Annotated in this window: 54 protein-coding genes (1 of these 54 cut by a window edge); 26 read left to right on the top strand and 28 right to left on the bottom strand. The window is 71.0% G+C overall.

Annotated elements, in window-relative coordinates:
* Nucleotides 1-210 precede the first annotated feature (210 nt).
* On the top strand, nt 211-1,218 hold the full coding sequence (locus AB0I79_RS19715; protein ID WP_357874749.1) for an aldo/keto reductase: 1,008 nt from the start codon (nt 211-213) through the stop codon (nt 1,216-1,218).
* Between the two features lie 50 nt (nt 1,219-1,268).
* Complete coding sequence (locus tag AB0I79_RS19720) at nt 1,269-1,928, top strand: YoaK family protein (RefSeq protein WP_357874751.1); 660 nt, start codon at nt 1,269-1,271, stop codon at nt 1,926-1,928.
* A gap of 102 nt (nt 1,929-2,030) precedes the next feature.
* Here AB0I79_RS19720 and AB0I79_RS19725 read toward each other — a convergent pair whose 3' ends face one another.
* The 3 genes from AB0I79_RS19725 to AB0I79_RS19735 all read right to left on the bottom strand — a co-directional run bounded on the left by AB0I79_RS19725 (nt 2,031) and on the right by AB0I79_RS19735 (nt 4,054).
* On the bottom strand, nt 2,031-2,396 hold the full coding sequence (locus AB0I79_RS19725) for a VOC family protein (protein WP_357874754.1): 366 nt from the start codon (nt 2,394-2,396) through the stop codon (nt 2,031-2,033).
* Between the two features lie 2 nt (nt 2,397-2,398).
* On the bottom strand, nt 2,399-2,776 hold the full coding sequence (locus tag AB0I79_RS19730) for a VOC family protein (RefSeq protein ID WP_357874757.1): 378 nt from the start codon (nt 2,774-2,776) through the stop codon (nt 2,399-2,401).
* Nucleotides 2,777-2,923: 147 nt separating this feature from the next.
* A complete protein-coding gene (locus AB0I79_RS19735; protein WP_357874760.1) occupies nt 2,924-4,054 on the bottom strand; it encodes a S1 family peptidase in 1,131 nt (376 codons plus the stop codon).
* Nucleotides 4,055-4,236: 182 nt separating this feature from the next.
* On the opposite strand from AB0I79_RS19735, the gene AB0I79_RS19740 reads away from it, so the two are divergent.
* Nucleotides 4,237-4,695: a hypothetical protein gene (locus AB0I79_RS19740; protein WP_357874763.1), complete on the top strand. Its 459-nt coding sequence runs from the start codon at nt 4,237-4,239 to the stop codon at nt 4,693-4,695.
* Here AB0I79_RS19740 and AB0I79_RS19745 read toward each other — a convergent pair.
* The 3 genes from AB0I79_RS19745 to AB0I79_RS19755 form a co-directional block, all read right to left on the bottom strand.
* Nucleotides 4,684-5,832, bottom strand: coding sequence for an MFS transporter (locus AB0I79_RS19745; RefSeq protein WP_357874766.1), 1,149 nt, complete (start codon nt 5,830-5,832; stop codon nt 4,684-4,686). The genes AB0I79_RS19740 and AB0I79_RS19745 overlap by 12 nt on opposite strands.
* A gap of 116 nt (nt 5,833-5,948) precedes the next feature.
* Entirely contained in the window at nt 5,949-6,401 is a 453-nt protein-coding gene (locus tag AB0I79_RS19750) for a MarR family transcriptional regulator (RefSeq protein WP_357874769.1), read from the bottom strand.
* Nucleotides 6,398-6,751 carry a helix-turn-helix domain-containing protein gene (locus tag AB0I79_RS19755; protein WP_357874772.1) on the bottom strand — a complete coding sequence of 118 codons (354 nt, stop codon included), beginning with the start codon at nt 6,749-6,751 and terminating at the stop codon, nt 6,398-6,400. Before AB0I79_RS19755 ends, AB0I79_RS19750 begins: the two co-directional genes overlap by 4 nt.
* Nucleotides 6,752-6,838: 87 nt before the next feature.
* Here AB0I79_RS19755 and AB0I79_RS19760 point away from each other — a divergent pair, with 87 nt between their 5' ends.
* On the top strand, nt 6,839-7,417 hold the full coding sequence (locus AB0I79_RS19760; RefSeq protein WP_357874775.1) for an NAD(P)H-dependent oxidoreductase: 579 nt from the start codon (nt 6,839-6,841) through the stop codon (nt 7,415-7,417).
* 15 nt (nt 7,418-7,432) lie between these two features.
* Nucleotides 7,433-8,716, top strand: coding sequence for a TIGR04013 family B12-binding domain/radical SAM domain-containing protein (locus AB0I79_RS19765; protein WP_357874778.1), 1,284 nt, complete (start codon nt 7,433-7,435; stop codon nt 8,714-8,716).
* A 62-nt stretch (nt 8,717-8,778) separates the two neighbouring features.
* On the opposite strand, the gene AB0I79_RS19770 is transcribed toward AB0I79_RS19765, so the two are convergent.
* Nucleotides 8,779-9,030, bottom strand: a complete 252-nt coding sequence (locus tag AB0I79_RS19770) for a hypothetical protein (RefSeq protein WP_357874781.1) — start codon at nt 9,028-9,030, stop codon at nt 8,779-8,781.
* A gap of 39 nt (nt 9,031-9,069) precedes the next feature.
* Nucleotides 9,070-9,579, bottom strand: coding sequence for a VOC family protein (locus AB0I79_RS19775; protein ID WP_357874783.1), 510 nt, complete (start codon nt 9,577-9,579; stop codon nt 9,070-9,072).
* Nucleotides 9,580-9,739: 160 nt separating this feature from the next.
* On the opposite strand from AB0I79_RS19775, the gene AB0I79_RS19780 reads away from it, so the two are divergent.
* The 6 genes from AB0I79_RS19780 (at nt 9,740) to AB0I79_RS19805 (ending at nt 16,136) form a co-directional block, all read left to right on the top strand.
* Nucleotides 9,740-9,931, top strand: a complete 192-nt coding sequence (locus AB0I79_RS19780) for a hypothetical protein (protein WP_357874786.1) — start codon at nt 9,740-9,742, stop codon at nt 9,929-9,931.
* A 43-nt stretch (nt 9,932-9,974) separates the two neighbouring features.
* Entirely contained in the window at nt 9,975-11,120 is a 1,146-nt protein-coding gene (xylA, locus tag AB0I79_RS19785; protein ID WP_357874789.1) for a xylose isomerase, read from the top strand.
* On the top strand, nt 11,117-12,550 hold the full coding sequence (locus AB0I79_RS19790; RefSeq protein WP_357874792.1) for an FGGY family carbohydrate kinase: 1,434 nt from the start codon (nt 11,117-11,119) through the stop codon (nt 12,548-12,550). Before xylA ends, AB0I79_RS19790 begins: the two co-directional genes overlap by 4 nt.
* Before the next feature lie 132 nt (nt 12,551-12,682).
* Nucleotides 12,683-13,366, top strand: a complete 684-nt coding sequence (locus AB0I79_RS19795; protein ID WP_357874794.1) for a DUF998 domain-containing protein — start codon at nt 12,683-12,685, stop codon at nt 13,364-13,366.
* A gap of 56 nt (nt 13,367-13,422) precedes the next feature.
* A complete protein-coding gene (locus AB0I79_RS19800; protein WP_357874797.1) occupies nt 13,423-15,765 on the top strand; it encodes a nitrate- and nitrite sensing domain-containing protein in 2,343 nt (780 codons plus the stop codon).
* Nucleotides 15,762-16,136, top strand: coding sequence for a DUF742 domain-containing protein (locus AB0I79_RS19805; protein ID WP_357874800.1), 375 nt, complete (start codon nt 15,762-15,764; stop codon nt 16,134-16,136). The genes AB0I79_RS19800 and AB0I79_RS19805 overlap by 4 nt, the downstream gene beginning before the upstream one ends.
* A gap of 6 nt (nt 16,137-16,142) precedes the next feature.
* On the opposite strand, the gene AB0I79_RS19810 is transcribed toward AB0I79_RS19805, so the two are convergent.
* The 6 genes from AB0I79_RS19810 to AB0I79_RS19835 all read right to left on the bottom strand — a co-directional run bounded on the left by AB0I79_RS19810 (nt 16,143) and on the right by AB0I79_RS19835 (nt 22,205).
* Nucleotides 16,143-16,715, bottom strand: a complete 573-nt coding sequence (locus tag AB0I79_RS19810) for an ATP/GTP-binding protein (RefSeq protein ID WP_080043843.1) — start codon at nt 16,713-16,715, stop codon at nt 16,143-16,145.
* Nucleotides 16,696-17,058: a DUF742 domain-containing protein gene (locus AB0I79_RS19815; RefSeq protein ID WP_185111104.1), complete on the bottom strand. Its 363-nt coding sequence runs from the start codon at nt 17,056-17,058 to the stop codon at nt 16,696-16,698. Before AB0I79_RS19815 ends, AB0I79_RS19810 begins: the two co-directional genes overlap by 20 nt.
* On the bottom strand, nt 17,055-17,462 hold the full coding sequence (locus AB0I79_RS19820) for a roadblock/LC7 domain-containing protein (RefSeq protein ID WP_185111102.1): 408 nt from the start codon (nt 17,460-17,462) through the stop codon (nt 17,055-17,057). The genes AB0I79_RS19815 and AB0I79_RS19820 overlap by 4 nt, the downstream gene beginning before the upstream one ends.
* Nucleotides 17,459-19,585, bottom strand: coding sequence for a nitrate- and nitrite sensing domain-containing protein (locus AB0I79_RS19825; RefSeq protein ID WP_357874803.1), 2,127 nt, complete (start codon nt 19,583-19,585; stop codon nt 17,459-17,461). Before AB0I79_RS19825 ends, AB0I79_RS19820 begins: the two co-directional genes overlap by 4 nt.
* 164 nt (nt 19,586-19,749) lie before the next feature.
* Nucleotides 19,750-20,610: a PrsW family glutamic-type intramembrane protease gene (locus tag AB0I79_RS19830; protein WP_357874806.1), complete on the bottom strand. Its 861-nt coding sequence runs from the start codon at nt 20,608-20,610 to the stop codon at nt 19,750-19,752.
* Nucleotides 20,607-22,205 (bottom strand): FAD-dependent oxidoreductase, encoded by a 1,599-nt coding sequence (locus tag AB0I79_RS19835; protein ID WP_357874809.1) that lies wholly within the window; start codon nt 22,203-22,205, stop codon nt 20,607-20,609. The genes AB0I79_RS19830 and AB0I79_RS19835 overlap by 4 nt, the downstream gene beginning before the upstream one ends.
* 249 nt (nt 22,206-22,454) lie before the next feature.
* Here AB0I79_RS19835 and AB0I79_RS19840 point away from each other — a divergent pair, with 249 nt between their 5' ends.
* Nucleotides 22,455-23,129 (top strand): hypothetical protein, encoded by a 675-nt coding sequence (locus AB0I79_RS19840; protein WP_357874812.1) that lies wholly within the window; start codon nt 22,455-22,457, stop codon nt 23,127-23,129.
* Between the two features lie 175 nt (nt 23,130-23,304).
* Here AB0I79_RS19840 and AB0I79_RS19845 read toward each other — a convergent pair whose 3' ends face one another.
* Together AB0I79_RS19845 and wecB are read right to left on the bottom strand one after the other, a co-directional pair.
* Nucleotides 23,305-25,341, bottom strand: coding sequence for a glycosyltransferase (locus tag AB0I79_RS19845; protein ID WP_357874815.1), 2,037 nt, complete (start codon nt 25,339-25,341; stop codon nt 23,305-23,307).
* A gap of 54 nt (nt 25,342-25,395) precedes the next feature.
* On the bottom strand, nt 25,396-26,526 hold the full coding sequence (wecB, locus tag AB0I79_RS19850) for a UDP-N-acetylglucosamine 2-epimerase (non-hydrolyzing) (protein WP_357874818.1): 1,131 nt from the start codon (nt 26,524-26,526) through the stop codon (nt 25,396-25,398).
* A 56-nt stretch (nt 26,527-26,582) separates the two neighbouring features.
* Between wecB and AB0I79_RS19855 the strand changes: the two genes are divergently transcribed.
* The 8 genes from AB0I79_RS19855 (at nt 26,583) to hisC (ending at nt 37,441) form a co-directional block, all read left to right on the top strand.
* Entirely contained in the window at nt 26,583-28,253 is a 1,671-nt protein-coding gene (locus AB0I79_RS19855) for a glycosyltransferase family 4 protein (RefSeq protein ID WP_357874821.1), read from the top strand.
* Between the two features lie 133 nt (nt 28,254-28,386).
* On the top strand, nt 28,387-29,634 hold the full coding sequence (locus AB0I79_RS19860) for a nucleotide sugar dehydrogenase (protein WP_357874824.1): 1,248 nt from the start codon (nt 28,387-28,389) through the stop codon (nt 29,632-29,634).
* Nucleotides 29,635-29,653: 19 nt separating this feature from the next.
* Nucleotides 29,654-30,742 (top strand): glycosyltransferase, encoded by a 1,089-nt coding sequence (locus AB0I79_RS19865; RefSeq protein WP_357874827.1) that lies wholly within the window; start codon nt 29,654-29,656, stop codon nt 30,740-30,742.
* 28 nt (nt 30,743-30,770) lie between these two features.
* On the top strand, nt 30,771-32,591 hold the full coding sequence (locus AB0I79_RS19870; protein WP_357874830.1) for a DUF4434 domain-containing protein: 1,821 nt from the start codon (nt 30,771-30,773) through the stop codon (nt 32,589-32,591).
* 88 nt (nt 32,592-32,679) lie between these two features.
* Nucleotides 32,680-33,345, top strand: a complete 666-nt coding sequence (locus tag AB0I79_RS19875) for an NUDIX domain-containing protein (protein WP_357874833.1) — start codon at nt 32,680-32,682, stop codon at nt 33,343-33,345.
* 204 nt (nt 33,346-33,549) lie between these two features.
* A complete protein-coding gene (locus AB0I79_RS19880; protein ID WP_357874836.1) occupies nt 33,550-34,521 on the top strand; it encodes a DUF418 domain-containing protein in 972 nt (323 codons plus the stop codon).
* A 130-nt stretch (nt 34,522-34,651) separates the two neighbouring features.
* Nucleotides 34,652-36,361, top strand: coding sequence for a serine/threonine-protein kinase (locus tag AB0I79_RS19885; protein ID WP_357874838.1), 1,710 nt, complete (start codon nt 34,652-34,654; stop codon nt 36,359-36,361).
* A gap of 21 nt (nt 36,362-36,382) precedes the next feature.
* A complete protein-coding gene (gene hisC, locus AB0I79_RS19890; protein ID WP_357874841.1) occupies nt 36,383-37,441 on the top strand; it encodes a histidinol-phosphate transaminase in 1,059 nt (352 codons plus the stop codon).
* Nucleotides 37,442-37,447: 6 nt separating this feature from the next.
* On the opposite strand, the gene AB0I79_RS19895 is transcribed toward hisC, so the two are convergent.
* Nucleotides 37,448-38,359 carry an SDR family oxidoreductase gene (locus AB0I79_RS19895; protein ID WP_357874844.1) on the bottom strand — a complete coding sequence of 304 codons (912 nt, stop codon included), beginning with the start codon at nt 38,357-38,359 and terminating at the stop codon, nt 37,448-37,450.
* 90 nt (nt 38,360-38,449) lie between these two features.
* Between AB0I79_RS19895 and AB0I79_RS19900 the strand changes: the two genes are divergently transcribed.
* Complete coding sequence (locus AB0I79_RS19900; RefSeq protein WP_357874847.1) at nt 38,450-39,022, top strand: helix-turn-helix domain-containing protein; 573 nt, start codon at nt 38,450-38,452, stop codon at nt 39,020-39,022.
* Between the two features lie 108 nt (nt 39,023-39,130).
* On the opposite strand, the gene AB0I79_RS19905 is transcribed toward AB0I79_RS19900, so the two are convergent.
* Both AB0I79_RS19905 and AB0I79_RS19910 read right to left on the bottom strand, forming a co-directional pair.
* Nucleotides 39,131-39,937: a lytic polysaccharide monooxygenase gene (locus AB0I79_RS19905; protein ID WP_357874850.1), complete on the bottom strand. Its 807-nt coding sequence runs from the start codon at nt 39,935-39,937 to the stop codon at nt 39,131-39,133.
* 56 nt (nt 39,938-39,993) lie between these two features.
* Nucleotides 39,994-40,941 (bottom strand): EamA family transporter, encoded by a 948-nt coding sequence (locus tag AB0I79_RS19910; RefSeq protein WP_357874853.1) that lies wholly within the window; start codon nt 40,939-40,941, stop codon nt 39,994-39,996.
* Nucleotides 40,942-41,073: 132 nt separating this feature from the next.
* On the opposite strand from AB0I79_RS19910, the gene AB0I79_RS19915 reads away from it, so the two are divergent.
* Nucleotides 41,074-41,505 carry a rhodanese-like domain-containing protein gene (locus tag AB0I79_RS19915; RefSeq protein WP_357874856.1) on the top strand — a complete coding sequence of 144 codons (432 nt, stop codon included), beginning with the start codon at nt 41,074-41,076 and terminating at the stop codon, nt 41,503-41,505.
* 377 nt (nt 41,506-41,882) lie between these two features.
* Here the strand turns inward: AB0I79_RS19915 and AB0I79_RS19920 are convergent, their stop codons facing one another.
* The 4 genes from AB0I79_RS19920 to purD form a co-directional block, all read right to left on the bottom strand.
* Nucleotides 41,883-43,172 carry a GTP cyclohydrolase IIa gene (locus AB0I79_RS19920; RefSeq protein ID WP_148438240.1) on the bottom strand — a complete coding sequence of 430 codons (1,290 nt, stop codon included), beginning with the start codon at nt 43,170-43,172 and terminating at the stop codon, nt 41,883-41,885.
* A 201-nt stretch (nt 43,173-43,373) separates the two neighbouring features.
* Nucleotides 43,374-44,639 carry a UDP-N-acetylglucosamine 1-carboxyvinyltransferase gene (murA, locus tag AB0I79_RS19925; RefSeq protein WP_357874859.1) on the bottom strand — a complete coding sequence of 422 codons (1,266 nt, stop codon included), beginning with the start codon at nt 44,637-44,639 and terminating at the stop codon, nt 43,374-43,376.
* Between the two features lie 78 nt (nt 44,640-44,717).
* The gene (locus AB0I79_RS19930; RefSeq protein ID WP_357874862.1) at nt 44,718-45,554 is read right to left on the bottom strand and encodes a phosphoribosylaminoimidazolesuccinocarboxamide synthase; all 837 of its coding nucleotides are present in this window, start codon (nt 45,552-45,554) and stop codon (nt 44,718-44,720) included.
* A complete protein-coding gene (gene purD, locus AB0I79_RS19935) occupies nt 45,551-46,765 on the bottom strand; it encodes a phosphoribosylamine--glycine ligase (RefSeq protein WP_357874865.1) in 1,215 nt (404 codons plus the stop codon). Before purD ends, AB0I79_RS19930 begins: the two co-directional genes overlap by 4 nt.
* Before the next feature lie 359 nt (nt 46,766-47,124).
* On the opposite strand from purD, the gene corA reads away from it, so the two are divergent.
* The gene (corA, locus tag AB0I79_RS19940; RefSeq protein WP_357874868.1) at nt 47,125-48,234 is read left to right on the top strand and encodes a magnesium/cobalt transporter CorA; all 1,110 of its coding nucleotides are present in this window, start codon (nt 47,125-47,127) and stop codon (nt 48,232-48,234) included.
* Here corA and AB0I79_RS19945 read toward each other — a convergent pair.
* A complete protein-coding gene (locus tag AB0I79_RS19945) occupies nt 48,231-49,142 on the bottom strand; it encodes a glycerophosphodiester phosphodiesterase family protein (RefSeq protein ID WP_357874871.1) in 912 nt (303 codons plus the stop codon). The genes corA and AB0I79_RS19945 overlap by 4 nt on opposite strands.
* 157 nt (nt 49,143-49,299) lie before the next feature.
* Between AB0I79_RS19945 and AB0I79_RS19950 the strand changes: the two genes are divergently transcribed.
* Nucleotides 49,300-49,911 (top strand): GNAT family N-acetyltransferase, encoded by a 612-nt coding sequence (locus AB0I79_RS19950; RefSeq protein WP_357874874.1) that lies wholly within the window; start codon nt 49,300-49,302, stop codon nt 49,909-49,911.
* Here AB0I79_RS19950 and AB0I79_RS19955 read toward each other — a convergent pair.
* Entirely contained in the window at nt 49,892-51,232 is a 1,341-nt protein-coding gene (locus AB0I79_RS19955; protein WP_357874877.1) for an FAD-binding oxidoreductase, read from the bottom strand. The genes AB0I79_RS19950 and AB0I79_RS19955 overlap by 20 nt on opposite strands.
* A 51-nt stretch (nt 51,233-51,283) precedes the next feature.
* Between AB0I79_RS19955 and AB0I79_RS19960 the strand changes: the two genes are divergently transcribed.
* On the top strand, nt 51,284-52,237 hold the full coding sequence (locus AB0I79_RS19960) for a YafY family protein (protein ID WP_357874880.1): 954 nt from the start codon (nt 51,284-51,286) through the stop codon (nt 52,235-52,237).
* Nucleotides 52,238-52,275: 38 nt separating this feature from the next.
* Here AB0I79_RS19960 and AB0I79_RS19965 read toward each other — a convergent pair whose 3' ends face one another.
* The 3 genes from AB0I79_RS19965 to fbaA form a co-directional block, all read right to left on the bottom strand.
* The gene (locus AB0I79_RS19965; RefSeq protein WP_357874882.1) at nt 52,276-53,559 is read right to left on the bottom strand and encodes an adenylosuccinate synthase; all 1,284 of its coding nucleotides are present in this window, start codon (nt 53,557-53,559) and stop codon (nt 52,276-52,278) included.
* Between the two features lie 98 nt (nt 53,560-53,657).
* A complete protein-coding gene (locus AB0I79_RS19970) occupies nt 53,658-54,068 on the bottom strand; it encodes a DUF3151 domain-containing protein (protein WP_221525432.1) in 411 nt (136 codons plus the stop codon).
* Between the two features lie 34 nt (nt 54,069-54,102).
* The gene (gene fbaA / locus AB0I79_RS19975) at nt 54,103-55,125 is read right to left on the bottom strand and encodes a class II fructose-bisphosphate aldolase (RefSeq protein WP_357874884.1); all 1,023 of its coding nucleotides are present in this window, start codon (nt 55,123-55,125) and stop codon (nt 54,103-54,105) included.
* A 129-nt stretch (nt 55,126-55,254) separates the two neighbouring features.
* Here fbaA and AB0I79_RS19980 point away from each other — a divergent pair, with 129 nt between their 5' ends.
* Nucleotides 55,255-55,788: the 5' portion of a VTT domain-containing protein gene (locus AB0I79_RS19980; RefSeq protein WP_357874886.1), read on the top strand. The gene runs 180 nt beyond the window's last position; 534 of the gene's 714 nt are visible here — the first part of the coding sequence; it begins with the start codon at nt 55,255-55,257; its stop codon lies beyond the right edge, outside the window.

Below are 55,788 nucleotides of genomic sequence, written 5' to 3' on the forward strand. Positions count from 1 at the left end.
TTCAGCGGGACGGCCCTTGGACCGTCCGCCGGCGGACACCCTTGACCTGGAGCGCACTCGAGCTTCTAGCGTCGGTGGCACGGTGGAACGCCGCCCTCGTCGGGGCCGGCGGCCACACGGCTCCGCAGCGGGCCGACGTCCAGGAGGTGCCTCGCAGCGCCTCCCGCTGCTCATCCAGCTTCTGACGCCATCGACGACAGGAGAATTCGCATGAAGACCGTACAGCTCGGCCGCACCGGCGAACAGGTCAGCCAGCTCGCCCTCGGGTGCATGATCATGGGTACCGTCACACCAGAAGACGAGGCCGTCACGATGCTGGACCGGTACGTGGAGGCCGGCGGCAACTTCCTGGACACCGCCGACTGCTACTGCTGGTGGGAGAACCAGGGCAGTTACGGAGGGGAGAGCGAGGAGCTGATCGGCCGCTGGCTGGCCAGGTCCGGACGGCGGGAGGACGTGTTCCTGGCCACGAAGGGCAGCGCCGTCGTGCGGGACCTGGACCTGGTCTGGACCGACGGCCGGCCCGACTGGGGCGCCGCGTACCGGAACTTCGTCGGGGCCGGGGCGAAGACGTTGCGGGATGCGATCGACGGCAGCCTGCGGCGGCTCGGCACCGACCACGTCGATCTGTACTACGTGCACGTCGACGATCGCGCCACGCCCCTGGAGGAGACGCTGGAGGCGCTCGCCGGCATCGTCCAGGCAGGGAAGGCGCGCTACATCGGCTGGTCCAACGTGCGGACCTGGCGGCTGGAGCGGATCCGGCAGTTGTGCGCCCAGCACGGCTGGCCGGCGCCGGTCGCGCTCCAGCAGCAGCACTCCTACCTGCGGCGCCGCGCCGGGCTCCGCCACCTGTCCATCGTGGACGACGAGCAGCTCGACTACCTGGAGACGCACGACGACCTGACTCTCGTGGCGTACTCCCCGATCCTCAAGGGCATCTACGACGACCCGGCCAAGCGCAAGGGTCACGGGGCGATGGGGGCGTACGAGGGGCCGGATGCCGAGGCCCGGCTGGCCACGCTCGCAGAGGTGGCCGCCGAGGTCGGTGTGACGCCGAACGCGCTGGTCCTCGCGTGGCTGATGCACCAGGCCTCACCGGCGATCGTGCCGCTGATCGGGCCGCGCACGCTCCAGCAGTACGAGGCGGCGCTGCCGGCGCTGGACGTCAAGCTCACGGGCGAACAGCTCGGCCGCCTCGACGCCGCCGGTGCCTGACGCCGGAGCATGGGGCGATCACAGGGAGTGATCGATATAGTGCCTGAAGCATGCGGATGGCGCGGTTCTCGGTGCTCGGCCTGGCGCTCGCGGCGGGGGCCGTCGATGCGCTGAGCTTTCTGGCGCTCGGCGAGGTGTTCACCGCGAACATGACGGGGAACGTCGTTCTGCTCGGTCTGGCGGTGGGTTACGGGCGTACGGCGCACGTGATGGGGTCCGGGCTGGCATTCGCCGGGTTCTGCGCCGGGCTGGCGGCGGGCTTCCTCCTGGTCGGACGGAGGGCTGCCGGCGGCGCGGTGCGGGGCCCGGCCGCCGCGCTGGGCCTGGAGCTGGTGCTGCTCGCCGGGATCGCCGTGGGGTGGGCGGAGCAGGTGCCGCGTCCCGCGCTCGTGGCGGGGTCGGCGGTGGCGATGGGGCTGCAGAGTGCGGTCACGCGCTGGGCCGGCGGGTCCGGGTTGTCCACGACGTACGTGACGGGCACGGTGACGGGGCTGGCGGGGCAGGTGCTCGCCTCGCGGAGCCCCGGGAGCGGTCAGGACAAGGGCGGTGGGGTGGGGCGGCCGCTCGGGGTGGTGCTGGCGCTTGCGGCGGGTGCGGCGATCGCGGCGCTGGCCTTGCGGCTGTACGAGCCCGCGGCGCCGTTGATCGCTCCGGTCGCGGTGGCGGTGGCGGCGGGTTGGTGGGCCTGGTCCGCGAGACGCGGCCGGTGAGATCCCGGGCGGGGGTTCATGGGGCGCGGGGGCGGCTGGATGGGGTATCGGCCACGGAGGGGGCCCGGCCCCTGGCGCAGGAGGAGCCGGGCCCGCGAGGCGCTACTGCTGCAGCACCGACAGGATGTTCCCCGAGGGGTCGGTGAACCAGGCGATCGGCGGGCCGTCGCCCCTGGCGATGCCGCGCTCGTCCTGCTCCATCCCGTCGTAACGCTCGAACCGCACGCCCCGCGCCGCCAGCTCGTCCACCGCCTGGTCGATGTCCTCGACGGGGAAGTTGAGGACGGTGTACGTGGCCGGCGCGTGAGCGGCTCCCTTGGGGTAGACGAGCACGTCGCTCCCGAGGTGCAGGGTCAGCATCCCGTGCTCCTCCGAGACGCGGACGCCCAGCGTCTCGCCGTAGAACTTCTTCGCGGCCTGGACGTCGTTCACCGAGAATCCGCTGAACGCCTTGCTGGTGTCGAGCATCGTCACATCCCCTGCCGGTGTTCCTCGCTGAGCTGAATGATCTGTACGTAGTTGCCGTCCGGGTCGATCGCGGTGGCGAACAGGCTGCCGTCGCGGTCCTCGAGCTCGGCCAGCCACTGCGTGCCCGCTCGTTCCATCCGGGTGGCGACGGCGCGGGCGTCTTCGACGTCGAAGTTCAGGATGACCCTTCCGGGCTCCGGATTCTTGTCCGACACGTCCGTCCGCGTGTCGATGAACAGGAAGAACTCCCCGAACTTGAGCACCCGGTACCCGTTGACGTCGCTCGTCTCGCCCGGGTCGAGCGCGGCGGCGTACCAGGTGCTCAGGCGCTCGGGGTCGGTGCTGGACAGCAGCAGGCTGCCGAGTACGGGTCGCTTCATCGCGAGTTCCTTTCTCTTTTCCTCGATGTGCAGACCAGGCCGGCGGCCGGAAGTCATCGGTGCGGGACAAGAGAGTTCGGAGCGGGACGAAAAGAAAAGAGCGCGGCGCGCCCGGGGAAGGACGCGCCGCGCGGTATCGAGAGCCGGCTAGCCGGTGGTGAGTGTGAGGCCGTACGCACCCAGGGCCTCGTTGACCGGCTGGTGGTACGTCGTGCCGCCGACACTGCAGTTGCCGGAGCCGCCGGAGGTCATGCCCTGGGCCTGGTTGCCCGAGATGAACGAGCCGCCGGAGTCGCCGGGCTGCGCGCACGCGCTGGTGCGGGTCAGGCCGGTGACGGTGCCCTGCGCGTACCTGACGGTGGCGTTGTGCTGCTGGATGGTGCCGCAGCGCCAGCCGGTGGTCGAGCCGGAGCGGCAGATGGACGCGCCGACGGAGGCCTGGGTGGAGCCTCGTACGGTCACGTTCGCGCCGCCGGAGCCGCGCACGTACGGCGTCGGCGTGTTACCGGGAGCGGCCACCCAGGCGTAGTCGTTGCCCGGGAAGGACGAGCCCTGGAAGGTGCCGGTCGGGTTGGTCGTCCTGGAGCCGACCCGGCCGCAGTGCCCGGCGGTGACGAAGCCGGGGGTGCTGCCGCGGGTGACGGAGAAGCCGATGCTGCAGCGGCTGGAGCCGATGTAGTACGCGGCGCCGCCGATGATGTTGATGAACGTCGTCGGCCGCTCGGCCGTCGCCGACACGACGACCGCGTTCCTGTCCACGCCCGCCGCGGCGACGAGGGCCTCGGCGGCCTCGACCGTGGGAGCCTGGACGGAGACGGTGTTGGCCTTGACGTCGACGAACCAGAGCGAGGCCGCGGCCGAGACCCGCCTGGGGGCCCGGTCGAGCTGCTGCATGATGCCGTTGAGCTGGGTCAGCGAACGCTGGACCACGACGGGCTGAGCGCCCTGCGCCTCGATGGTCGGTGCGGCCGCCGGGTTTGTGGTGGCGACCATGAGCTTGGAGGCGTCGTCGTTCAGCCAGGCGCCGCCGAACGTGTCACCCAGTGCGGGGGTGAGGCTCGCCTCGGCGGCGGCGGCGCGCTCCTCGTTGGCCAGGCGAGTGATGACCTGCGCCTCGGAGAGGCCCAGGTCGCGTTCGAGCGCGTCGATCATGGAGGGGGGTGCGGTGGGAGGCGCGGCGGCTTGTGGCGCCGTGTCGGCTGCTGCCGTGCTGAGGGGGGTGGCCAGGCAGACGGCGAGGATGGCGCCGCCTACCAGCGCACAGCGTTTACTCAACATGTGCACTCCTCGGGTGGGGGTGCTGTCAAGCTAACGGTTGCTTCGGTCCCTGTTAGATACCAAACGGGCACTATTTCGGTGTTATGGACCCTTTACGGCCTCCGACTTGAATATGAAATTTTCAGCCTTTAAGGCGCAGGCGCTGATGGGTGGGTAAGGTGCCGTGGCTGGAGGTGTTCTCTGTGCGTAATGGTGTTCGTCATCTGCTCGGCGCCGGCGCAGGACTGCTGGCCACACCGCTGATCGCGGCGGGCCTTCTCTACTTCGCCAGCGGCCGGGCCCTGGCCGCCTGGATCGCGGCCGCCGCGCTCGGCGCCACGATGGTCCTGGTCGGTGTCCTGGCCGGGTCGCGGATCTCGCCGATCGGATCGCTGGTGCCCGGGCTGGCGCTGGCCGTCGTGGCGGGGCTGGCGTATGTGCCGGTGGTTCCGGTGGCGGGCCTGGTGCCCGCCGAGTACGCCGAGCCGTACGCGAGGCTGGCCGGGACCTGGGCCCTGCCCCTGGCCTGCGTGCTGCTGGCCGCCTCGGTGTTCCCCGCGCGCTGGCGGGGCGCCGCGCGTCCGGAACCGCCTGCGGAGCCCGAGGAGGAGGTCGTCCCCGAGCCGCCGCCGCTGCCCAAGCGCATCCCGTCACGCTACTGACCGGCGCGCCCGGGCCGTCACCAGGGCGATGACCAGGTACGGCAGCGCCAGCAGGGCGAACGTCGCCCCGTGCGACACCTGGGACGACGCCGTCCCGTACGCGGTGTAGACCCCGAGCGTCACCACGTTCGTCCCCAGGCCGGCCACCGAGGTCATGGTGGCGCGCGCCGGGCCGGTGATGCGCTCCTGCAACCGGACGTCCGCCAGCACCTGGGCGAGCTGGAACGCCCCGACGGCCAGCGCGATCGCCACGAACCCGGCGGGGTGCCCGCTGAGCGCGCCCGCGGCCATGGCCAGCGCCGCCAGCCCGAGCAGCGCGGCGTACCCGCGGGACCGCAGGCGCTCGGCCGGGCCCGCCAGCAGGCCGCCGGCCGTGGCGCCCACCCAGACCAGGAGGATCAGCAGCGGGATCGTGGCCTTGGCCACGCCCGTCTCCGCCCCCAGGTACGGGATGTACTCCTCCAGCGCGCCCCAGATCGCCGTCACGAACGCGACCAGCAGCATCGCGCGCAGCACGCCCCGATCCGCCCGGGCCAGGCCGATCCCCTCGCGCAGGGTCTCCAGGTAGCCCAGGCCCCCGGCGGCGGCCGGCGTGCGGTGATCGGGGAGGGTCAGCGCCGTGGCCGCGCACAGGACGCAGGCCAGCACGCTGGCCGCGGCGACGGCGGGATAGCCGCCGGCCGCCAGCACCGGCGAGGCCAGGCCGATCGCCGACGCGCTGCCGGCCAGGCCGAGGGCGGTCGCGCGGCCCATGACGGCCGCGTACCTGCCGGAGTGGCCGCGCCGCTCCAGCTCCTCGTAGGCGAGCGCCTCGTACGCGCCGGAGATCAGCGCCTCCCCGGCGCCCCACAGCACGAACCCGGCCGCGAACACCCAGTAGGAGGGGAACAGCACCCAGAGGGCGAAGCCCAGGCCGCTCAGCAGCGGGCCGAGGAACAGCAGCAGCCGCCGGGAGACCGTGTCGGCCCAGGCGCCCGAGGGGACCTCCAGCACCATGCCCGTCACCGACCAGATGACGAACAGGGAGGAGACCTCGGCGACGGAGATCCCGGTGTCGGTGAACAGCAGGGCGTACACCGGGTAGATCAGGATGAATTCGCTGAGGAACGCGTAGACGTACAGCGATACGACAAGCATGAGGCCTTCCAGGGGGACGAGTGGGGACTCCGAGTGCTTGCCGTCATCTCGGAGGCCCGCGCGCCCCGCGCCGGCCCCTGGTTATGGATCAATGTCGCCAGGTCATGTGAGCGAGTCTAGACGTTGACGTCCCCGATGCGCTCGCGGAAATTCCGGCGCTCCAGCGCCTGGAGCGTGGCCGTCATGAGCTGCTCCAGCGGCACGGGCAGCTCGGCGTCCAGCTCGCGTACGGCTCGCTCCGTGGCCGCCCACTCGGCCTCGATGAGGGGGAGCGCGGCGCGGGCCCGGTCGGTGAGGTGGACGATGCGGTGGCGGGCGTCGGTGCCCTTCTCCAGGGTGACGAAGCCGCTGCGGCGCATCTGGACCACCGTCTGGCTGGCGGCGGAGTGGGTCACGCCGATCTCCTTGGCCAGGTCGCGGATGGCGAGCGGGCCCCGCGCCACCAGCGTGCGCACGACGGGGGAGTAGCGGGGCCGGTAGTCGGGCAGGCCGTGCTCGGCGTAGATGCCGGCGACGGCGCCGTCCATCAGCTCGTGCACGTGCCGCATCAGCGTGCCAAGGGCGATCACGACACCAAAGTAACAGTGCTGTCGGACTCCTCGTGGGGGAGCGGGATCCACTTGTGGGACCACTTCACCAGCTCGTCCAGCACGGGGCGCAGCTCCTGGCCCATCTCGGTCAGGTGGTACTCGACCCGTACCGGCGAGGTGGCCAGCACCCGCCGCTCGACCAGGCCGGCGGACTCCAGCTCGCGCAGGCGCCTGGCCAGCATCGTGTCGTTGATGCCGGGGATGGCCGCCTTGACGTCGGCGTAACGGTGGGCGCCCTTGAAGATCATGTGGATCACGGCTCCGCTCCAGCGGGCGCCGATCAGCTCTAAGGCGATGTGGAAGCGGGTGCAGACCTGGTCAAGGCTCATGCCCCACAGTCTAGCGTTTGCTAAGAAATCTGTAGTTACTCAATAATGTTGAGGAGTTATCGCACATCGCCACGCATGGGAGCAGTCATGGACAAGCCCGTCCTTCAGGTCATCGTCGCCAGCACCCGACCGGGCCGCGCCGGCCGCGCGGTCGCCGACTGGGTGCACGGCAAGGCCGTGGCCTCGGGGCTCTTCGAGGTGGAGCTGGTCGACCTGGCGGAGGTGAAGCTGCCGTTCCTGGACGAGCCGTACCACCCCAGGCTCAAGCAGTACGTGAACGCCCACACCAAGGAGTGGAGCGCCACCGTGGACCGGGCCGACGCGTACGTGTTCGTGACGCCCGAGTACAACCACAGCTACCCCGGCGTGCTGAAGAACGCCCTGGACTACCTGCACCACGAGTGGCAGCACAAGCCGGCCGGGTTCGTCAGCTACGGCGGCGTCTCGGGCGGCACCCGGGCCGTGGCCGCCCTGCGTCACGTGGTCAGCACGCTGAAGATGGTCCCGCTGCTGGAAGGCGTGATCATCCCGTTCGTGCCGCAGCACCTGGGCGAGGACGGCACGCTGCGCCCCAACGACGTCATGGACGCCGGCGCCGACGCCATGCTCGCCGAGCTGGCCAGGTACAGCGGCGTGCTGGGCGCGATGCGGCAGCCGGCGGCCTGAGCTACGCTGCGGGGCGTGGCGCTGGCAGTGTGTGTGGTGGTGCGATATCGCAAGGCGGTGACGTACGGCGTGCACGCGCTGCTCGCCGCCCTGGAGACCGCGGGGGTCGAGCACGAGCTGCGGCTCGGCACCACCGCCGAGGAGACCGCCGGGCACATCCTGGCCGGCGAGGCCGACCGGGTGCTCGTGCTCTGGTCGTTCTACTCGCCCGACGCCGAGGCCATGGCCGCCGAGCTGGCCGAGGTCAGGGCGCGCAGCGGCGACCGCGGGCTGCACATCGCGGGCGGCGTGCACGCCACCGCCGAGCCGCAGCAGGTCATCGACGCGGGCTGGGACCTGGCGGGCATCGGCGAGGGCGAGTCGACGATCATCTCCCTCGTCCGGGCGCTCCAGGAGGACACGCCGCTCACCTCCGTCCCCGGCCTGGCGATCAAGGACTCCGACGGCGTCGCGCTGCGCACCAGGCCCGCGCCGCAGCTCCCGCTCGACACGTTCCCCTCGTTCGTCGGCAGGAGCGGGCCGATCGAGATCACCAGGGGCTGCCGTTACACGTGCCGCTTCTGTCAGACGCCGTTCATGTTCGGCGGGCAGTTCCGGCACCGGTCGGTGGCCAGTGTGCGCGAGCACGTGCGCGGCATGGTCGAGCGGGGCCTGCGGGACGTGCGGTTCATCACGCCGACCTCGCTGTCGTACGGCTCCCCCGGGCCCGACCCCGATCTCGGGGCGGTGGAGGAGCTGCTGGCCGGGGTCAAGGAGGAGCTGCCGCCGCACGGGCGGGTCTTCTTCGGCAGTTTTCCCTCCGAGGTGCGGCCCGAGCACGTCACCCCCGAGGCCATGCGGCTGCTCAGGCGGTACGTCGCCAACGACAACCTGATCATCGGGGCGCAGTCGGGGTCCGACCGGGTGCTGGCCGCCTCGGGGCGCGGGCACGACACCTCGCCCGTACGCGACGCCGTCAGGATCGCCGTCGAGCACGGCTTCCGGCCGAACGTGGACTTCATCTTCGGCATGCCGGGGGAGTCGGAGGCGGATCAGGCGCAGTCGCTCCGGCTCGCGGGCGACCTGGCCGACCTGGGGGCCCGCATCCACACCCACACGTTCATGCCGCTGCCGGGCACGCCGTGGCGTGACGCCGAGCCGGCGTTCATCCCGCTGGCCACGATGAGCGAGCTCGACCGGCTGGCGCAGCGCGGCGACGCCTACGGGCACTGGCGCAGGCAGGCTGAGCACGCCGTACGCCTGGCCGAGGCCGCCAAGGCCTACCCCCGCAGGGCCCGCCGCAGGCGCGCCACCGACTGAGCCCGCAGGGCCCGCCGCAGGCGTACCACCGACTGAGCCCGCAGTGCCGCCGCCGGCCGGCGTCAGGTCGGCCGCGGCCCGCCGTCGTCCTCGTCGTCCAGCATGCGCAGCGCCCGCTCGAAGGCATCGCTCACCGGCCGCAGCGCCTGCGAGAACGCGTTGACGAGCGGGCCGAAGATCTCGCTCACCTCGGTCATGAGGTCGGGACTCTTGTTCTCGGGAGGCGCCCACCGCATGGCGTCGGCGCTCAGCGTCTCCCACTCGTCGACGACACCGTCGATGGCGTCGAGCACGTGATCAGGGTCGCTTGGCATGACGTTTCTCCGTGAAAGGGCCGTCACGTCCACGGTACGTCAAGCGGGGATGGACACGCCCACTCCGCCCCGGGTCCGCGCGCCGTAGCGCTGCTTGTCGGCGTTCAGGTCGAGCGGCCGGATACTTGCGCGCCCGGCGAGGATCTCGTCGGTCAGCAGCGAGGCCGGCACCAGCCACGAGACCTCGAACTCCAGCCCGTCGGGGTCCCTGGCGTACAGCGCCTTGGTCGTGCTGTGGTCGGAGGAGCCGACCAGCGCGCCGAGCTCGGCCAGCTTGGCCTGCACGCGCTCCAGCTCCTCCAGGGTGTCGACCTCCCACGCCAGGTGGTAGAGGCCGACGGAGGTGCGCCCGGCGGACGAGGGGGAGGCCTGCTCGCCGACCTGGAACAGGCCCAGGTCGTGATCGTTCGAGGAGCCCGGAGCCTGGAGGAAGGCGGCGCCCCGCATGCCCATGACGACCTCGAAGCCGAGTGCCTCCCGGTAGAAGGCCACGCTGCGCTCCACGTCGCGGACGTAGAGGACCGCGTGGTTGAGCCGCTGTACCGGCATGGTGTGCCCCTTTCAACAGAGTCCCCTTCCAAACTAGTTGAACGCGCATATATCTAGCGATGGCCAGATGAGGACGAACCGACACGCGGGGCTGGAGTAGCGAGCGAACTGTCGGGCCGAGGCCGTAGCGTTCTCCGGGTACCCGACCGAGGAGAGGCCGATGCACGACACTGACGATGCAGCGCTGTTCAGGGTGGTTCACGGGGTCGCGGGGCGGTTCGCCGGCCAGCCCGTCCCCGTGGTGATGGAGGCCTTGCTGCGCCACCTGCCCCCGGCTTCGGGCGTCGAGGTGACGGACATCCGGAGGATCGCCGAGGAGATCAGCGTGGGGCGCGATCCGTCGGGCTTGTGAACAACCGCTTGTGAACAACTGATCGCCAGGAGAGCATCGAGTCATGTACGAGCCAACCCCTGACGATCGATTCACGTTCGGTCTGTGGACGGTCGGCTGGCAGGCGCGCGATCCGTTCGGGGACGCCGCCCGGGCGCCCCTCGACCCGGTCGAGAGCGTGCACCGGCTTGCCGAGCTCGGGGCCTACGGCGTCACCTTCCACGACGACGACCTGCTCGCCGTCGAACCCGATCGCGAGCGGGCGGTCGCGTCCTTCCGGAAAGCGCTTGCCGAGACCGGGCTGAAAGTGCCCATGGCCACCACCAACCTGTTCACCCACCCCGTCTTCCGCGACGGCGCCTTCACCAGCAACGACCGTGACGTGCGCCGATACGCCCTGCGCAAGGTCATGCGCAACCTCGACCTGGCCGCCTCGCTGGGCGCCTCCACCTACGTGTGCTGGGGCGGCCGCGAGGGGGCCGAGTCCGACGCGGCCAAGGACGTACGCGCCGCGCTCGGCCGCTACAAGGAGGCCATCGACCTGCTCTGCGGCTACGTACGCGAGCGCGGTTACGGCCTGCGCTTCGCCATCGAGCCCAAGCCGAACGAGCCCCGCGGCGACATCCTGCTGCCCACGATCGGCCACGCCCTGGCCTTCATCGGCGAGCTCGAACATCCGGAGATGGTCGGCCTCAACCCCGAGGTCGGCCACGAGCAGATGGCCGGGCTCAACTTCGTGCACGGCGTCGCCCAGGCGCTGTGGCACGGCAAGCTCTTCCACATCGACCTCAACGGCCAGCACGGCCCGCGCTTCGACCAGGACCTGATCTTCGGGCACGGCGACGTGATGAGCGCGTTCTTCCTGGTCGACCTGTTGGAGCACGGCGGTTACGACGGGCCGCGGCACTTCGACTACAAGCCCTTGCGCACCGAGGACCCCGAGGACGTGTGGGTCTCGGCCGCCGCCAACATGCGGACGTACCTGATACTCCGGGAGAAGGCCCGGAACTTCCGCGCCGACCCGGAGGTGCGCGAGGCGATGCGGGCCTCCCGCGTCGGGGAGCTCGGCCTGCCCACGCTCAACCGCGGCGAGACGCTGGCCGATCTGGCCGCGGACGATTTCGATCCCGAGGCAGCGGCCCGGCGCGGATACCATTTCTCCCATCTGAACCAGCTTGCGCTGGAGCACTTGTTAGGAGTTCGTGGGTGACGCTGGTCGCTGGGGTCGATTCCTCCACGCAGAGTTGCAAGGTCGTCATTCGTGACGCGAAGACGGGAGAGCTGGTTCGGCAGGGCCGCGCCGCTCACCCCGCGGGCACCGAGGTGCACCCCTCCCACTGGTGGACCGCGTTGTTGCGGGCCATCGAGGAGGCCGGTGGGCTCGACGGTGTGGCCGCCATCAGTGTGGGCGGGCAGCAGCACGGCATGGTCTGCCTCGACGAGTCGGGAAACGTCGTACGCGATGCGTTGCTGTGGAACGACACCCGCTCGGCCCAGGCGGCCCTTGACCTGATCGCGGAGTTGGGCGGGCCGCAGGCCTGGGCCGACGCGGTCGGTCTGGTGCCCGTGGCGTCGTTCACGGTGACCAAGCTGCGCTGGCTGGCCGAGCACGAGCCGGACAACGCCCGCCGCACGGCCGCCGTGTGCCTGCCGCACGACTGGCTCACCTGGCGCCTGTCGGGCGCGCTCGCGTCCGGCGTCCCGTTCTCCGCCGCGGCCTGGGCGGACGCGCCGCTGCCTCCCCTGTCGCACCTGGCCACCGACCGGGGCGACGCCTCGGGCACCGGCTACTGGTCGCCCGCGACGGGCGCCTACCGTACGGACCTGCTCAAGGCCGCCTTCGGCGCGGTCCCGCTGCTGCCCAAGGTGCTGGGGCCGGCCGAGGAAGTGGGCGCGGCCGTCGCGGGAGGGGCCGGCCCGGTCCTGATCGCCCCCGGCACGGGCGACAACATGGCCGCCGCGCTGGGCGTGGGAGCCCGGCCGGGCGACGTCGTGGTGTCGCTCGGGACGTCCGGCACGGTGTTCGCGGTCGCGGAGACGCCCAGCGCCGACCCCACGGGCGCCGTCGCCGGCTTCGCCGACGCCACGGGCCGCTTCCTGCCGCTGGTGTGCACGCTCAACGCCGCCCGCGTCATGGACGCCGCCGCCCGCATCGCCGGGGTCTCCCTGGACGAGCTCAGCGACCTGGCCCTCCAGGCGCCTCCCGGTGCCGACGGCCTCACGCTGGTCCCGTACCTGGAGGGCGAACGCACCCCGAACCGCCCCACCGCCACCGGCTCCGTCCACGGCCTCACCCTGACCACCTCCACCCCCGCCCACCTGGCGCGGGCCGCCATCGAAGGCATGCTCTGCGGCCTGGCCGACGCGCTGGACGCGCTGGCCCTGCGGCCGGAGCGGGTGCTGCTGATCGGCGGCGCGGCCCGCTCGGAGGCGGTCCGCCGGATCGCCCCCACGATCTTCGGCGTGCCGATCACGGTGCCGCCGCCCGCCGAGTACGTCGCCGACGGCGCCGCCCACCAGGCCGCCACGCTGGTGGCCACCCCTGACTGGCAGTCGGGCGACACGGCCGTGTACGAGGGCGAGGCGATCCCCTCGATCCGCGACCGCTACGCCCGCGCCACGGGTCACATCCTCGACTGACGCGTCCCCCTGCGCACCCCCGAGGGCTCCCCGCCTTCGGGGGTGCGGGAAGCGTGACTCAGGGGAGGGTCAGGGTCGGGTGGGGGACGGCACCTGATGTGGCGGGCAGGGGCCGATCGCGACAGTAGGGGCATGACCGCAGTGAAGAGGCTCTCCCCCTGGATCGCCTGTGCCTCCATCTTGTTCTCGGTGGTCGCGGTGGTGGCGGGCCAGTTCGGTCCCGACCCTGCCCTCGACCCCATGAACGTCACCATCAGCGAGTACGCCGTGTCCGACCGCGGGGGCGTCACGGAGGTCGCGATGGCGGTGCTCGGGATCGGATCCCTGGCGCTGCTGGCGGGGCTGCGGTCTGCGGGGGCGCCCGTCAAGGGGGCACCGCAGTGGTTGCTGACGGTGTGGTCGGGCGCTCTCGTGGTGGCCGCGGTGGTCCCGACCACCCCGCTCGGCCACGACCTCGACCTGGCGGCCCAGATCCACCGGTACGTCTCGATCGCGGCGTTCGTGAGCCTGCCTGCCGCCGGCGCGCTGATGGTGCCCAGGCTGGCCTCAGACGCCTCCTGGAAGCCCGTTGCGAGGGTGGTGGAGTGGGTGGCCCTGGCGGGGGGTTTCGGGCTGCTGGCCATCACGTACGTGGCCATGCCTGGCGAGCGGGTGATGATCGGGCTCGTCGAGAGGTTGCTGCTGGGCGCGGAGGTGGCGTTGCTGGCCGTCCTGGCGGGCTGGCTGGTACGGCTCACCTGGCGGCGGAGCGCCACACGGGCCGCCATGGCCGCAAATTTCCCGACATATCACAGATTTATCGCTAGTCGATCTTAAAAGCATCTGTTTCGGTGCTATTCTCTCCCGCGATCTTCTATCCGGGAGCAGGTGTCATGGCATCGGGCAGATCCATCAGATTCAAGATCTCGACGCTGCTCGTCATCCCCTTGATCTCCCTGATCGCGCTCTGGGGCTTCGCCGCGAGCACCACGTCGGGAGAGGCTCTCAACCTGCTCAAGGTCGAGACCATCTGGACAGATGTCATCAACCACACCGACGGCCTGGTCGGCAACCTCCAGACCGAGCGACTGGCCTCGGCCGAGCGCCTGGCCGGCACCGGCGGCGACCCGGACGCGCTGGCCAAGGCGCGGGCCAAGGTGGACAACAACAACAAGACGCTGCGCCAGCGGGCGATGGGCGAGGACGCGCAGTCGGCGCTCACGGACGACATGAAGACCCAGCTCCAGACGGTCTTCGAGGCGATCGACCGGCTGCCGGACATCCGGCGCAAGGTGGACGACCGCCGGCTCACGCCGGGTGGCCTCGTCACGGAGTACGCGAAGATCTCCGACGAGGTCCACCTGTTGTACTCCCGCCTGACGACGAGCACGGACCTGGAGCTGGCGCTGCAGGCGCAGGGCCTGATCTCGGCCGACGAGGTGCGCGAGCTGCTGTCCCGCGAGCACGCCCTGATCATCGCCTCGAACGGCCGGGTGAGCATGCACGACGTGCACCTGCTGGCCGGCATCGACGGCACCCGCAGGCACCTGTTCCCCAAGGCGCTGGCCAACCTCGACACGGAGCTGCGGGCCCCGTTCGAGAAGCTGTACTTCTCGCCCCGCTACGTCACCATGGAGAACCTCCTGGAGGCCTACATCGGCGGCGAGCCGCTGGACCTGGACCTCTGGCGGGGCATCTCGGACCAGGTGCAGAAGGAGTACCGCGAGTCGATCTGGCGCACCGGTGACAAGCTGCTGGCCCGGATGGAGCCCGCGGGCGTGGCCATCGCGGTGCGGGCCGGGGTCGCCGGCGCGCTCGGCCTGATCGCGGTCATCGTCTCGATCGTCATCTCCGTCAAGATCGGCCGCAGGCTCACCCGCGAGCTGGGCGCGCTGCGCCGTACCGCGCTGGACCTGGCGGAGATCAGGCTGCCCGACGTCGTGGCCAAGCTGCGCAAGGGCGAGCCCGTGGACATCGCGGCCGAGGCCCCGCCCATCACGGTGAGCCGGAAGTCGACCAGCGAGGTCCGCGACCTGGCGGCGGCGTTCGACAGCGTGCAGAGCACGGCCGTGGACGCCGCCGTCGAGCAGGCCAAGCTGCGCGAGGGCGTCTCCGAGGCGCTGCGGAACCTGGCCAGGCGCAGCCAGTCGCTGCTGCAGCGCCAGCTCAGGCTGCTGGACGAGATGCAGCGCCAGACCGAGGAGCCCGAGGCGCTGGAGCGCCTGTTCAAGCTCGACCACCTCACCACCCGCATGCGCCGCCACGCGGAGGGCCTGGTGCTGCTCTCCGGCGGCGCGGCGGGCCGCAGGTGGCGCGGCGTCATCCCGATGGAGGACGTGCTCAGCGGTGCCGCCGCCCAGGTGGAGGAGTACACCCGGGTACGCGTCTACCCGATGCCCGAGGCGGGCGTCTCCGGCGCGGCGGTGGCCGACCTCATGCACCTGTTCGCCGAGCTGATCGAGAACGCCACCACCTTCTCCTCGCCCAGCAACGAGGTCTCCGTGCACGGCGAGATGGTCGGCAGGGGCTTCGCGGTCGAGATCGAGGACCGCGGCCTGGGCATGGACGAGGCCACGCGCAGGGCCGTCAACGAGCGGCTGGCCAGCCCGCCGGAGTTCGACGCGTCGCAGACCGAGCGGCTGGGGTTCGCGGTGGTCGGCATGCTCGCGGCCAGGCACGGCATCAAGGTGACCCTCAAGCCGTCGCCGTACGGGGGGACCACGGCCATCGTGCTCGTGCCCGGCACGCTGGTGGAGCCGATGGCGACGCCGGTGCAGCCGGTCGAGTTCGAGCCGGTGCCGGTGTCGATGATCCGGCCCGACCTTCAGGACGCCACGGGGCCGGGCGAGCTGCCGCGGCGCGTCCGTACCAGCAGGCGCAACGGCGCCGCGTCCTCCCCGCCGGCCCTGCCGCAGCAGGCCCCGCCGCAGGACGACGCGCCGCCGCAGCAGGTGCCCCGCCACGAGCGCCCCGCGGGCCTGCCGCAGCGCCAGCGGGCCGCGGGGTTGCCGCAGCGGGAACGGCAGACGGGGTTGCCGCAGCGGGAACGGCAGGCAGGTTTGCCGCAGCGGGAACGGCAGACGGGGCTGCCGCGGCGGCTCGACCAGGAGCCGCCCGCGACGCCACCGATCGCAGAGCGTTCGCCGGAGGAGACCAGGGCGCTGCTCTCCTCGCTCCAGTCCGGCTGGCAGCGCGGACGGCAGGAAAGTGACCAGGATGGGGGATCTCAATCGTGAGCCGCGAGCACGAGTGGGTTGACGAGGAGGCCGGGCCTGTCGTGCGGCCGTACGCGGTCGCGCGCGGACGCACGAGGTCCGCCTCCTCCGAGGTCGACCTGCTGGCGACCGTCGTCTCGACGGGGCTGCCCGTCCCGGCCAAGGCCGAGCTGAGCGCTCAGCACCGGCGCCTGCTGTCCTGCGTGGGGGGCAGGAGCAGGCCCGTCGTGGAGGTGGCCTCCGATCTGGGCCTGCCCGTCGGCGTCGTACGGGTGCTGCTGGGGGACCTGCTGGAGCACGGCCTGGTGACGGTGCGCCCGCCACGGGACAAGGCCGCCACCCCGACGGAGAGCCTGCTCCGCGAGGTGATCAACGGTCTCCGGGCGTTGTGAGCCCGATCAGTTGGCCGAGGTGAGCGTCCTCAGGGAGTGCTCGACCAGCGTGATCATGACCTCCTTGGCGGAGGTCCTGCGGCGTACGTCGCAGAGCATGACCGGGACGTCGTCGTCCAGGTCGAGTGCGATGCGCACGTCGTCCACGCTGTGCTGCTCCGCGCCGTCGAAGCAGTTGACGGCCACCACGAACGGCGTGCCGCGCTGCTCGAAGTAGTCGACGGAGGGGAAGCAGTCGGTCAGCCGCCGGGTGTCGGCGATCACGACCGCGCCCAGCGCACCGTAGGACAGCTCGTCCCACATGAACCAGAACCGCTCCTGCCCCGGCGTCCCGAACAGGTAGACGACCAGCCCCTCACGGATCGTGATGCGGCCGAAGTCCATCGCCACGGTCGTGGTGGTCTTGGCCTCGACGCCGTCGAGGTCGTCGACGCCGATCCCGCGGTCGGAGAGCACCTCCTCCGTGCGCAGTGGCTTGATCTCGCTGATCGACCCGACCAGGGTGGTCTTGCCGACGCCGAACCCACCCGCGATCAGGATCTTGAGCGCGACGGGGTCCTCAGAGAGCACGGAGTCCATTGATCACTTCCTTGAGAATGCGCTCATTCGACCGCGCGCCTCCGGCTGAGGGCGACGTCACCGAGATGAGGCCGTGGTCACGCATGTCACCGAGCAGGACCCGGATGACGCCGACGGGCAGGTCGAGCTCGACGGCCAGGTCGGCCAGCGAGATCGGTTCACGGGCCGCCCGCAGGATGAGTTGCTGTTCGGGCCCGAGGTCGCCAGGGGGGTCGCCGATGGCGCGCACGGTTGCCACGAGGTCGAACGCGTCTCCTGATGAGCGCGTGCGACCGCGAATGAGAGCATAAGGCCGGACGACGGGTCCCGCCTCCTCATCGAACCACTGCGGGCTATCGCTCATGACGCTCCAGCGCGCGGGTTGGTGGTGATGTGCTGGCCCACCCGCTTGACCAGCATCGCCATCTCGTAGGCGATCTGGCCGACGTCCACGTTCGCCTCGGCGATCACTGCCAGGCAGGTGCCCTGGCCCGCCGCCGTCACGAACAGGAACGCCGACTCCATCTCCACAATGGTCTGGCGCACGTCGCCGCCGCCGAAATGCCGCCCGGTGCCGCGGGCCAGGCTCTGGAACCCGGCCGCCACGGCCGACAGGTGCTCGGCGTCCTCGCGGGTCAGCCCCTTGGAATGACCCACGGCCAGGCCGTCGGTCGACAAGATGACCGCCTGGCGCACGGCGGCGACCCTCGTGGCGAGGTCGTCCAGCAGCCAGTTCAGCTCACCGGCGTTGGTGGTCGGCGCACTCATGCGTCCCCCTTACTCATGGGCCCCTCCTGGGAGGCTTCTTCTCTGGCGCGTTGGGTCCCCCGCTGGAAGGCGGAGAACAGGTCGCGTACCTCATCGGGAGAGCGTTCGGCCGGCTCGGGCGCCGGCTCCTGCTCGGGCTCCTGCGGGGTCTCCTTGAGCTGCGGCACCAGGTTCGCCTGCCGCACCCGCCTGGGCAGCCCCGCGTGGGTGCCGGAGCTCACGACCGCGAGCGCCTTCTTCCTCGTACGGCTGGGCAGCGCGGCCTTGCCGTCACCGCCGGCCGCCTCCAGCGCGGACTGCTCGGTCACCAGCGAGCGCGGCACCAGCACGATGGCCGTGGTGCCGCCGAAGGGCGAGCGGCGCAGCAGCACGTTGATCCCGTGCCGCTGGGCCAGCGTGGCGACCACGAACAGGCCGAGCTGGTCGCTGTCGGCCAGGTCGAACTCGGGGGGCGCGGCGAGCAGCGCGTTGAAGCGCGCGTACTCGTCGGCCGACAGCCCGAGCCCCTTGTCCTCCACCTCGATGGCGTAGCCGTTGCTCACCAGGTCGCCGCGCACCTGGACCACGGTGTCGGGCGGCGAGTAGATGGTGGCGTTCTCGACCAGCTCGGACAGCAGGTGGGTGACGTCGGCCGCGGCGGTGCCGTCGATGGCGCCCGCCGGCATCGTCCCCACGGAGACCCTGGTGTAGTCCTCGATCTCGGCGACCGCCGCCCGGACGATGTCGATCACGGGCACCGGCTTGCGCCAGGCCCGCCCCGGCGCGGCGCCGGACAGCACGATCAGGCTCTCCGCGTGCCGCCGCATGCGCGTGGTCAGGTGGTCCAGCCGGAAGAGCTCCTCCAGCCTGTCGGGGTCGTGGGTGCGCCGCTGCATGCCGTCGAGCAGCGCGAGCTGGCGGTGCAGCAGGCCCTGCTTGCGCCGGGCGAGGTTGAGGAAGACCTGGCCGATGCCGCGCCGCAGCGCCGCCTGGCCGACCGCCGCCGTCACGGCGGTGCGCTGCACGTACCCGAAGGCCCTGGCCACGTCGGTGATCTCAGCGGAACCGCTCACCTTGATCGCCTTGGCCTCCTTCCGCACGTCGACGTCCTCACCCCGGCGCAGCCGCGCCACGATGTCGGGCAGCCGCCTGCCCGACAGCTCGACCGCCGCGGCACGCAGCCCGGCGAGCTCTCCGGCCAGGCGACGACCGAAGCGTACAGAGATGATGATCGACGCGAGCACGGCGATCAAGCCGACGCCGCCCGCGATGCCGATCTCGACGACGGTGCCGGTGGCGGCCTGCGACGTACGGGCGGCCAGGGCGTCGGAGGAGGTCTTGCCGAGGTCGTCGAGGCGGCCGGTGAGCTTGTCGACGGCCCGGTGCCAGCCCTCGGCGTCGGGGGGAGGCGCGCCGGTCTTGATGACGCGCGACTCCATGGTGGCGAAGGTGAGGAACGGCTCGGTGGCGAAGACCTGCTCGTACGGCCTGCGCAGCGTCACGTCGAGCCCGGCCAGGCCGCGCGAGTGCAGGAACTTCCTGGAGGCCGCGTACTCGGTGAAGGCCGCCGTCTCCTGCGGGGTGAGCCGCGCGTCGGCCAGGGCGCCGATGGCCAGGGCGTGCTCCCTGGCGATGTACTCCCTGGCCATGCCCATGGCCTGCAGCGACGACGCCTGCTGGAAGATCTCCAGGTCGGAGACCGTGATCAGGTGGTCGTAGAGCTGGAAGAGGGCGTCGAGCACGCGGTTGTACTCGGTCAGGCCGGCCAGGCGGGAGCTGATCCCGTTGTCGATGTCCGACCGGATCAGGGCGAGCCTGTCGAGAGCCATGTTGAGGTTGTCGAGCGGCCGTCGAAGGTCGTCTCCGACCGCGCCGCCGGCGTCCGTGACGGCCTGCCTGAAGTCGGCGACCGACTTGTCGGTACGGGCGCGCTGGCCGCCGAGCACCTCGGTGAGCTCACGCGTCGTGAGCGCCTCCGCGGAGCGCACGCGCTCGGCCTGGAGCTGTAATCCCAGGTCGGTGGAGGTGACGCCGATCGTGTCGTAGAGGGTGTTCGCGCGGAGCAGTGACTGGGCGTCGCCCATGGTGAGGTTGAGGACGAAACCCCAGAGCGCGCTCAGAGACAGGAGGGGTAGCAGCAGCAATAAAAAGATCTTGAACCGAATTGACCGGTTTCGCGAGCCCATGTCCCAACCTCGAGTCGGGGGCATTTCCACACCTTGTGTAAATACACCTCCGGAAGATCGCACAGGAGACTAGCACCGATTATGCTTCCGGCGCAGTGGGAGGAAGGCGTTCATTACCGTGATTATTGGGACAAGATCCCCCGATCCCGGCGTCCTGTGGCCACCGTCGTCCACAGCCACCCGAGCGCGACCAGCGAGATCACGATGAGTCCCGCCCAGTTCAGCAGCGTGTACACGTGCACCTGCCACTGCGTCACGTGCGGCACCCGGCCGATGCGCAGCAGCTCGAACTGCCACGGCCGCCCGGTCAGCACCAGCGTGACCGCGATCGCGATGGCGCTCATCGAGTCCCACAACGCGTGCAGCAGCGAGACGCCCAGATAGGTCAGCACGACCGGCCCGGTCACCCGCCCGCCCGCGCGGAACAGCGCCCCGCCCGCGATCGCGGTCCACAGGCCGTGCCCGACCGGGGTCAGGATGCCGCGCAGCACCTCGGTCTCCACGAGCTGCGTCAGCGACAGGCCGCCCGCGGTGAACAGGGCGTTGAAGGCGTACCCCGCGCTCTCGAAGGCGGCGAAGCCGAAGCCGACGGTGGCGCCCAGCACCACCCCGTCCCTGGTCGCGCGCCTGGCCACGTGCCGGGTGACGAAGACCAGGGCCGCCAGCTTGACCCCCTCCTCGATCAGGCCGACCAGCACGTACATGAGCAGCGACGGCCGCAGCAGCCAGCTCTCCAGCAGCGACGCGCCCAGCACCCCCAGCACGCCGCCCACCACGAACGCCACGAACAACCGCTCGACCGTCACCTCGGGCGAGCGTTCCCGCCCGTACGCCCACACCACGAACGTCACCGGCACCAGGAAGCTGCCGAACAGCACCACGGTCGGCACCAGGTTCGCGTTGCCCGTCCAGCCGGTCACGATCACCGTGGCCAGCCAGAGGGCCAGACCCGTCAGGAAGATCCGCGACCACAGGGCCCTCATCGCGCCAGCTCCGCCACGGCCCGCAGCGCGGCCGCGACGGCCGCCTCCTCACGCGCGGCGGGCTCGGTGTCGGAGCCCGCGATCGCGATCCTGCCGAACCGGCCGCGCGCCGCGTCCGCGGGGAACGGCCCGTCCGGGTAGAACGCGTGCCACGGCCGGCAGTACTCGGGCGCCAGCGCGTGACCCCACCGGTGCACGGTGATCGCCACGATGTCCCCGCCAGGATCGAAGCCGGCCGGGCCTAGCAGCCGGGCGAGCTGGTCCCTGACGGTGTGCTCCAGCGTGCTGTACGGCGTCATGAGCAGCTCCCGCCTGCCCGCCGCGGACCCCGCGCCGGGGCCCAGCTCGGACCGGCACGGCGTGGCCAGCATCCGCACGGTGTCCGGAGGCGTGAACGCGCTCGCGCACCAGTACGCGCCCGTCCACCGCACCCGCCGCACGCCCAGCCGCCGCCAGGCGCCCGGGTCGCGCAGCCGTACGGTCGCCTCCAGCAGCGGCACCCGCGACGCCTGCCGCAGCGCCCGCCGCCGCTCCGGCGGCAGCTCGGGCACCAGGTACGGCACCACGGCGCTCCAGCAGGCCAGGATCACCGCCCCCGCCTTCACGGTGCGCACCTGATGGCCGTCGAAGTACCCCACGGTCGCGGACCCGGCGCCGTCCCGTACGGACACCACCGGGCTGGACGTCCTTACGCGGGCCCGCCCGTCCAGCGCGGGCACGGCGGCCACGGGCACGGGCCCGTGCCAGCGCCGCCGCACGGTCGGCGAGTTGTACCTGGACGGCTGCTCCCTGCTGAGCCCGAGCCCGGCGAACCCCGGATAGCCGGTGCCCCAGGCGTCGATCGCGCCGAACGCCCGCGTGTCGTACCCCCAGTCCGGGCACGACATGGTCCTGCAGAACCGTTCGGCGTCGGGATGCGCCCCGCACACCTCCCGCAGGAACTCCGCGTACGTCAGCCCCGCCAGCCGCTCCTGCTTGCCCTCGGCCGGCAGCCCGGGGAACCAGTCGGGCGGATCCTCGTGCAGCGCGCGCAGGTCCCGCCGCGCCTGCCAGGCGATCGGCAGCCGGTCGATCCAGCCGGGGGAGGCGGTCGCGACCAGGGTGTCCGCGCCGAAGCTCTCCGCGTCGCACATCACCGCGTCGAAGCCGGCCCACCACCCGGCGGCCGGCTCGTGCCCGCCGGGCTCGTCGTGGTTGCCGAGCAGGTTGTGGTCGCCGAGCAGGTTGTGGTCGCCGAGCAGGTCGTGGTTGCCGAGGACGTCGTGGTTGTCGAGGAGGAGGACGCTCGCCCGAGGGCGGCGGCGCAGCCACTCGGCCGCCGCGCTGCGCCCGCCGCGCCCTCCTCCGACCACGACGAGGTCGTAGCGCTCCCCCGTGGCCACGGGGGAGCCGGCGTGCTGCCAGAAGCGGCCGTCCCGCAGCGCGTGCGCGACGCCGAGCGCCTCGCTGGTGTCCCCGCTCACCGTGAAGGGGTCCGGCGGGGTCTGCGGCTTGGGGGCCACGCTGCCGGCCACGCAGCTCACGGCGATGCCGTCGAAGAAGTCCCTGCGGGTAATGGGCACGTCCATGCCGAGCGCTCGCGGAGTGAAGCTCATGCCGCGATCATCAGCAGCCGGGAGAAAAGCCGCATCCCGACGCGCAGGGCCCGGGAAACATTTTGCCCGCCCTATTACCGCGAGGCCGATTTGGCGGGTGATGCCGATCTCGCCCGCATCATCCCAGGTAGTGGCATGGCGACGAACCAGTAATCCGCTGAATCCCGCGAATACCGACGTTACTCTCTCTCGCGCTCCCCGCTTCCTCTAGCGTTTTGACCAATGTCCATGGAGCGAAATGGAGCGGCCATGCATAAAGCAATTCCCGGGATATTCCTGAGCACTCTGGTCATTGCCGGATGCTCCTCGGCGGAGGAGCCCAAGCCGCCCGCCGCCTCGGCGCCGCCCGCGTCGGCATCCGCCGCCAGCGCCAAGCTGCGTGCCGCGCTGCTGCCGGTGCCCAAGGGCATGAGCGTGGCGTACGGGCCCGAGCTGGGCGAATTCGGCATGCTCAAGTCCACCCAGCAGGGGCTGGAGGCCGTCCGCAAGGCCAGGGCGCAGCACCCCGAGTGCGCGGGGGCCGCCCAGCTCGACGCCGCCAAGCCGGAGGTGGCCAAGTCGCCCGCCGCCGTCGTCGCCTTCTCCGCGGCCCGCGGCTCGATCACGCAGGCCGTGGTCGCGCTGCCGAAGGCCGCCTTCCCCGAGCCGCTGCCCAAGCAGTGCGCCGACTACACGGCCGACGTGGGGGGCACGAAGGTCACGTACAAGACCAAGACGCTGGACATGCCCACCAAGGGCGACCAGTCGCGGGCCTACCTGACGACGGCGGCCGGCGACAAGAACAACGCGCAGATCGGCTCGGTCATGATCAGGCGGGGGAACCTGGTCATGAGCATGCTGGTGGTCGGGCAGCGGGTCAAGCCGCAGGGCCTGTACGAGCTGGCGAACCTGGCCGACCAGAACCTCGCCCGCGTGAAGCCGTAGGCTTCACGATCTTCGGAAGCGTCGGAGGCGGCTCCGCGGCCCTTGTTGACGTCCCGAACGTTGATCAGGACCGACTTCTCAGGGGGATACGTGAACGTTCGCCGAGCCGCCGCCCTCCTGGCCGGATGCGCCGCCGAGCCTCGCGCCGGCCGTGCCCGGCCGTACGTACGGGCCGCTAGATGAGGACGTGCGCGTCCGGGCGGCCGACGAAGGAGAACTGGGCGTTCCTGGTCAGCTTGATGTGGTCGGCCTGCCAGGTGTGCATCGCGGTGTCGGCGCTGCGCCAGTAGACGAAGTTGAACCGGTCCGCCGAGTAGATCTTGACCCCGTCCTCCTTGAGCCGTCGCACGAGGTGGGTGTCCTCGCCACGGGTGATGTCGGCGAACGGGTACGTGCGGAACAGGTCCGCCTTGCCGAGGAACGTGCCGCCCTGGACCAGCCACGAGTAGCGGTGTTCGAGCCCGGGCAGCCGGAACATCGTGGTGTTGCTGCCCTCGAAGTAGGCGTAGTGCGCGCCCTTGCCGGTCATCTCCGCGTCCGAGAAGTCGAAGGAGCGCACCAGGTCCGACAGGTAGTGCTCGCCGTACAGGTTGTCGTCGTCCATCTTGGCGATCAGCTCGCCCTCGGCGGCGGCGATGCCCAGGTTCATGCACGCGCCGAGCGACAGCGAGGAGTCGGCGGGCAGGACGGTGACGTCCGTGATGCCCGCCATGCGAGCCTTGTCCGCCACCACGACGGGGTCGATGTCCAGCCCGTGCAGCACCATGACGAGCTGCAGCGGCCGGTGGATCTGCTTGGCCACCGAGGAGATCGCGTGCTCGATCTGGGAGGCGCGGTTGGTGGGCAGGACCACGGTGATCGAGCGCGACCGGGGCGTCACGTGGTGCCCGAGGTCCTGGAGGATCTGGTCCACGCGGTGCGAGAACAGGTGCTTGTCGAACACCTCGCGCATCGCCAGGTGCCCCATCCTGGCCCGCAGCTCCGGGCTGTTGATCAGGTGCAGCACCTGGTTGTACGACTCGACCGGCTCTCGCGCGATCGGGATCAGCTCGCCGAACGTCTCCTCGATGGCCCGCGACCACCCCGACACCACGGGGGTCGAGCAGGCGGAGAGCTCGAAGACGCGCCGCGCGCACATGGTCGGCGAGTCGAGCACGGAGTTGACGTTGAGGAAGACCTTGTACATCCGGTACGCGGCCAGCATCTGGTCGTAGGGCAGCTCGCCCACGATGTGCGGCCGGTACTTCTCCGGCCAGGCGTACTTCTCGTCCACCTCGCCGTTGCGCGCGAAGATGTGCAGCCCCAGCTCCCTGACCGGGTCGAGCACGGTCTCCATCTGCTCGCGGCGCTCGGGGTGCTTGTCGCGGAAGTACATCCCGGCGAAGACGACGTCGTGCAGGCGGCCCTTGTTCTGCTGGATCGGGTTGTGCACGCGGGGCTGGGCGGCGAACTGCAGCACGTCCACCCGGTCGTGTCCCAAAATTTCCCGATATTTCGGCACCATGTCACCGTCGCAGGTGAACACGTAGTCGAACAGCTTGGCCGTGTCGATGAAGAAGTCGAAGTTCGGCGGGTCCTCCTTGTTCCAGAAGACCGTCGGGATGCCCTCGCTCCTGCACCAGGCCACCAGGTCGCGCAGCGGGTCCTTCGGCGCGTTCGTGCCGGTCATCTGGTAGCGCCAGCGGCCCTGGTTCCCGTGCCAGGCCGACTCGCAGAACAGCAGGTCGGGCCGCTTCTCCGCGAAGATCTCCGGCCAGTCCTTGAGCCCGAACTCGATCTGGTCCCACTCGTAGCGGAAGGCCATCCTGGAGAAGTCGTCCAGGATCACCGCCACCTTGAGGTCGGGCCGGTTCACCGGGCCGTTCGGCCACTTCACCGCCGGCACCTCGACCAGCGGCGGCCGGTTCTCGGCCGCCGCGGTCGCCAGGCTCACCGGGATGGGGGCCTTGGGCGCCCGGTCCTTCGACCGCACCGCCTCGACGATCTTCCCCGGGCTCTTCGAGCCGAGGGCCTCGCCCAGCTTGAACGTGCGCTTGGCCTGCGTGGCCTCCAGCTTCCAGGTGGCGTACGCGGCCTTGGCCTCGGCGATCTCCAGCCGCCGGCGCAGCTCCCTGACCTCCGCCTCGTACCGCTCGACGAGCTTGCGCTCCTCGGGCAGCCAGTTGACGGGGCCGAGACGCTGGTAGGTGGGCTGTTCAGGGGTTTCGGCCATGGTGGTACGCCAATCGCTCAGCAGAGGTAAGTCATAGTACGGCGGATATCGCCGTTATTCGGGGCGTTTGCCCTGAGAGGCGGGCGCGAGGTTGTCCCCCTTGAGCCAGGCGGCGATCACCGTGGCGATGCGCGGCCCGGACTTGCCGTCCCACAGCACCGGCAGCTCGCCGGCCGGCGTGGCGGCCCCGTCGGCCAGCGCCTTCTCCGCCGCGGCGGGCAGCAGCGCGGGCGTGACCAGGCGGTTCGTGCCGTGGGTGATCGTGATCGGGCGCTCGGTGTTGGGCCTGACGGTCAGGCAGGGGACGCCCAGCATGGTCGTCTCCTCCTGGACGCCGCCGGAGTCCGTGACGACCAGCGCGGCACCCCGGACGAGTGAGAGGAAGTCCACATAGCCCAGCGGGTCGACGACCTTGATCGACTCGCCGTCCACGAGACCCGCCTCGGCCAGCCGTACCTTGCCGCGCGGGTGGATCGGCACCACGATCGGGACCTGCCGCGAGACCTCCAGCACCGCGTCCACCAGCTCCTTGGCGGCCTCCGGGCTGTCCACGTTCGCGGGGCGGTGCAGGGTGGCGACCGCGTAGCGCTCCGGCAGGCCGAGCCGCGCCACCACGGGCGCCGGGTCGAGCTTGGGCAGCGCCGAGAACAGGCTGTCGATCATCGGGTTGCCCACCAGGTGCACCTTGGCCGCGGGCACCCCCTCGTTCGCCAGGAACGCCAGCGCCTCCGGCGAGGTCGCGAAGAGCAGGTCGGCCAGCGCGTCGGTGACGACCCGGTTGACCTCCTCGGGCATGCCGCGGTCGAACGAGCGCAGCCCCGCCTCCACGTGCGCGGTCGGCACGCCGAGCTTGGCGCAGACCAGGATCGCGGCCAGCGTGGAGTTCACGTCGCCGTAGACCACGACCAGGTCGGGCTCGTGCTCCTGGACGACCTCCTCCAGGCCCACCAGCAGCGCCGCGGTCTGCTTGGCGTGGCTGCCGGAACCCACCCCCAGGTTCGCGACCGGCTCGGGCAGGCCGAGGTCGGCGAAGAAGACGTCGGACATCAACGCGTCATAGTGCTGACCAGTGTGGATGATGCCCTGCCGCACGCCGAGCTCGCCGAGTGCCCGCACCACCGGGGCCGCTTTCACGAAATTGGGACGAGCACCCAATACGTGCAGGACCAGGGGGTTCTCCCTCATTGACCTCGCCTTTCATAGCGGAAGGGAAAAAACGCTGCCTATGGTACGGTCCCACCGTGGCATCCGACGCCAGTCGTCAAGACTCCTCCAAGGTTTCCGCGAAGTCCGCCCGTGCCGGCGTCGGTGGGCTTCTCAAGGGATTCGTCCAGCACCCGATCATCGTCTCCCGCGTGGTGATGACGAAGGTCAAATCTGATCCCGTGCGGGTGGCACAGGCCGCCGCCGACACACTCCCGCCCAGGTTGCGGCCCATCGTCGGCAGCGTCGCCTGGCCGGCCGCCCGCCGGGCCCGGCGCATGGTGCGCAAGTTCGGCATGCGCGTGGTCAAGGGGCCGTGGAACGAGGCCAAGGAACACTGGGACGCCGGCCGGGTCAGCGAGGCCGCCGCCGTGCTCGAGGCCCACACCAAGTACCCGTTCGTCAAGCGCAGGGCCGCCTACTACCGGGGCGAGCTGGCGGCGATCAGCCCCGACCCGATCCCGCCCGGGCCCAAGGTGGCCATCCTGAGCCGGGTGCAGAACCGGGTCCTGCACGTGGTCACCAACGCCCTGCCGTACACGCAGGCCGGCTACACCGTGCGCACCCACCGCATCGTCACCTCGCAGAAGGCCGCCGGGATCGACCCGCACGTGGTGACGAGCTGGGGCTGGCCGATGCTGCAGGGGCACGCGGACGCGACGCCGTACGAGGAGCTCGACGGCATCCCCTACCACCGGCTGCTGCCCGAGCCGCACCGCGAGATGCCGTTCGAGACCCAGGGCCGCATCGTCAGGGGCGCCGACCGGGTCACCAAGCTCACGGCCGAGCTGCGGCCGCAGGTGCTGCACGCCGCCACCGACCACCGCAACGGCTCGATCGCGCACGCCGTGCGCGACAGGACGGGCACCCCGTTCGTCTACGAGGTCCGCGGCTTCCTGGAGGAGACCTGGGCCTCCCGCGACCCGAAGCGCATCGGCAGCCAGCGGCACGTGCTCCAGCGCGAGCGCGAGGCGTTCCTGATGCGCGAGGCCGACGCGGTCGTCACGCTGGCCGAGACCATGGCCGCCGAGATCGTCGAGCGCGGCGTGCCCAGGGAGAAGATCCACCTGGCGCCCAACGCCGTGGACGACACGCTGCTGACGGCCCACTACGACGGGGCCTCCTTCCGCCGCGAGTACGGCATCGGCGACGACGAGATCGTGGTCGGCTCGGTGTCCAGCATCGTGGCCTACGAGGGCTTCGCCACCCTGCTGCGGGCCGCCGCGCTGCTGCGCGACCAGCGAGCCCCCGTGCGCGTGCTCATCGTGGGCGACGGCACCGAGCGCCCCAACCTGCTCGAGCTGGTCGAGGAGCTGGGGCTGAGCACCGCGATCCTGCCGGGACGCGTCGGCCCTGACGAGGCGCTGCAGGCGCAGGACGCCATCGACATCTTCGCCTGCCCGCGTGAGGATCTGCGGGTTTGCCGACTTGTTACGCCATTGAAACCGGTCGAGGCGATGGCGCTCGGCAAGCCCGTCGTGCTCAGCGATCTGCCCGCGCTGTCCGAGCTCGTCGGCTCCGACGGCGCCGGGATGCTCGTGCCCGCGGGCGATCCGGCCGAGCTGGCCAAGGCGATCGCCGGGCTGCGGGAGGACCCGGCCAAGCGCGCCGAGATGGGCGAGGCGGGCCGCGCGGAAGTCGCGGCCAAGCGGACCTGGAGCCGCGTTGCCGAGACTTATCAAGCCCTATACCGCTCCCTTGCCGATTGATGACCATGAATCTTGCTTCCGTTTGGGACGGGTTCGGTCGCATTAGGCGTGAGCTAGGTGGACTTGAGATAACCTTTGCGACCATGAAGTGTTGTTTCCGGCTCCCAAAGGCACAGCTGTGACAGAAATCGACTTGACTGTCATCGGCCTGGGCTACGTCGGCATGCCTCTCGCCAAGGAGGCTGTGGCCGCCGGCCTGCGGGTCGTCGGCCTGGACGTGGACCCCACCAAGGTCGACGCGCTCAACGCCGGGCAGTCCTACATCGATGACCTGACCGACGCCGACCTCGAGCACATGCTGGCCAACGGGTTCAGCGCCACGCTCGACGAGGCCGTGCTGGCCAGGAGCAACACGATCGTCATCTGCGTGCCCACCCCGCTGGACGACGACCACCGCCCCGACCTGTCCGCGGTCGAGGGCGCCACCAAGACCGTCGCGCGCAACCTGAACAAGGGCACGCTCGTCGTGCTGGAGTCCACCACGTGGCCCGGCACCACCGACGAGCTGGCCAGGCCCCTGCTGGAGAGCTCGGGGCTGAAGGCGGGCGAGGACTTCCACCTGGCCTTCTCGCCCGAGCGCATCGACCCGGGCAACCCCAAGTTCGGCCTGCGCAACACCCCCAAGGTGGTGGGCGGCTACACGCTGACCTGCCGCGACCGCGCGACGGCGTTCTACGGGCAGTTCATCGAGCAGGTGGTGCCGGTCAGCGGCACCCGCGAGGCCGAGATGGCCAAGCTGCTGGAGAACACCTACCGTCACGTCAACATCGCCCTCGTCAACGAGATGGCGATCTTCTGCGACGAGCTCGGCATCGACCTGTGGGAGGCCATCGAGGCGGCGGCCACCAAGCCGTTCGGCTTCCACAAGTTCCTGCCCGGGCCCGGCGTCGGCGGGCACTGCATCCCCGTGGACCCGTCGTACCTGTCGTACACGGTGCGCAAGCTCGGTTACCCGTTCCGGTTCGTCGAGCTGGCGCAGGAGATCAACGAGCGGATGCCCTCGTACGTGGTCGCCCGCGTACAGCGGTTGCTCAACAGGCATAAGAAGCCCGTGAACGGCGCCAAAGTCGTTATGCTCGGCGTCACCTACAAACCGGATATCGCCGACGAGCGGGAGACCCCGGCGCTCCCGGTGGCGCGTGCGCTGCTGGAGCTGGGCGCGGAGCTCTCGTTCGCGGACCCGTACGTCAAGGAGTGGGCGGTGGACGGCACCCCGGTGCCGCGTGAGGAGGATCTGGCCGAGGCCGTGATCAACGCGGACGTGACGCTGCTGCTGCAGCAGCACGCCGCGTTCGACCTCGACATGGTCGAGGCGAAGGCCAAGCTCGTGCTGGACACCCGCGGCGTGCTCGCCGAGGGTGAACGCGTCGAGCGGCTGTAGCGACGGAGGGCTGCGCGCAGTGCACGTGCTCGTCATGACGGTGGTGCATAACCCCGAGGACGCGAGAATTCTGCATCGGCAGATCCGTGCCCTTGTGGATGCCGGTCATGAGGTCACGTACGCCGCGTCGTTCACCGCGCACGGCGTCGTCCCCAGACCGTGGGTCAACGGGGTCGATCTGCCGCGGGCCGTCCAGCGCAAGCGGATGGCCGCGGTCTGGGCCGCCCGGCGGCTGTTCAAGCGCATGCGCGACAAGGTGGACCTCGTCCTCATCCACGACCCCGAGCTGCTGTTCGCGGTGTGGGGCATCCGCAACAGGCCGCCCGTGGTGTGGGACGTCCACGAGGACACCCCCGCCACGCTCTCGCTCAAGCCGTGGCTGCCGTCGCTGCTGCGGCCCCCGGTGCGGTTCCTGGCACGGATGCTCGAAGGCACCGCCGAGCGCCACATGCACCTGCTGCTGGCCGAGACGGCGTACGCGGGCCGGTTCAAGCACGCCCACCTGATCGTGCCGAACGAGACCTGGGTGCCCGACTCCGTCACCCCGCCCGGCGACGACCGGATCGTCTACCTCGGGTGGCTGTCCCGGGCTCGCGGTGTGGTCGAGGCGGTCGAGGTGGCCAAGCTGCTGCAGCCGTACCGGGTGGCGGTGGAGCTGATCGGGTACGCCGACCCGCAGAGCCGTCCCATGCTCAACCAGGCCGTCACCGAGGGCCTGCTGGAGTGGCGCGACTTCATGCCCAACGACGAGGCGCTCAAGCGGCTCGACGGGGCGCTGGCGGGTCTGTCGCTGCTGCACGACGAGCCGAACTACCGGCACTCCATGCCGACCAAGATCGTCGAGTACATGGCGCACGGCATCCCCGTCATCACGACTCCGTCGCCGCGCGCGGTCGAGCTCGTGGAGCGCTACGACAGCGGTGTCGTGGTGCCGTGGCAGGACCCGAAGGCGGTCGCGCAGGCCGTGCTGACGCTGCGCGACGACGTACGGGAGCGGCGGGCCCAGGGTGCGCGGGGCTATGCGGCGGCCCGCGCGAACCACCACTGGCCCAACTCGGCCAAGCGGTTCGTCGCGCAGCTGGAGTCCTGGGCCGGGGTCAAGCCGTAACTTCCGAGGGCGGAGTAGGTTCCTGAACGTGCGCTGGCTCTTCGTGGTCGCGGGCGCGGCCATCCTGGCCGTGGTCGCCGCCGTGATCATCGTCCTGCCGTCCGGCGACCCGGAGCCCGTGGCGGTCAGGTCCGCCGCGCCCAAGCCGTCGAGCACCGAGCCGACGCCGGCGGTGAGCGAGTTCACCGACCCCTGTGGAACGTTCGACACCGACAAGAAGGCCCCGTACGCGGTCACCGGCTACTGGATCACCCCCAAGTCGAACCCCTGCACCTGGCGCAAGCAGCTCCAGGAGATCCACAGCGTCGGCGGCGACACGATCATCAGGATCGGCTACGGCCTGCAGTTCCGCACGGTGAACGACGCCGGCGAGATCCTGAAGGACGGCACGGTCGACTCGCTCTACGAGCCCTGCGAGGAGGACGGCCTGAGCTGCCACGACGCCGCCGTCCAGGACCTGCGGGAGGCCAACCCGGACAACCGCGTCGGCCGCGTGTACGTCTACCGCACCGACGAGCTGTTCGGCCAGGACCTGTTCCGCTGCCCCGCCATGGAGCACGCCGTCGAGGTCGGCAAGCGGACCTACTACCGGCTCATCACCCAGCCGGACGGCTCCGACGACGCCACCTGCGACTTCAGCAGCAAGGCCAGGTCGTACGACCTGATCCTCGTGGCCGGCTCGAACCAGGGCAAGGACAGCCTGACCCAGCTGCTCGACCTGGGCGACCAGTTCGGCATGCGCGTCTTCCCCGCGCTGCCGCTCGCCCCGCGCGACTCCAAGGCCAAGATCAGGGCCGAGAAGCGCCACCTCGGCACGCTCACCACGCTGACCCGGCGCATCCTGCAGGACTACGGCGTGCGCTTCGCCGGCCGCGACTCGCTCGGCGGCGTGTACCAGCCGTTCGAGGTGCAGATGTCGGCCACCCTGGCCACCAACCCGACGCTGGAGGTCTACGCCGACCAGCACACGATCGTCGAGCAGGAGCTCGGCAAACCGATCCTCATCAGCCCCTACCTCGACGCGCGCAAGCGGGTCGCCTTCGGGCAGACGCCCAAGCAGGTGGCCGAGGGGTTCAAGGCGCTGGTGAAGACCGGGGTCGGGATCATCGCGCCGCAGGACAGCCGGGGGACGGGCAAGGTCGGGCTGTTCTGGCCCGACGAGCGGGACAACGAGGTGGACGAGCGGCTGCGCTCGATGGTGGGGGAGTCCACGTACGACACCGCGTACCACGGGTCCACGCGCGACTACTACCGCGAGATGGCGGCGGCCCGCGAGGAGATGATCGACCAGGGCTATCACGTGGAGCTCTGGGCGAACGTCGAGGCCTTCGAGCCCTCCGGGGAGCAGCCCTGCGCCCCCACGGGCACCCGCGGCAAGACGGACAAGAAACGCCTGGACCAGGCGGTGACGATGGCCGGGCGTTACGTGCAGAAGATCGTCTCCTATATGTGGAGCGATTTCATGACATGTGGTGATCCGTCGCTTGAAACGGAGATCTCCCGGGACTGGCAGCGGCCGATCGCGGTGGACGCGATCCGGCGGCCGCGCGACATCCAGGACGGGGTCGAGGTACGCGGCTACAACCTCAAGGACGGCACCGTCACCATCACGTGGTCGGGGGGGACCAAGGAGATGGTGGTGTCCGCTGTCGGGTGGCTGGACGAGGACCCGATCGAGGAGGAGCTGCCGGTGGGGATGGCGACGGCCTGGGTGCCGTTCGACTGGGCCCAGGTGCCGGCGGGCGAGTGGGTGCAGATCGGCGTCAAGCTGCCCTCGGGGCAGGCGACCACGGAGCCGCTGCACGTACGCATCTCCACGCAGGCGGCCGGGACAGAAGGAGCAAACTGACCGGGCGGAGGTTTCCCTGGTACGCGCCGGCCGGGGGCGGCTGTCATCCGGTTCGCTGGCCCGTACTCCTGCGTGTAACGTGCCTGCCATGGTCCCGAGCATCCCGGTCAGTGTCGACCTGGTCGTGCTCACCGTACGCAACCAGGCGTTGTGTGCCCTCGTGTGGCGCCGCGACAACCCGCCGTTCCTGCGCCGCTGGTCGCTGCCCGGCGGCTTCATCCAGCTCGACGAGGACCTTCCGGCCGCCGCCCACCGCCTCCTGTCCGAGCGGGCGGGCCTGCCCGGCGTCCCGGTCCACCTGGAGCAGCTCCAGACGTACGGCTACCCGGACCGCGACCCGCGCCAGCGGGTCCTCAGCGTCGCCTACCTGGGGCTGGCCCCCGACCTGCCGGCCTCGGAGAAGGCCCACATGAGCTGGCAGCCGATCGACTCCCTCGCCGTCATGGCCTTCGACCACCGCCGCATCATGGTGGACGGGATCGAGCGGGCGCGGGCGAAGCTGGAGTACACGTCGCTGGGGGCGGCGTTCTGCCCGCCGCAGTTCACGGTGGCGGATCTGCGCAGGGTGTACGAGATCGTCTGGGGCCGCCAGCTCGACCCTCGCAACTTCCACAGGAAGGTCACGAAGGCGGAGGGCTTCCTGGTGGAGACGGGCGGCACGACGACCCGCGACGGCGGCCGCCCGGCCAAGCTCTACCGCCGCGGCCCCGCCGAGCTCCTCCACCCCCCGATGCTGCGCAGCCTCAAGGAGTAGCCACAGGCGGCACCGGCTCCCCGCCGAACCCTCGTGGCCTCGTCCACCCAGATCACCGAGCCACGGCGGGGTGTTCTCCCCGCGGCCTCGACCGCGCAGGGAAGCCGGTGATCCCGATGGTCCCGGCCGAAAGTACCGTCGGGGACCGCGAGCCCCGTCTCGCGGTCGATGCCCGCCTCCGGCCGCATCCACAGGATGAGGCCCATGCCGTACGAAAAGCACGCCTCCTCCTCCGGCCGGCCGCGGATCACCGCGCTCGACGTCCTGCGCGGGTTCACGCTGTGCGAGATCCTGCTCGCCAACATCCAGCTGATGGCCAACGGCGGCAGCGCCGTCGCGGCGCAGCCCATGGGCGCCTGGGATCCCTGGCTCGGGCTCCCGATCTTCTCCCTGCTGTTCGGCATCGGGTTCTCGCTGCTGCTGGACTCCGCCGCGAGCCGGGCTCCCCGCCCATGGCTGGTGCTGCTGCGCCGGCTGGTGGCACTGCTCGCGATCGGCCTCGTGCACATGCTGCTGTGGCCGGGCGAGATCCTGCACACCTACGCCGCCGTCGGCCTGCTGGTGCTGCTGCCCTCGACGTGGCTGCCGCGATGGGCCGTGGCGGGCCTGTCCGCCGCGCTCCTGGCGGTGGCGGTGATCGGCGGGGGCGGTCCCCTGCTGATCGCCGGGCTGTTCCTGCTGGGCTCCGCACTGGTCCGGTACGGGGTGGCCGACAAGATCGGGACGTCCACCCGCGGGCCGCTCCTGCTGGGCCTGGCCTTCGCGGCGGGACTGGCCGCCGCCCTGTGGGCGCGGGCCGGGGCGGGCCCGAACCAGCCGGCCTTCATCACCACCCTGGCCGATCTCCTGCTCGCCGGCGTGTACGTGTGCGCCCTGCTGGTCCTGCTCAGAACGCCGCTGCGAGCGGTGCTGGAGCTCGTCTTCGTGCCACTCGGGCGGATGGCGCTGACCTGCTACCTGACCGCCACCCTCCTCGTCGTGGTGGCCGGTCGCCTCCTCGGCCTGCCGATCGGCCAGTCCCTGACGGTGGCGTACCTCGCCGCGGGAGCCGTCCTGGCGGCCCAGTGGCTGTTCTGCACCCTCTGGCTGCGCCGCCACCGCCAGGGTCCCGTCGAGTGGGCGTGGCGGTGGGCCACCTGGGCTCGCCGCCCTGCCCCGCGCCTCCCCACGAGCTGAGACGCCGCGTCGAGACCGCCGCAGCGCGGCCACAAATGGTGATGAACCGGTGACGATGTCGAGTTGCGCCCCTTAGGATCTACGCGTACCCGGCGACAAGGAGACGACGGTTGATCGCGACGGCGGCGCGGTGACGTTGCTCGCGGGCCGTTACCGGCTGCTGGCGCAGCTCGGGCAGGGCGGCATGGGCACCGTCTGGCGGGCGATGGACGAGCTGCTCCGGCAGGAGGTGGCGATCAAGGAGGTCAGGCTCCCGCCGGACCTCGACGAGGCGGCCAGGACGGAGCTGGCCGACCGCACGCTGCGCGAGGCGCGCGCCGCCGCGGCGCTGCGCGACCACCCGTCCATCGTGACCGTGCACGACGTGGTGCTCGACGACGGGCGGCCCTGGATCGTCATGGAGCTCGTACGCGGCCGCTCCCTCGACCGGGCGGTACGCGACGAGGGCCCCCTGCCGCCTGCCCGGGTCGCCGGGATCGGCCTGCGGATGATCGAGGCGCTGTCCGCCGCCCACGCGACGGGCATCCTGCACCGCGACGTGAAACCCGCGAACGTCATGCTCACCGGAGACGGGCGGGTGCTGCTGACCGACTTCGGCATCGCCACCATCGCCGGCGACGTCGCGCTCACCCAGACCGGGCTGCTGAGCGGCTCGCCCGGCTACATCGCCCCCGAGCGGCTGCGCGGCGAGCCCGACGGGCCGCCCGCCGACCTGTGGTCGCTCGGCGCCACCCTGTTCACGGCGGTGGAGGGCGCCGCGCCGTTCGCCCGCCACAACGAGGCCGCGGTGCTGGCGGCCGTGCTGATGCAGGAGCCCGCGCCCTTCCGGCTGGCGGGGCCGCTCGGGCCGGTGCTGGCCGCGATCCTGGAGAAGGACCCGGCCCGCCGCTGCTCCCCGGAGCAGGCGACCGCCTGGCTGGCGCCCATCGCCCAACGCGATCACCCGACCGGCGGGCACGGCGCCCACGTGACCGGCGGGCACGGCGACCGGTTGACCGGGGGGCACAGTGGCCATGGCGTAGGCGGGCAGGGCACAGGCGGGCAGGGCGTCGCCGGGCAGGGTACAGCCGGGCAGGGTACAGCCGGGCAGGGGGGCCGGGGCGCCGGCACGGCTCCCGGGCGGCAGGGCCCGCCGTTCCTCGGACCGGAGCCGGCCACGCAGGGCAGCCGGCCGCGCCGGCGCCGCACCAAGGTCCTCGTGGCCGCCGCGCTCGCGCTGGTGCTGACGGTGACCGCCGGCGTCGTGGTCGTGCCGCGACTGTTCCCGAACGCCGTCCGGCTCATCGGCTACGCGCTGGCACCCCGCAGCACCTTCACCTTCACCCCGTCCCCGAAACCGAGCGCGACCCGCTCCACCCCCGCCCCCCAGCTCGTCGGCGAGTTCGACGCCTGCGACCTGCTGACGAACGCGCAGGTCCGCTCGTTGTTCGGCCACGCGGTGAAGCGCCAGTGGCTGGTGGAGTCGACCTGCTCGTGGCGCGGCGGCAGCTTCCAGGTGCTGACCCTCACGGCGTACCGGGCGCCGAGCGCGTCGATGGCGGCCCTGGTGCACAAGCAGACCGTGAGTTACATGAAGGACGAGCCGAAGCGCACCCCGGGCACCAAGGTCCGCCAGGGCCCGGCCGTCGGCGACGACGCGTACAGCCACACGGGCCCGATGGGCGGCCTCGTCTGGCAGGGCTCCCCGATCCACACGACCAAGGTCGCGTTCACGCTGGCGAACGTCTCGGTGAACATCACCGTCCAGGGCGGGGGCCGGGGCTTCGGCGCCGCCGACAAGGCCGCCGAGCTGGTCGAGAGGGCGCTCGGCAAGCGCAAGCGGGCCGCGGGCACGGGTTGAGGCCTCATCTAGAGTGATGCCATGCCTCGTTTCCGCCACATCCTGGACACCATGGCCGCCTACAAGCCGGGCAAGGCGGTCGCCGCCCCCGACGGGCGGTCGTACAAGCTGTCCTCCAACGAATCCCCGTACGACCCGCTGCCCTCCGTGGTCGAGGCCATCGCCGAGGGCGCGCGGCAGGTCAACCGCTACCCCGACCCCGGCGCCGTCCAGCTGACCGAGGCCATCGCGGAGCGCTTCGGCGTGCCGGCCGAGCACGTCGCGCTCGGCCCCGGCTCCGTGACGGTGGCGCAGCAGCTCTTCGAGTCGGTGGGGGAGCCCGGCGTCGAGGTCGTGTACGCGTGGCGGTCGTTCGAGGCGTACCCGCTGCTCGCGGACCTGGCCGGGGTGCGGTCCGTCATGGTGCCGCTGGCGGGCGAGGACCACGACCTGGACGCCATGGCGGAGGCGATCACCGACAGGACCCGCATGGTGTTCGTGTGCAACCCGAACAACCCGACGAGCACCGCCATCCGCCGGGCCGCGCTGGAGTCGTTCCTCGACCGGGTGCCCGAGGACGTGCTGGTGGTGCTGGACGAGGCCTACCGCGAGTACGTGCGTGACGAGGACGTGCCCGACGGCATCACGCTCTACCGCGACCGGCCGAACGTCGCCGTCCTGCGGACCTTCTCCAAGGCGTACGGGCTGGCGGGCCTGCGCGTCGGCTACCTGATCGCGCCGGAGCCGGTGGCGACGGCCGTGCGCAAGACGATCATCCCGTTCGCGGTGAACCATCTCGCCCAGATCGCCGCCATCGCCTCGTTGCAGGCCGAGGACGAGCTGCTGGAGCGGGTGGAGGCGGTGGTCAAGGAGCGCACCCGCGTGCGCGAGGCGCTCATCGCGCAGGGCTGGACGGTGCCGCCCACCGAGGCGAACTTCGTCTGGCTCCGCCTCGGCGAGCGCACCCCCGCCTTCGCCGCGGCGTGCGCCGCGCAGGGCGTGGCGGTGCGGCCGTTCGGCGAGGAGGGCGTACGCGTGTCGATCGGCTCGCCCGAGGCCAACGACGCGTTCCTGGCCGCGGCGCAGGAGTTCCGCCGGTAGGGCGCCTCAGCCGAAGTAGTGGCCGAGGTCGAGGTCGGTGAGGAGGCCGGGGTGGGCCGGCTGCCAGCCCAGCAGGCGCCGCGTGCGCTCGCCGGACGTCGGGTTGTCGAGCGGGACGACGGCCGCGAGGAACCCGAAGTGCGCCTCCGCCTGGTCGGACGGGATGGCGGCGACGGGCACGTCCAGGTGACGGCCGATGGCTTCGGCGATCTGACGGAACGGCACGCCCTCGTCGCCCACGGCGTGCAGGCGTGATCCGGCCGGAGCCTGTTCCAGGGCCAGGCGGTACACGCGGGCGGCGTCGAGCGTGTGCACGGCGGGCCAGCGGTTGGCGCCGTCTCCCAGATGGCCGGACACACCCGTGGCGCGGGCGGTGGCGATGAGCATCGGGACGAAGCCGTGCCGGTCGAGCGCGCTGTGCACGGTCGGGGGAAGCCGGACCACCGACGACCTGATGGCACTCTCGGCGAAGTCGATCGCCAGGTTCTCGGCCGCGGCCCTGGCCAGCAGCCCGGGGCCGGGGGCCAGCACGACGTCCTCCGTGGCGGTGCGTCCCGACGCGTGCGACAACACCCCCGTCCCTGAGGTGCCGACGAAGGGCTTGCCGGTGCCGGCGAGCGCCTCGCGGAACGCCCGCAGCGCCGCCAGATCGGCCTCGACGGCGCTCGCGTAGTCTCCGGCGACCATGGCGTCGTGCTTGAACGCGAGATGGATGACCCCGTCGGCGGCCGAGGCGGCCTCGCGCAGGCCGTCCAGGTCGTCGAGATCGCCGAGCCTGGCCTCGGCGCCGAGTGCCTTCAGCGCGGCGGCCGAGGTCTCGGAACGGGCGAGGCCGACGACCTCGTGCCCGGCGGAGAGCAGCTCGGGGACGACGGCCGAGCCGATGTGCCCGGTCGCTCCGGTGACGAATACACGCATGGGGAAGCCTCCTGGGCCCTGAGTGATAGGACTTGGTCTTATCAACGTAGCATGCGATAGGACCAAGTCTCATCACGTAGACTGCGACGCATGGGGCGATGGGAGCCGAACGCGCGCGAGCGTCTGGAACGTGCGGCGCTGGAGCTGTTCGTCGAGCGGGGTTACGACAGCACCACCGCGGCGGAGATCGCCGAGCGCGCCGGGCTGGCGAAGAGCAGCTTCTTCCGGCACTTCACCGACAAGCGGGAGGTGCTGTTCGGCGGCCAGGACGTGCTCAACCGCCTGTTCGCCGACGCGATCACGGGCGCGCCCGACGGGGCGACGCCGATCCAGGCGCTCGGCGCGGCGCTGGAGGCCATGGCAAACGTCTTCACCGCCGACCGGCACGCGTGGGCACACCAGCGACAGGCGATCGTCACGAGCCACGACGACCTGCGCGAACGCGAGCTGCTCAAGCTCGCCGCGCTCACCGGGCGGATGGCGGACGCGCTGCGCGAGCGCGGAGTGCCGGATCCCGCCGCGAGCCTGGCCGCCGAGCTCGGCTGCCTCGCCTTCCGCAACGCCTACGCGCGATGGGCCGACCCGGCCAACGAGCAGGGCTTCGCCGACCTCGCACGCCGGGAACTGGACGACCTGAGAGCGGCCACCGCGACCCTCACCTGAGCCGGCCCCGCGCGCCTTCCGCCCCACCGATCACCTGAGCCGGCCCGTGCGCCTCGCCGATCACCTGCGCGCTTCCCCGCCGCCGATCAGCTCCGCCCGCGCGTCCGATCACTCCTGCCAGCGGTGGCGCCGGCGCTTGATGAGCAGGCCCGTGGCCCCGGCGCATCCGGCCAGCACGACCGACCCGCCGACCAGCCAGCTCGCGTCCTCGCGCCCGGCAGCGTCCGGCCGGTTCGCCGCCATGGGCCTGGCCGGTGGCGCGGCAGCGGCGGCAGCGGCGTTGGGTGAGCGTCGGAAGACCACGTCCGAGCAGGAGTAGTAGGTGTCCGGAGTGTCGGAGTTCTGCCAGATCGTGTAGATGAGGTGCCGGCCGGTCCTGGCGGGGAGCCGGCCCGAGATCGTGTACGACCCGTCCTTCAGCTGGGGGTCGGTGGCCGTGAGGAACGGCTTGCGTTCGAGGTCGGACCACTTCAAGGGCTCGCCGGGGTCGTAGTCCTTCTTCGTGACGTACATCCGGAAGGTGCCCCGGTGCGGGATGGTGCCGCGGTACTTGAAGGCGAAGCGGGCGCCGGGCCGCACCGTCGTGGCGGGCCAGTCGGCGCGCGCCAGGTCGAGGCCCTGGTACGCGGGCAGGCCCCCGCTGCACAGCTTGCCGTCGGGGATCACCTGGCGGTCGCGCCCCGCCACGTTCGCGACCCGGAGATCGTCCCAGGCCCGGGGCAGGACGCCGCCGCTCGCCCGCACCGCCGCCCGGCAGGCCGCGGAGCGGGCCGCCTGCCTGGGGCCCTCCGCACCGCATGCGGCGGCCCGGCTGAGCGGATCCTCCAGCGCGCCGTGCGCGCCCGCCGGTCCGGCGGACCCGACGGCCCACGGCATCGACGCGACGATCACGAACAACATCCGGTACGACCACATCCGGCAGCCTCCCGCCCTCGTCCCACGAGGAGGTACGGACTTGCGGCTGCCCGGGTTCAGTTCGAGGCGGGGACCTTCTCGGGAGCGGGGGCGGATCTGGCCCGCGCGCGCCGCTCGGTGGAGACGACCAGGGCGACACCGACCAGGATCACCAGGCCGCCGAGCACGATCTGCACGGTCACGTGCTCGTTCACGACCAGCACGCCCAGGATGACGGCGACGATCGGGTTGACGTAGGCGTACGTCGAGACCAGCGAGATCGGCGCGTTGCCGAGCAGCCACGTGTACGCGGTGAACCCGACCAGCGACCCCACCAGCACCAGGTACGCCAGCGCCGCCCACGAGCGCCCCGACACGGCCGACACGTCGAACCGTTCCCCGACGGAGGCGCCGACCAGGGCCAGCCCCACGCCGCCTGCCAGCATCTCGACGGCGCTGGCCGTCCACACGTTGGGCGGCATCGGGATGCGCGACGACAGGAACGAGCCGATCGACCACGACACCGACCCCAGCAGGATCACCACGATGCCGGTCGTGCCGGCGCTCTCGCCGCCGCCGTTCAGCGACAGGGCGGCCACGCCGCCGAACCCGACCAGCACCCCGACCAGCGTCAGCACCGCGGGCCGGTCCCTGACCGCGAGCCTGAGCAGCACCAGCCAGAGCGGCACCGACGCCACGAGCAGCGCGGCCAGGCCGCTGGAGATGTGCTGCTCGGCCACGGCCACCATGCCGTTCCCGCCGGTCAGCAGCAGCAGCCCGACCACCGCCGCGCCGCCGGCCTGCTTGAGCGTCATCCTGAAGGGCTCCAGTCCCTTGGTGACCAGCAGGAAGCCGGCGAGCAGCAGGGCGGCCGAGACGAACCGGAGCGAGCCGTGGAACAGCGGCGGCATGGTCTCGATGGCGATCCTGATGCCGAGGTACGTCGAGCCCCACACCACGTAGACGATCCCGAGCGCGCCCCAGACCATGAGCGTCCGGCGGCCGTCAGCAGTGTTCGAACTCATGGCTCATGAACCTACAGGGAGATCCCGACAAAATGCCCGCGAGTATCAGACTTCGGACTGTGGCGGGATATTAGCGATAGGCGGCTTTCACGCCGCTGGTGGCCGCACCGGCCCGCCGGGCAGGATCGAGCCATGTCGAACACCGCCGCCATCGCGCACTTCACCGCCCGCCTGTCCTTCGAGACCGACGTCTCCGACGTGGCCGCCGACCTGGCCGCCTCGGCCCCCGGCCTGGTCGTGGTCGACTCGCGCAACCGGGAGAGCTGGGACCAGGGCCACATCGAGGGCGCCGTGCACCTGCCGCACCGCGAGATCGCCACCAGGGCGGAGGCGATGATCCCGAAGGACGCGACGGTCGTCACGTACTGCTGGGGTCCCGGCTGCAACGGCGCCACCCGCGCCGCCCTGGAGTTCGCCAAGCTGGGTTACCGCGTCAAGGAGATGATCGGCGGCTTCGAGTACTGGGCGCGGGAGGGCTTCGCGGTGGAGACCGCCTCGGGCCTCGCTCGCCGCCCGGTGGACGCGCTGACGGCGCCGATCTCGGGCGCCGCCTGTGCGTGTTGACCGGAGCGTGAACGGCGCTCCAGCGCCCCCACAGCGCCGTACAGCCGCCTTTCCGGCCCCGTATGCCGCAACTCCGCCCGAAATCCGCCAGATCGGTACCACCGGACGGGCCGGCTGCGCGAAACCGCCTGTAAGCCATCGGAATCGTTCATCAAGAACGACACCTCTCGGCGGAGGCCGGCGGGGGAAGGATTTGGTGCCCCCGTCCGAATCCCGTCGATCGGGGGCGTCGGAGAACATACCCCTATCTACACGGGCCAACCAATGAGTTCACCAGAGTCAAAGGGCAAGTTCGCGAAGCTGACACCTTCCGTCAATGTCCGGGGCATGCGCAGGAGCGGGCCCGCGGCTGGCGGACCCGCTCCATGGCGGCCGGCTCAGCGCGGACCGAGCTTCTCCACGATCAGCCGGTAGAGCTGGCGCGGCCTGCCGGGCTGCGGCGTACGGTTCGGCGGTAGCGGCCACGCGAGTCCCTCGTCAACCAACGTGCGCAGCAATCGCCGGGCCGTGCGAGGCGTGACCCCGAGCATCTTTCCGGCACCCTCGGCATCGACCACGGTGTCGCCGCCTTCGAGCTTGGCCGCCAGCCTGGCCAGCACCTCCACCCCCTTCGGCTTCAGTGCGGTGGCCCCGGTCGGCGGCATCCGCGGGGCCGGGATGAGCGCCCGCCCCTCGCGGTCGACCGCGAAGCCCTGTGCCTGCTTGCCCGCCTGCGTGCGGGCCAGCGCGGCTCTGGCGTGCGACTCGGCGTCGTGCGTCGTGCGTCCCATGCCCACGCCGACCTCGACCGCCAGCCCCAGCTCGTCCCTGATCCTGGCGGCGAACGGCAACACCCTGAACCCGTCGGTCGCCGCCGCGATCGAGCCCCTGGTGGCGGTCACCAGGTAGCTGTGATCGTCGATCGGCCAGACGGTGGCGTTGATCCGGTTCGCCTCCTGGACCAGGAGCCGGTGCAGCGACAGCCGCAGCTCGTCGCGCCAGTAGCGCGGCGCGGCGCGGCGTACGGGCTCGCGCAGCGTCGGCACCTCCACCAGCACCACGGTGAGCTGTGACTCCTCCAGCCGGTGATGCGCGCCGAGCAGCGCCGCCGTGTGCAGCGCCGTGCGTACCGCCGCGGAGGTCGGCCTGATCCTGATGACCGGCACGCCCGCGGTGTGCAGGCGTTCGGCCACCGCGGGCAGGCACGTCAGGGCTCCCGTGGTGGCGCCCTGCCGGGCCAGGCGTTCGTGGTAGGCCGCGATCGTGCCGGTGGCGCCCGGCTCGTCGCGGCTGTGCACGTCCGCCGCGGGGATGCCGAGGTCGGTGTAGGCCTCCTCGACATCGGCCCTGCTGACCACGTCGATGCTGACCCGTTGCGGGTCCATGCGGGTGTCCAGCGCGGCCTTGGCCAGCGCCGCCACCAATGCTGCTCCTCCGAGTTGCACGTACGTCGCGGGCATCGTCAGCACGCCGGATCGCCTGGCCAGGTCATAGGGGACCGGGCTGGCGAACAGACATGCGTCGACACCGGGACCGAGCCGCGTCACCTTGTCGGGCGCCTCCTGTTCGTCGCGGTAAGCGGCCGCGACCAGGCGACACGGCAGCGGTGCCGCGGCGTGACCCATCAGCATGACTCGCTCGACCAGGTCGTGGGGTCCGACCACGCCGATGGTGAGGTCCGGTGTCATAGCGCCCGGGCGTGACACTCGGGGAGTTTCTTCGGCCCTCTCGACCAATGTTCGTCCCATCCTGCCGTCCGTTGCAGTGCTCTCTTTTGGAACGATCGCTCGCGGGGGCCGTAATGTCACGCCCGACTTTTCCGGAAAGCCGTTCTGCTTGACCGCCCGACATCATGTTTTAGCAGCTCAACGAGGTATTTCTTGCGTTTTTTAGCGCTCGGAAATCTCTCGTGTAATGTCCGCCCCGAGAGCGCGCATTCGCGCGGCGAGATGCGCGTGACCGCGGTCGATCAGGTATCCCGAGTCGATCAGGGTCTCGCCTTCGGCCGCCAGACCCGCGAGCACGAGCGCGATCCCGGAGCGCAGATCGTGCGCCGTCACCTCGGTGCCCTTGAGCGGCGTGCGGCCGCGCACGATCGCCCGGCTGCCGTCGACCTCGACGTTGGCGCCCATCTTGTTCAGCTCGCCGGCCAGCGCGAAGCGGCCGTCGAAGATGCGCTCGTGGATGTAGCTGGTGCCCTCGGCCAGCGCCGCGACGGTCATCATCGGCGACTGCAGGTCGGTGGCGAATCCGGGGTAGGTGTCGGTGATGATGTTGATCGGGCGCAGCGGGCCGTCGCAACGGACGTGCAGGACGGCACCCTGCCGGTGGAACTCGACGCCCATCTGCTCCAGCTTGTAGCGGACGACCCCGAGGTCGAGGCCGGTGCCCACGAGGCTGACCTCGCCGCCGGTGAGCGCCGCCGCCATCGCGAAGACGCCGGCGTCGAGGCGGTCGGGCATCACGGTGTGCTCGACCGCGTGCAGCTCCTCGACGCCCTCGACGGTGATGAACCCGGTGCCGCCGCCGCTGATCCGCGCGCCCATCTTGGTGAGCATGTCGATGACGTCGAGCACCTCGGGCTCCAGCGCCGCGTTCTCGATCACGGTGGTGCCCCTGGCCAGGGCGGCGGCCATGATGAGGTTCTCCGTGCCGGTGTGCGAGGGGGTGTCGAGGTAGAGCGTGGCCCCGGTCAGGCCGGACGCCTTGACGTGGATGACGGTCTCGCCCTCGTCCACGATCGCGCCCAGCCGCTTGTAGCCGAGGTAGTGGAAGTCGAGGTTGCGGCTGCCGAGGTTGCAGCCGCCGACCCCTTCGACGATCGCCTCGCCGAGGCGGTGCAGCAGCGCGGGGGTGAACAGCACCGACCCGCGGAACCGCCTGGCGATCTCGGCGGGCAGGACGGGGCTGTTCACCCGGGAGGCGTCGATGACCAGCGTGCGCTCGGACTCGTGCAGCTCGACGTACGCCCCGACCGCCTCGGCCAGCTCGACCGCGCGGCGGACGTCCTCGATGATCGGCACGTTGCGCAGGACGGTGCGGCCTTTCGGGGCGAGCAGGGCCGCACCGATCATGGGAAGCACGGCGTTCTTCGCGCCCTGAATGAACGCGGTTCCACGCAGTGCGTTGCCACCGCGCACGCGGTAACGGACCATTCGTGCGGCTCCTTGAAATCAACGGTGAGGGCTCGATCGGGCCAACAGTAGTCGCTAACACCACATGACCCAGCCGAATCATCCGCTAAAGGAAGACCCCGTGACGCGCTCATACGCTTCTAGGTATCGCTGCCTGGTGCGCTCGACCACGTGGTCGGGGAGCCGAGGTGGTGGGTTTCCTGAGGCTTTGTCCCATCCGGATTCGGGCGATAGTAGCCAATCGCGTACAAATTGCTTGTCAAAAGAAGGCTGCGACCTTCCCGGCTGCCATTCGTCGGCCGGCCAGAAGCGCGAGGAGTCGGGGGTCAGCACCTCGTCGCCCAGGGTCAGCACGCCGTCGGTGTCCCAGCCCAGCTCGATCTTGGTGTCGGCCAGGATGATGCCCCGCTCGCGGGCGATCTCCGCCCCGCGCGTGTAGACGGCCAGCGTGATCCGCCGCAGCTCCGCCGCCACCTCGGCGCCGACCTCGGCCTCGACCCGCTCGTACGGGATCGGCTCGTCGTGCTGCCCCATGGGCGCCTTGGTGGACGGGGTGAAGATCGGCTCCGGCAGCCGCGACCCGTCCTCCAGCCCTTCGGGCAGCCGCACGCCGGACACCGTGCCGTCGGCGCGGTACTCGTTCAGCCCGCCCCCGGCCAGGTAACCCCTGGCCACGCACTCGACCTGGACCATCTTCAGCGGCCTGCACAGCACGCTGCGCGAGTCGTCGCCGGGCGCCACGACGTGGTTGGGCACGACGTCCTTGAGCTGGTCGAACCACCACAGCGACATCTGCGTGAGAATGGCCCCCTTGTCGGGGATCGCGGGCTCCAGGATGAAGTCGAAGGCCGACATGCGGTCGGAGGCGACCATCAGCAGCAGGCCCTCGTCGGTCTCGTAGAGGTCGCGTACCTTGCCGGAGTGCAGATGCTTCATCGGGCGATGTCCGTCCTGTGGAAGGAGCCGCGCATCGTGACCCGGCCGACGAGGTCGTAGGCCGCCTGCCGCGCGCTCTCCTGATCGGGGCCGTGGCCGACGACGCTGAGCACCCGCCCGCCGTTGGAGACGACGGCGTCGCCGTCCTGCTTCGTGCCGGCGTGCAGCACGTACGCGTTCTCCGCCGGCTCCAGCCCCGTGATCACGTCGCCCTTGACCGGCGACTCCGGATAGTTCTCCGCCGCGATCACCACGGTCACCGCCGAGCCGCCCCTGAACACCGGGTCGAGCCCCAGCTCGCCGGTCGCGGACGCCATCAGCAGCCCGCCCAGCGGCGTCTCCAGCCGGTCGAGGATCACCTGCGTCTCCGGGTCGCCGAACCGCGCGTTGAACTCGACGACCTTCGGCCCCTTGGCGGTCAGCGCCAGCCCGACGTAGAGCACCCCCTGGTACGGCAGCCCGCGCCGCGACAGCTCGCCGATCGTCGGGTGCACGACCTCCCGCATGACCTGCTCGGTCAGCCCGTCGGGCGCCCACGGCAGCGGCGTGTAGGCGCCCATGCCGCCGGTGTTGGGCCCCTCGTCGCCGTCGTAGGCCCGCTTGAAGTCCTGGGCGAGCTGCAACGGCACGGCCGTGCTCCCGTCGCACAGCGCGAACAGCGACACCTCGGGCCCGTCGAGGTACTCCTCGATCACCACCCGTTCGCACGCCACCGCGTGCGCGAGCGCCTTGGCCCTGTCACCGGTGACGACCACGCCCTTGCCCGCGGCCAGCCCGTCGTCCTTGACCACGTACGGGGCGCCGAACTCGTCGAGCGCCGCCGCGGCCTCCGCCTCGGTGGTGCACGTCCTGGACCGCGCGGTGGGTACGTCGGCCGCCTGCATGATCTCCTTGGCGAACGCCTTGGAGCCCTCGATCATGGCCGCGTCCCTGGACGGCCCGAAGCAGGCGAAGCCCGCCTCGCGCACCGCGTCGCTCACCCCCGCCACGAGCGGCGCCTCCGGCCCGACCACCACGAGGTCGACCCGCAGCCGCCCGGCCAGCGCGGCGACCTCCCCTGGGTCGAGCGGATCGACGGCGTGTACGGTCGCGACCTGCGCGATGCCAGGGTTGCCTGGCGCGCAGTGGAGCTCGCTGACCTGGGGATCGAGGCTGAGTGAACGGCACAGGGCGTGCTCACGCCCTCCGGAACCAATGACTAGAACGCGCACGCGCTCCATTGTCGCAGGCCCGCCGCCTGGCGCACGCTCAGGTCGCCAGGACACCAAATGCCGGAATAGGCAAGGAACTTTGTGGAGTTCTACCTGAGCCAAGGCCCTCCAGCCGAGTATCGTCAGTTTGGTTCACCCGCCTGTGGTAACTTAGGGCGGCTTTATGGCGTCTCGTGCGATTGGAGGTGGTCCGGGATGAATCCTGGTGATCCCAGCAGTACGTGCTTCCACACGTACGGCCCGCGTACCCCCGACCACTCCAATCCGGCAGCCTGATCGTGCCTCCACGCCATATCTGTGTTGATTGAGGTGACTTCATCGCGCGTGGAGCGTCCCTGGTCGGGCGGAAAGGGACTGCCATGCGCTCGTCCACCCTTCTCCGTCGCATCAACCGTCACCCGGTGCCGTCGCGCGCCCCGCACGCGCTCCCGAAGCCTGTGCGCGAGGTCTGCGTGCCGCCGGTCGATTCGCTAGTCGAGTTCGGCGCCTACATCCAGGGCAAGAAGGTCACGGCTCCTGGCATCGTCGAGGCGCTCGGCCTCGTACGCGCGCACAACGAGAGCAACGACGGCGCCCGCGCGTTCGTCTGGGTGGGCCTGCACGAGCCGGCCGCACCCGAGGTGGAGTGGCTCTCCGAGGTCTTCGGCCTGCACCCGCTGGCCGTCGAGGACGCCGTCAAGGCCCACCAGCGGCCCAAGGTCGAGCGGTACGGCGAGTCGCTGTTCATGGTGCTCAAGACCATCGCCTACCTCGACCACGACGAGCTGACCGCCACCAGCGAGATCATCGCCACCGGCGAGATCATGGTGTTCCTCGGCCCGGACTTCGTGGTGACGGTGCGCCACGGCGCGCACTGCTCGCTCGCCGGGGTCCGCGAGCGCCTGGAGGACAAGCCGAAGCTGATGAACCGCGGCCCGGCGGGCGTCCTGCACGCCATCTCCGACCATGTCGTCGACCAGTACCTGCAGGTGGCCGACCTCATGCAGCTGGAGCTGGAAGAGGTGGAGGCGACCGTGTTCGCGGACGTCAGCTCCCGCGACATCAACCGGATCTACCAGCTCAAGCGCGAGATGCTGGAGATGAAGCGGGCCATAACGCCGCTGCAGGCGCCCATGGCCGCGCTGCCCCAGCGCCGCGTCATCCCCTCGGAGATCCGCGACTACTTCCGCGACGTCGGGGACCACCTGTCACGCGTGTGCGAGCAGGTCGAGTCCTCCAACGAGCTGTGCAGCTCGATCCTGCAGGCCGCGCTGGCCCGCTCGAACGCCCTCGCCAACGAGGACATGCGGAAGATCTCGTCCTGGGTGGCCATCCTGGCCGTGCCCACCATGATCGCCGGCATCTATGGCATGAACTTCGACTTCATGCCGGAGACCAAGGCGGTCTGGGGGTATCCGGCGGTGCTGGCCGTGATGGTCACGGTCTGCGTGCTGCTGCACCGCGGCTTCCGCCGCAACGGCTGGCTCTAGACGCCCACGGGCCTGAGCGGGGCGACCGGCTCCGGCAGCTCCAGCCCTCGCTCCCGCCACAACTCCCGCATCCGGTCGGGGTAGTCGGTGACGATCCCGGCCACCCCCAGGTCCAGCATCCTGGCGCCGAGGGCCTGGTCGTTGACGGTCCAGACGGCCACGTCGAGCCCGGCGGCGGCCGCCTGCGCCATCAGCGCCTCGTCCACCATGACGTGCTCGGGGGAGAGCGTGGTGGCGCCGGCGTCACGCGCGGCGGCCGGCACGTCGCCGCCGTGGACGGTGCCCTCGTTCCAGTGCAGGGTGTCCAGCTCGATCAGCGCGAAGCGCCGCGTGCCAGGAGCGATCTTGGCGGCGTGCGCGATGACGCGCCAGTCGAAGCTGAGGATGGCGGCGTTGCCGAGCCTGCCGTGCCGGTCGAGCTCCTCGATCACCATCTCGGTGAACAGCTCGGGGTCGGCCGTCAGCTCCGGCCGGGTCGGGTCGGACTTCAGCTCGACGTGCATCCGCACGCCCTCGGCGTCGTAGGCGCCCGCCAGGCCGAGCACCGCGCCGAGCGTCGGCATGCGGGTCTCGGGCATGGCGACCTGCGTCAGCGCGAACGGGTCGTCGGGGTGCCGCGGCAGCCGCACGCCCACGTCGAGCGTGCGGAGCTGGGCCAGGGTGAGCGAGTTGATCGGCCTGCCGACGTACGGGTAGAGCGGGTCGCCGGCGTGCAGCGGCCGCCGGTCGGCGCTGGTGACCGCGGAGACCGTGAGATCGTGCGTGAGCACGAGGCGCCGGTCGGCGGTGAGCGCGACGTCGAACTCGAGCGCATGCACGCCCAGCTCCATCGTGCGGCTCAGCCCGGGCAGGGTGTTCTCCGGCCAGAGGCCGCGAGCCCCCCGGTGACCATGAATCTCAACGCGCACAACCGGGACCCTACCTGGCACGGGGCATGTCGCGGCGGTGCCACGCCGTGTCCTTTTTATCCTGCTACGCCCGGTCGTGGTGTTCCGGCCAGACAATAGGCTGTTCTCTATGACGGAGGTCCTCAAAGATGCCCATTTCCCGACAGTTCGGGCATGGGTGGAGGGGTGGGTCATCTCCCGCAACGCCCCCAGACCCGTACGCGAGCCCTGGGGCCTCCGCGTGGACGTGGGCCTGCCCGGCCACGTGGCCAGGCACATCGTGGCCGCCCCGACCCCGGAGACCCTCCGCCGCCTCACGGCCACGCTCACCACTCCCGGCACCTGGCTCAAGCTCTGCGCCCCCGCCGAAGCCGTCGCCCCGCTGCTGACCTCGGGCTGGGCCGTCCAGGAGCCGGAGTTCATGATGACGGCCCCGCTGGCGCGCCACCCCGCTCCGATGGCTCCGGACGGCTACCACCTGGCCATCACCACCAGGGCAGGCGTCACGGCGGCCCGCCTGCTGACGGGGGCGGGCGAGGTCGCGGCGCGCGGCCAGTTCGCGGTCGCGGGCGCGACGGCCGTCGTGGACCAGGTCGAGACGGCCGCCGGCCACCGCCGGCGCGGGCTGGGCACGGTCGTCATGAGGACCATCGCCGCCACGGCCGCCTCGATGGGCGCCCGCACGGGCGTCCTGGTCGCCACCGCCCAAGGTCAGGCGCTGTACTCGACCCTCGGCTGGAGCCTGCACACGCCCGTGACGGCGGCCGTCCTCACCGCACCCGGTAGGTGATCCCGAAGGTGCCGCGGGGGTCGTACACGGCCTTGAGCGCGGTCAGGCGCTCCAGGTCGGCCGGGTCGTAGGCGCTGCGCACCTGCTCGGGCCCCGCGTCCTCCCCGTGCCCCATGAGGTTGAGGAAGCGGCCCACGCTCCACGGCGCCAGCGCCCGCACCAGCTCCTTCGCCCTGGGCTCCGCACCCGGGTGCAGCTCCACCAGCAGGTAACGCGCGTCCCGGTGTCCGACGGCGTTCGGATGGGCGGGCGGCCGGGACAGAGCGCCGCCGAGATGGCGCAGCTCCACGATCAGGTCGCCCTGCCCGATCCGCTCGTCGATCGTCCGGATCGCCGCGTCGTCCGGCTCGCCCAGCAGGACGTCGTCGGAGGTCCACGGCATGGGCACCGGCGGGTCGTCGTGGATGGAGGCGCACTCGGCGTACGGCAGGTCGCGCAGCGTCTCCATCAGTCTGGGGCCGATCGCGCGCAGCGGCTCGACCAGCCGCTCGCCCTCCTCCGGCGGCCCCGTGAACGCGACCCGCACGTGCAGGACCCGCCTGCCGCGCAGTTCCTCCGGCACGCCGGGTACGTCGGGGAACGGGATCAGCGCCACCGAGGAGTTCATCCGCTCCGGCACGGTGCCCGTCCAGCGCAGGTAGGCCGCCAGGACGCCCGGCACCTCGGCGGCGTCGAAGAACAGCCCGCCGCCGTAGAGCCGGGCCACCGGCACCAGGCCGAACTCCAGGCCGGTCACGATCCCGAAGTTGTCCCTGCCGCCGAGCAGCGCCCAGTACAGGTCCGGCTCGCCGTCCGGGGTGACGTGCCGCAGCCGCCCGTCCGCCGTCACCACGTCCATGCCGAGCACCCGGTCGGCGGCGTAGCCGTGGCTGCGGCCGAGCAGGGGGAGCCCGCCGCCGAGGGTGTAACCCAGCACGCCGACGTGCGGCGCCGACCCGTTCAGCGGGGCCAGCCCGTACGGCGCCGCCCGCTCGATCACGTCCCCCCACCGGGCCCCGGCGCCCACCCGCGCCGTACACGTCTCCGGATCCACCCGCACGTCCGTCATGCGCCGCGTGGAGACCAGCACCCCGCCCTCGGCCGCCACCGAGATCCCGTGCCCGGTGCCCTGCACCGCCACCGCGAGCCCGCGTGCCGCGGCGAACTCGACGGCGGCTCGCACGTCGCCCGCTCCCACGGCGCCGACGATCACGTCGGGCGCGTGCCGCGCGGCGAGGTTGAAGCCGGTGCGCTCCTCGTCGTACCCCTCGTCACCCGGCCGCAGAACCGGCCCCGCCACCCGGTCGATCAGGGCCTTCACGTCGTTGTCGAAGTCGTTCATGAGGCCGAGTGTGGCGGCATAACTTGACAGCCGCCGTCATATATTGGGGCCGTGAAGTTCGACCGGCTGCTGTCGATCGTGCTGCTGCTCCAGCACCGCGACCTGGTCCCGGCCAAGGAGCTCGCCGAGCGGCTGGAGGTGTCGCCGCGCACGATCTACCGCGACGTCGAGGCGCTGTCGGCGGCAGGCGTGCCCGTCTACGCCGAGCGGGGCAAGCACGGCGGGGTCGGGCTGCTGGCCGGGTTCCGCACCGACGTCACCGGGCTCACCACCGACGAGGCCCGCGCGCTGTTCGTGCTGGCCTCCCGCAGCGCGCACTCGGCGCTCGGGCTGGACCGGGCGCTGTCCTCGGCGCTGCGCAAGGTGATGGCCGCCCTGCCCGCCCCGCACCGGCCGGCGGCCGAGCTGACCAGCCGGCGCATCCTCGTCGACCCCGACCGGTGGATGGCCCCGTCACGCGCCGAGCCCGACCTGGAGACCCTGCACACCGCCGTGCTCACCGACCGCAGGCTGCGCATCCGCTACCGGCACAGCGGCAGCACGGAGCTCGCCACCTACACGGTGGACCCGTACGGGCTGGTGGCCAAGGCCGGCGTCTGGTACCTCGTCGCCGACCACCGGGGCCGGCCGCGGCTGTTCCGCGCCGACCGCATGCCGGGCGTCACCGTCACCGCCGCGGAGGCGCGCCGCCGCGAGGGCGTGGAGCTCCAGGAGGTCTGGGACGACCTGCGGCGCCGGGTGGAGGACAGGAACGACGAGGTACGCGTGTCCGTCCGGGTGCTGGCGGCCCGGCTCGACATGTTCACCCGCATCGCGGGCGGCTACTTCACCGGCACGCCCGTCGCGGGCGGCGACGGCTGGGCGCGGGTCGAGCTGGCCTACCCGCTGGTCGGAGCCGTCCGCCAGCTGCTGCAGTTCGGCCCCGACGTCGAGGTCATGGAGCCGCCCGAGGCCCGCGCGGAGATGGCCAGGGCGGCCGCCGAGATCTCCGCGCGGTACACGTGAACCGCCGGTCCGGCGGGCCGGACCGGCGGTTCACGCACTCAGACGAGCGAGCGCACCACGATCGTCTGGTCGCGGCCGGGGCCGACACCGATGGCGGAGATCGGCGCGCCGCTCATCTCCTCCAGCGTGCGCACGTACGCCTGCGCGTTCGGCGGCAGGTCCTCGAACGACTTGGCGCTGGAGATGTCCTCCTGCCAGCCGGGGAACTCCTCGTAGATCGGCTTGGCGTGGTGGAAGTCGGTCTGCGTCATGGGGATCTCGTCGTGCCGCACGCCGTCCACCTCGTACGCCACGCACACCGGGATCCGCTCCAGGCCCGACAGCACGTCCAGCTTGGTCAGGAAGTAGTCGGTGACGCCGTTGATGCGGGTGGCGTACCGGGCGATCACCGCGTCGAACCAGCCGCAGCGGCGGTTGCGGCCGGTCGTGACGCCGTACTCGCCGCCGGTCGTGCGCAGCCAGTCGCCCATCTCGTCCGTCAGCTCGGTCGGGAACGGGCCCGACCCGACGCGGGTGGTGTACGCCTTCAGGATGCCGATGATCTTCGTGAGCCGGTTCGGCGGGATGCCGGCGCCCGCGCACGCGCCGCCCGACGTCGGAGAGGACGACGTGACGAACGGGTACGTGCCGTGGTCGATGTCGAGCAGCGTGCCCTGACCACCCTCGAGCAGCACGAACTTGCCCTCGTCCAGCGCCTTCGACAGCACCAGCGAGGTGTCCGCGATGTGCGGCTTGAGCCGCTCGGCGTAGGCGAGGTACTCCTCCAGCACCTGCGCCGGCTCGATGCCGCGCCGGTTGTAGACCTTGGTCAGCACCTGGTTCTTCTCGGTCAGCGCGACCTCGATCTTCTTGGCCAGGATCCCCGGGTCGAGCAGGTCCTGCACGCGCACGCCCATGCGGTAGATCTTGTCGCCGTACGCCGGCCCGATGCCGCGTCCGGTCGTGCCGATCTTCGCCTTGCCCAGGTAGCGCTCGGTGACCTTGTCGAGTGCCTTGTGGTGCGGCATGATCAGGTGCGCGTTCGCGCTGATCAGCAGCCGTTCGGCGGAGATGCCCCGCGCGGCCAGCCCGTCGATCTCGCTGAGCAGCACCCCCGGGTCGATCACCACGCCGTTGCCGATGACGGGCACCACCTCCGGCGACAGGATCCCCGTGGGGAGCAGGTGCAGCGCGTACTTCTGGTCACCGATGACCACGGTGTGTCCCGCGTTGTTGCCCCCCTGATAGCGGACGACGTAGTCGACGTCGCCACCGAGCAGGTCGGTGGCCTTGCCCTTGCCCTCATCGCCCCACTGGGCACCAACGAGAACGGCAGCCGGCATGGTTCAGTCTCCCGAGCACAAAACGAAACCCCTGGCGCAAGCGCGACAGGGGCTCTTGCGTAGAGAGACTACCCGAACGTGCCTATTCGTCCCAAGGGCTAGCCCTTGGTCAGCGCGTCGTACCCGCTCTCGGTGCTGTCCTTGAGGAACTGCAGGCACCGTTCGGCCTCGTCCTTCTCGCCGATCGCCTGCGCCGCCCTGGACAGGGCGTACAGGCAGCGCAGGAACCCCCGGTTCGGCTCGTGCTCCCACGGGATGGGGCCGTGCCCCTTCCAGCCGTTGCGGCGGAGCGCGTCGAGCCCGCGGTGGTAACCGGTACGGGCGAAGGCATAGGAGGTCACGGCGTGCCCCTGGGCGAAGTACTCCTCCGCGAGAGCGGCCCAGGCCGCCGGGTGAGCGGGGAAACGGGCGGCCACGTCTGAGGCCTTGACGCCCGACTCCAGCGCCTCCCTGGCCTCGGGCAGGTCCGGCAGGTGAGTCGGGGGCGGCCCGGCGAGAAGGTTATCCATAGGACAAGTCATACCCGCCGGGCCGCTGAACTGGCTAGGAGATCTTCGTCCCAGCGCTCTTCAGGCTCTGGCACGCCTCCACCACGCGGGCGGCCATCCCGGCCTCGGCGGCCTTGCCGTACGAGCGGGGGTCGTAGGTCTTCTTGTTGCCGACGTCGCCGTCGACCTTCAGCACGCCGTCGTAGTTCTTGAACATGTGGTCCGCGATCGGGCGGGTGAAGGCGTACTGCGTGTCGGTGTCGACGTTCATCTTGACGACGCCGTACGAGATGGCCTCGTGGATCTCCTCCAGCAGCGAGCCGGAGCCGCCGTGGAAGACCAGGTCGAATGGCTTGTCCTTGCCGTACTTGGCGCCCACCGCGTCCTGGATCTCCTTCAGCACGCTCGGCCGCAGCTTGACGTGCCCCGGCTTGTAGACGCCGTGCACGTTGCCGAACGTGGCGGCCAGCATGTAGCGGCCCTTGTCGCCGACGCCCACGGCCTCGGCCGTGGCCAGCGCGTCCTCCGCCGTCGTGTAGAGCTTCTCGTTGATCTCGCCGACGACGCCGTCCTCCTCGCCGCCGACGACGCCGATCTCCATCTCCATGATGATCCGCGCCCTGGCGCACTTCTCCAGGAGCTCCTTGGCGATCTCCAGGTTCTCGTCCAGCAGGACGGCCGAGCCGTCCCACATGTGCGACTGGAAGAGCGGGTCGAGGCCCCTCGACACCCGCTCCAGGGAGATGTCGATCAGCGGCCGCATGAAGCCGTCGAGCTTGTCCTTCGGACAGTGGTCGGTGTGCAGCGCCACCGTGACGGGATACTTGGCGGCCACCACCCTGGCGTACTCGGCCAGCGCCGTCGCGCCCGTGACCATGTCCTTGACCGTCGTCCCTGAGAGGAACTCCGCGCCACCCGTCGAGACCTGCACGATGCCGTCGCTCTCGGCCTCGGCGAAGCCGCGCAGGGCGGCGTTCAGCGTCTGCGAGGACGTCACGTTGATCGCCGGATAGGCGAATCCACCGGCCTTGGCCCGGTCGAGCATCTCAGCGTAGATCTCTGGAGTCGCAATAGGCATGATTCATCTCCCTGAGAAGTTGCGGCTGCGCGCCAGGGCCCAGTATTCCGGCTCCCTACCCGCTCGGGTAGAGACGACGCGTGGTTGTTGGCCATGTCGTCCACCCCTGCTACAGGTAGGCTCCTCGTCGTGGACTGGCTTCTGAATCTCCTCGACCCCACCTGGTGGCTGACGATTTTGGGCGCGTTCGCCACCATCGGCGTTCTCGCGATCATCTTCGCCGAGACGGGTCTGCTGCTCGGGTTCTTCCTGCCCGGCGACTCGCTGCTGGTGGCTGCGGGGATTTTCAGCTCGGCGTCGGTAGCCACGGGAATGGGCATCGAGCCCCTCTCGTTCCCCGTCCTGCTGATCGGCACGCCCCTGTGCGCGATCGCCGGCGCGCAACTCGGGCATTTCCTCGGGGCGCGATTCGGCCGCAAACTCTTCGACAAACCGGATTCGCGGTTGTTCAAGCGGGAGCACGTGCTGCGGGCCGAGGTGTTCTTCGAGAAGTTCGGTCCCGCCAAGGCGGTGATTCTGGCCAGGTTCGTGCCGATCGTGCGCACGTTCATGAATCCCGTCGCGGGCGTGCTGGAGATGACCCCCAAGCGCTTCTTGTTGTGGAACGTCGTCGGCGGCATCGTCTGGGTCGAAGGCCTCATCCTGCTCGGCCACTTCCTCGGC

Source organism: Nonomuraea sp. NPDC050202 (assembly GCF_040656115.1).
Classification (GTDB): Bacteria; Actinomycetota; Actinomycetes; order Streptosporangiales; family Streptosporangiaceae; genus Nonomuraea.

What these genes read in the sequence shown, in the direction of transcription:
- AB0I79_RS19965 (WP_357874882.1), bottom strand. Translation starts at nt 53,559, where the DNA reads ATGCCGGCTGCCGTTCTCGTTGGTGCCCAGTGGGGCGATGAGGGCAAG.
- AB0I79_RS19970 (WP_221525432.1), bottom strand. Translation starts at nt 54,068, where the DNA reads ATGGATAACCTTCTCGCCGGGCCGCCCCCGACTCACCTGCCGGACCTG.
- AB0I79_RS19715 (WP_357874749.1), top strand. Translation starts at nt 211, where the DNA reads ATGAAGACCGTACAGCTCGGCCGCACCGGCGAACAGGTCAGCCAGCTC.
- AB0I79_RS19810 (WP_080043843.1), bottom strand. Translation starts at nt 16,715, where the DNA reads ATGGACTCCGTGCTCTCTGAGGACCCCGTCGCGCTCAAGATCCTGATC.
- AB0I79_RS19900 (WP_357874847.1), top strand. Translation starts at nt 38,450, where the DNA reads ATGGGGCGATGGGAGCCGAACGCGCGCGAGCGTCTGGAACGTGCGGCG.
- AB0I79_RS19815 (WP_185111104.1), bottom strand. Translation starts at nt 17,058, where the DNA reads ATGAGCGATAGCCCGCAGTGGTTCGATGAGGAGGCGGGACCCGTCGTC.
- AB0I79_RS19920 (WP_148438240.1), bottom strand. Translation starts at nt 43,172, where the DNA reads ATGACACCGGACCTCACCATCGGCGTGGTCGGACCCCACGACCTGGTC.
- AB0I79_RS19720 (WP_357874751.1), top strand. Translation starts at nt 1,269, where the DNA reads ATGCGGATGGCGCGGTTCTCGGTGCTCGGCCTGGCGCTCGCGGCGGGG.
- fbaA (WP_357874884.1), bottom strand. Translation starts at nt 55,125, where the DNA reads ATGCCTATTGCGACTCCAGAGATCTACGCTGAGATGCTCGACCGGGCC.
- AB0I79_RS19930 (WP_357874862.1), bottom strand. Translation starts at nt 45,554, where the DNA reads ATGAAGCATCTGCACTCCGGCAAGGTACGCGACCTCTACGAGACCGAC.
- AB0I79_RS19735 (WP_357874760.1), bottom strand. Translation starts at nt 4,054, where the DNA reads ATGTTGAGTAAACGCTGTGCGCTGGTAGGCGGCGCCATCCTCGCCGTC.
- xylA (WP_357874789.1), top strand. Translation starts at nt 9,975, where the DNA reads ATGTACGAGCCAACCCCTGACGATCGATTCACGTTCGGTCTGTGGACG.
- AB0I79_RS19770 (WP_357874781.1), bottom strand. Translation starts at nt 9,030, where the DNA reads ATGCCAAGCGACCCTGATCACGTGCTCGACGCCATCGACGGTGTCGTC.
- AB0I79_RS19780 (WP_357874786.1), top strand. Translation starts at nt 9,740, where the DNA reads ATGCACGACACTGACGATGCAGCGCTGTTCAGGGTGGTTCACGGGGTC.
- AB0I79_RS19955 (WP_357874877.1), bottom strand. Translation starts at nt 51,232, where the DNA reads ATGAACGACTTCGACAACGACGTGAAGGCCCTGATCGACCGGGTGGCG.
- corA (WP_357874868.1), top strand. Translation starts at nt 47,125, where the DNA reads ATGCGCTCGTCCACCCTTCTCCGTCGCATCAACCGTCACCCGGTGCCG.
- AB0I79_RS19875 (WP_357874833.1), top strand. Translation starts at nt 32,680, where the DNA reads ATGGTCCCGAGCATCCCGGTCAGTGTCGACCTGGTCGTGCTCACCGTA.
- AB0I79_RS19880 (WP_357874836.1), top strand. Translation starts at nt 33,550, where the DNA reads ATGCCGTACGAAAAGCACGCCTCCTCCTCCGGCCGGCCGCGGATCACC.
- AB0I79_RS19755 (WP_357874772.1), bottom strand. Translation starts at nt 6,751, where the DNA reads ATGAGCCTTGACCAGGTCTGCACCCGCTTCCACATCGCCTTAGAGCTG.
- AB0I79_RS19760 (WP_357874775.1), top strand. Translation starts at nt 6,839, where the DNA reads ATGGACAAGCCCGTCCTTCAGGTCATCGTCGCCAGCACCCGACCGGGC.
- AB0I79_RS19895 (WP_357874844.1), bottom strand. Translation starts at nt 38,359, where the DNA reads ATGCGTGTATTCGTCACCGGAGCGACCGGGCACATCGGCTCGGCCGTC.
- AB0I79_RS19845 (WP_357874815.1), bottom strand. Translation starts at nt 25,341, where the DNA reads ATGGCCGAAACCCCTGAACAGCCCACCTACCAGCGTCTCGGCCCCGTC.
- wecB (WP_357874818.1), bottom strand. Translation starts at nt 26,526, where the DNA reads ATGAGGGAGAACCCCCTGGTCCTGCACGTATTGGGTGCTCGTCCCAAT.
- AB0I79_RS19745 (WP_357874766.1), bottom strand. Translation starts at nt 5,832, where the DNA reads ATGCTTGTCGTATCGCTGTACGTCTACGCGTTCCTCAGCGAATTCATC.
- hisC (WP_357874841.1), top strand. Translation starts at nt 36,383, where the DNA reads ATGCCTCGTTTCCGCCACATCCTGGACACCATGGCCGCCTACAAGCCG.
- AB0I79_RS19820 (WP_185111102.1), bottom strand. Translation starts at nt 17,462, where the DNA reads ATGAGTGCGCCGACCACCAACGCCGGTGAGCTGAACTGGCTGCTGGAC.
- AB0I79_RS19775 (WP_357874783.1), bottom strand. Translation starts at nt 9,579, where the DNA reads ATGCCGGTACAGCGGCTCAACCACGCGGTCCTCTACGTCCGCGACGTG.
- AB0I79_RS19800 (WP_357874797.1), top strand. Translation starts at nt 13,423, where the DNA reads ATGGCATCGGGCAGATCCATCAGATTCAAGATCTCGACGCTGCTCGTC.
- AB0I79_RS19915 (WP_357874856.1), top strand. Translation starts at nt 41,074, where the DNA reads ATGTCGAACACCGCCGCCATCGCGCACTTCACCGCCCGCCTGTCCTTC.
- AB0I79_RS19910 (WP_357874853.1), bottom strand. Translation starts at nt 40,941, where the DNA reads ATGAGTTCGAACACTGCTGACGGCCGCCGGACGCTCATGGTCTGGGGC.
- murA (WP_357874859.1), bottom strand. Translation starts at nt 44,639, where the DNA reads ATGGTCCGTTACCGCGTGCGCGGTGGCAACGCACTGCGTGGAACCGCG.
- AB0I79_RS19795 (WP_357874794.1), top strand. Translation starts at nt 12,683, where the DNA reads ATGACCGCAGTGAAGAGGCTCTCCCCCTGGATCGCCTGTGCCTCCATC.
- AB0I79_RS19830 (WP_357874806.1), bottom strand. Translation starts at nt 20,610, where the DNA reads ATGAGGGCCCTGTGGTCGCGGATCTTCCTGACGGGTCTGGCCCTCTGG.
- AB0I79_RS19840 (WP_357874812.1), top strand. Translation starts at nt 22,455, where the DNA reads ATGCATAAAGCAATTCCCGGGATATTCCTGAGCACTCTGGTCATTGCC.
- AB0I79_RS19905 (WP_357874850.1), bottom strand. Translation starts at nt 39,937, where the DNA reads ATGTGGTCGTACCGGATGTTGTTCGTGATCGTCGCGTCGATGCCGTGG.
- AB0I79_RS19725 (WP_357874754.1), bottom strand. Translation starts at nt 2,396, where the DNA reads ATGCTCGACACCAGCAAGGCGTTCAGCGGATTCTCGGTGAACGACGTC.
- AB0I79_RS19730 (WP_357874757.1), bottom strand. Translation starts at nt 2,776, where the DNA reads ATGAAGCGACCCGTACTCGGCAGCCTGCTGCTGTCCAGCACCGACCCC.
- AB0I79_RS19835 (WP_357874809.1), bottom strand. Translation starts at nt 22,205, where the DNA reads ATGAGCTTCACTCCGCGAGCGCTCGGCATGGACGTGCCCATTACCCGC.